Genomic DNA, 49,929 nt, shown 5'->3' with positions numbered 1-49,929 from the left:
GGGCTGTACAAAGCCGAAGTGATCCACCGCAGAACGTCATGGCCCGATGCGCAGGCGGTCGAACTGGCCACACTCGTCTGGGTCGACTGGTTCAATCGTCGACGGCTGCTCGGGCCGATCGGCTACATTCCACCGGCAGAAGCCGAGGCACGCTACTACGCAGCAATCCGCGAGTCCGCCATGACGGCGTGACTCACAATCCGGAGTCTCCGGGAATCTCGGGGCGGTTCAACGCTTGGTCAAAATGCATGATCTGCGACGCGTAAGCGACGAGTCCGATGCCACGCTTTTGCGCCAGCGCCAGGACCTGCCGGCCGTACGCGTCGTCGGCGTTCACGATGACCACATCGCACCGCGTGCCGTCCCACGGCGACGGTTTCGCTTCGATGCGAACCGCACCCAAAAGGCTCGCAGCGATCCTCACTCTCTGGTCTTCCGAATCGGTCAGCGCCGCGGTTCGAAGGTCGATGCGCATAAGGCTGTCCCGATGTTGGGCGACCCGGGCCGCCGAGGATGAGGATCCGATGACGCTGCGATGGGGCAATCAGGAAAAATCGATCGCTTTTTCGAACGACCGAAGTTCATGCCGAGCCATGGCCAAGTTGGCCTTCGTGCGATCCAGAACCACGTAGAGGAAAAGCTTTTGATTCGACTCCAGCGGACGCAGCAAGTGGTACTGCTTTGTGAGGCTGATCAGGACATCTTCGATCGTGTCGTTCAACTTGAGGCTGTTGGCGACCCTTCGCTTGGCGCGGATGACTTCGGTGTTGCCGGCCGCAGCAACCTCGAGGTTGATGCCGCCGCCATCTCCTGCCAGGAGCATGCCGCTTTCACCATCGACCAACGCGGAGGCAACGTAGCCATCAATGCTACGAAGGGTTTCGAGACTGATTTTTGCCATGACTGGTATTCCTATTGAAAATGGAGAAATAGAGGCCGGGCGAGACGCACGGCCCACGGTTACTTTCGGGGAAAATTGAAGAGAAGTTACGGAAGAACTGTTGCCAACGAGTCCGCGCAGTCGAGGGTACGGCGCAAGATCATCGCCAAGTTATCGCTCCGGCTGGCTGCAGCGCACAGAACGTGCAACTGCTTGGGCGACGGAACGCGCACCGCCACGAGAAGTCCCTGAGCCGATGTGATCGTCGCGTAGGAACAACGCCCGTGCGATGCCTCTTTGGCGAAGGTTTCGCTCAGGGCAAGGAACGAGCTGGCCATGGCAGCAACCCGCTCTGCGTGGTTCGGCGGAGCTTCGCCGACGGTCGCCAACGGACGCCCGTCGACGTAACAGAGGCTTACCAGCTCCATGGCCGGCGAGGTCGCAAAGAAAGCCTGGAGGTAGCCAGCATAGGGGTGGAGCGCTTCGGCTTGTGGGGCGGAAACCGCAGCCACGTTCCCGACAGCGCAACCACCGGTCGTATCAATCCCTGGCATCACTTCCTCCCCTGAAGAGGCAGTTGCAGCGGAACCCTGTGGGACCACCCAAGCTGAGCGGTCCGTTTTAACGTTGTGTCGATCCAGTCGCGCAGCGCAGCGCGTACAGCCCATATCCAGCGCCGTTGAGGGCGGCGAAGGAACTCAGCCGCTGGGCATTCGCAACGTGACCTCAGCATAGGCAAGAAGTGGTAAAACCCACCATGGGGGATCCCCCGATCCGCTTGGCGAGAAACACTGGCAACGCGATGTTTTATGTCAAGTCAAAATATTCCGTCACAGTTATTTTCACTTTTCGGGCGCCATCGCACGGAAAATCGCATCGAAAATCTGGTGGACAACAATGGTTGTGCGAATGAGCGATAGCCGCTATCGGGAGATCACCCTCCTCATCATGGTCCCTTCCGAGGTTGCGACGGTGGGGCTGACTGTAGCGTTGTCGTCTCGCTCCGAACTGCACGTTCTGGCCACTGCACTTTCGCTGGATGACGGTTTGGTTGCTTTGCGAAGGCAGGCACCCGAAGTCGTCGTCATCGCTCCGGAATGGGTGCAAACAGCCCGACAATTCTTGCTTGAGACCGATATTCGTACGCGCTTGATCGCATTCGGGTCGAGGCCACACCTGGGCGCAAACGCGCACGCCACTTCCCAAGTGGCTTGTGGCTATATCAGCTATTTCGTACAAGCTAAAAACTATCTTCCGCTCATCGACTTGGTTTCTCGCTGTCAACTGCCGACCATGGATGCGAAGCAGATGCTCTGCCTGTGTTGCCCCGTCCGGCAATCACTGAAACCGCCAAAACCGAACTTGACCGCCCGCGAGATGGAGGTTTTTGTAGCCATCGGTAAGGGTTTTGGCGCCTCGGACGTTGCAACTCAGATGGGCATCAGCGTGAAGACCGTCGAGTCGCACCGCGAGAGCATCAAGAGCAAGCTGGCTCTCGGCTCGGCGTGGGAAATGAACGCCATCGCTGCGGACTGGTGCCGTGGCGGATCGTCCTGACGTATTGCACCGAAACGCTCCTTGGAAACCGCAGGCGTCGCGAGAATCGAACGACAAAGCGCCTTACTGTGCCGTGCGCCCTCCCCCATCACGACGTTGCTCCCGAACATATCTGAAGCACAGCAGCTCGCGATGAGGAGGTGGCATGCTCGTCGAAAACCACCTATTCCGTGCTCGACACGAACAAGCAGCTTGCAAAAACGTGGCGGCAAAAGAACGTCTTTTTGAATACTCGTCACTGCGATGCGTGGCGAAAATATTCAGCCCACCGAGCGTGCAGCCCTTCTCGCCTACTCGTACGCAAGCCGTGAACTCGAGACCACGTGCGACAGCCCAAGCAATGAATCCAAGTATTCTGCAAGCATACGCAGCATCGACGCAGCGCGCGTAGGCGCGGGCACGCGTCGAACGCTTCGGCGAGACGTCACGCACGGCGCGCTCTGATTTGTACCCGCGTTCCCAGACGCGAACACTCGGCAACCGAATTCCATCCGGTTGCCGAGCTCGATCGACTGCGTCGACGGGTGGCGCGTAGTTAGGGCGACGTAGCAGTCAGCGTTGCCGCCGCGGCGGACGCGTTGCTGCCGACGTTGGTGACCAGACCGCCGGTCGGAATCGTGTTGGTGAGACTACCGGCAACCGTTGCGGCGACGTCGAGCGCGATCGTGCACGAACCCGCAGCCGGGATTGCGGCGCCGGCGCGTAGCGTGACCGACGTGCCGGTCTGCGTGATGCCCGGACCGCCGATGCACGTCGTCGACGCGTTCGCCGCTGAAACCAAGCCGTTCGGGAACGCATCAACGAGGTCGGACGTTAGCGTGGCCGGTGACGGGTTTGTGTTCGCGAGCGTGATCGTCAGGCGTGTCGGCGTGTTCGTCGCGATGCTCGGCACGGCGAAGTTCTTGGTCAACGTCGGCGGCGTGACCGCGGCCACCGTCGCCGTCGCGGCGTTCGCGTTGGTGCCGGCATCGGTCACGAGCCCGCCTGCCGGAATCGTGTTAGTCAGATTACCGGCAACCGTTGCGGCAACGTCGAGCGCGATCGTGCACGAACCCGCGGCCGGGATCGAAGCGCCGGCGCTCAGCGTCACCGACGCGCCGGTCTGCGCGATGCCCGGCCCGCCGATGCACGTCGTCGACGCGCCAGCCGCCGAGACGAGACCGTTCGGGAACACGTCGACGAGGTCGGACGTTAGGGTCGCCGGTGTCGCGTTTGCGTTAGCGAGCGTAATCGTCAAGCGCATCGGCGTGTTCGTTGCCACGCTGGGCGCAGCAAAGTTTTTCCGAAGCGTAGGCGCGACAGCCGTCGCGCCCGTCTCGAAGCCGTTCGCGAAGACCGCATCCGCGCTTACAACATCCACGGTGTAGTCCTCAACCTGCCCCGCTCGGTAGCTGCCGCACCCGCCGGAGGGCCAGTACATCGAGAACGACGACGGCGAATACACCTTCAGCACGCGCATGCGCGTCGGTCCCGCTTGCGCGCCGCCCGGCACAGCGACGTCGTACACGACTTCCATGCCATCGCTGCCGGTCGAGCCGATGAGAGAGCCCGCGCTGTAAATCTCGTTCGGCTCGTCGAGGACGCCGTTGCGGTTCCAGTCGAAGAACACCGTATACGTGTTCGCTTCAAACGACTGGTCCGCCTTGCCCTTCAAGCGCATCGTGTAGGTTCGTCCGGCCGTCACCGCACCGTGCGTGCTCGTGAAGTTCTCGTAGCCATCCGGCGAGTCGGCCGCCGAGGCCTTATCGATACCGGCGAATCGGACGCGCGTGATCGGCTGGGCCTGCTGCGTCATGCTGATGGCGCAGTACGCGTTCGGGCTCGGGGCGTCCGGCAGCAGGCGGAACGTCGCCGAGCCCCGTAGCTCGTTGCCGCCGGCCAACCCGTGCGCGCTCAGCATCCACACGCCTTCCGTCGGGACGATGGCGACGACGCCGAAACCCCATATCTCCGTCTTCGGGTCGAGCAGGAAATCGAACGCCCCGTTCGCGTCGGCGAACAGTGGGGTGGTGACCATCAGCTCGCCGATGTTGTCGGCCGGGTCAGCGAGGTTGATGCGCACGCGACCGTTCGGGGTCAGGCCGCCGATGTGGACCCGCGTACCCGATGCGAACTGCGTGAGCGGCATCTCGGCCGGTCCGGCCGTCACGTTCAACACCTCGTCCGGATCGCGGACGACCGACAGCGACGCCTGAGCGTTGCCGCCGGAAGGGTCAACGGCGGACACCTGGTGCGTTCCCAGCACCGAGCGAATCTTCATAGCGTTCACACGGGTGTTGAACGCGCCGGCCGCGTCGGTCGGCGCGGCAAAGGGCCGGGTTCCGCCGTTCGGATCGGTGATCGTCACGTCGACCGTCGTCGACGGGGCGAACCCGGTGCCGGAAACCGCAACGCCGCTGGCCCACAGCCAATACTCGACGATTTCGCTCCTTTCCAAGTGGACCTGTGCCGATCCGCCAGCCTGGGCCCCTGCAGACGCGCCCAACGCCCCCCAGCACAAAGCGGCCACCTGCAGCAGGCGCACCCACGGCGTGGTTCCGTGACGCCGGCTGCCTTCAATGGCGCTCCGCTGTCCGCGCCGGGAAGGCTCCGATCGCTCGTGCGCTGTTTTCATCGTGTTCATCGTGTCGCTGTCCCCAGATTGAGTGAACCCACCACCGCCTATGACGGCATCGCTCAGCCCAGGCCCCGTAGCCCCGGCGCGATCGGTTTTCATTCTCGGGAGTTCGATGAGTTTGTCCTGCGCATCAGGTTGCCGCAGGCTTTGCGCGATCTAACCAAACGCCAACAGGCGGCCAACCAGCGGCGTCACGCCTAACTTCCACGGGGTAGAGGGCGGGCAAGCGGCGGGACCAGCAGCAGAGCCGGGATGGGTCGCTGGCCGGCCAGCGCCTGCGCGCGCTGCAACGCGTCCGCCCACTGCGGGTTGCGGCCGAGGGTGTGGTAGAGCCGGACACGGATCAGCGCTCCCTCGAAGTCGCGGTCTGCGGCCTCCGGCAGACGGCCGACCAAGGCGCTGGCGGCGTCCCATCGTTCCTGGGCCAGGAGCACGGGCACGTGCGAGGCCGCAAGCAGCAGCGCGCGCGCGGGAACGTCGTCGGCATCGACCTCGGACGCGGCTGCGGCAAACGCGCTGTCGGCCGCGCTCGCATCGCCCTGGGCCGCCGCCAGCTCTGCTCGGGCCAGCTGCACACCAAGAGGCACGGAACCGGGGCGCGGTGCGCTCAGCGCGGCGGGCAGACCGCGCAGGGCGACTTGGGCATCCTCGGTTCTCCCAAGCGCCAGCAGGGCGCGCTGGCGTATCAGGACCATCTCCCCCGCGGTTGCCGCATCGACCGCGGCCAGCCTGTCGATCGCCAGGGTTGCCCGATCCGACGTGGCCTGCGCATCGCCACGGCTCCAGGACCAACGGACGTGCATTTCCAACCGCCGGCCATCCAGGCTTGCGAAAGGCGTCAGGTCGAGCGCGTCGAGTTCCGCAAATTGCAAGGCCGCCTCATCGATGCGTCCTTCGGACAGCAGGATTGCCGTGCGGTCGATCAGGGTTTCTGCGCGGTTCAGCGGGTCGCCGATGAGCGGCAGCAGCGCTCGCGCCGCGTCGTTGGCGGCCGCGGCCTTCGGATGATCCAAGAGCGCGAGGTGGGCGTTGACCAGCGCCGAGTAGGCATGAGCGCGTTCGTTCACCGCACCAAAGGGCTGTAGGGCGGTAAGAGCGTCGATCAGCACTGGGATGGCCGCTCGCGGTCGACCGCGAGCGGTAGCCGCGATGCCGTAAGAGACGTTCAAACGGGCCAGGGCAAGCCGATCGCCGGCCTGCTCCAGAACGATCCGGGCGCGACTCATGTCGTCCATGCCTTCCTGGGCACGGCCGAGCGTAAACCGTGCGCCGCCGCGTCCGCCCAACGCCTTGCCGTATTCGAGCAGGTTTTCCCGACCGGCCAGCAGTTTCAGCGCCGTGTCGAACGATTGCTCGGCCTTGTTGGCGTCATCGCGCATCATCGCAACCGCGCCGATGCCGTAATGCACGCGTGCCCGCAGGTAGGGCTTGTTCGCCGTCGACTCGTCGCTCAGCAAACCCTGCCATTCGTTCTCCGCGTCGCCCAGGCGCCCCGCGCGAAACGCGAGCACGGCAACTTGGTAGCGCAGTTCGGGCTGCTCCGACACGCGCGCCGGCGCTTGCGTCAGGATGCGCTGTGCCGTGGACAGGTCGTTCGCCAGCATGGCGGCCTGCGCGCGCTGAATCGTTTCTTCCAGGGCTTCGTCCCCGCTCGGAGAATCGGCCGACTTGATGCCGAGTTGACCGAGCAGCGCGTCGGTGCTGGCCCGCAGGGCGGGAAGCACCTCGTCTTCTTCGTTCGATGCCTCGTATCCGATGCCCGCGGCGCTCGTTGCGTCGAGATGGACGCGCCAGCCGTTCGGACTGCGTTCCGCACGACCGGAAATCACCCAAGCCACGCCGGTGCGGCGCAGGAAATCCGCAGGCTCCTTACTGCTGCCGTTGGCGCGCATCAGAGCCAACGTGTCTTCGCTGGGCGGGACCGCGACCCCTGCCCCCCGCAATCGTTCGGCAACGACGTCCATCGCGCCCAGCCGCACCCAGGCTGCGTCGTCGTTCGATGCAACATCGAGCGGAAGCACGAGAATCCCAGCACGGACCTTATCGGCAGCGACCTGCGGCTGCGGAGCGGCGTGCATCCAGGCCAGACCGATTCCCGCTGCCGCCGCGATGATCGCCATCCACCCCAGCCAGCGGCGCCATTGCCATTGCCACTGGCGGGGCGTGTTGGCAGGCGAAGGCTCCTCGTTCTCGACGAGGGCCGATGAAGGAGGCGTGGGAGCGGACGGTTCAACGTCCGTGTCGACCTGAACGTCGCCGACCCAGTGATACCCGAACTTGGGAATGGTGCGGATACAACTGGTCGCACCGCTTTCTTCGTTGAGCAAACGGCGTGCACGCAAAATGGTTTGCGTCAGCTGCGCTTCTGAAACGTCGGTCCTCCCCCAGACGGCCGAGCTCAGTTCGTCTCGTCCCACGGCACGCGTGCGGTTCTCGATCAAATACACCAGGCAGTCGAACAGGAGAACCGGCACGGCCAGGGCCTCGCCTTTGCGCAGGAACTGGCGCGTTGCGGGGCGGAGGAGAAACTCGCCGAATCGATACGCCTTGCCTGGGGCCATGCGGGGTTGAGACGACAAAGTTGGGCAACTCACTTTAGCCGAACTTCTGTCTGCGCCTGCAGTTCTTGCCGATTGCCATCCAGGATGCCGACGCTAACGCGTTGAAAACGCGCAGGTTTTCGGTGGGCGATCGGTGGTCGTTGTTCGACGCAGCCTGCCGCTCGCAATCAGGACCGCTACGGCAATCGCGCGCAAAGTCTGTCAGACGGAAAGCCGCGCTGAGTCGGCGCCACCGGCGCAAGGGCTCTCTTGGCGTCAAGCCAAATTCGTCCTTCCTCAGCGCAGCGCTGGCCGTAGGCGAGGAGCTCGCGCATTTCAGCCTGGTCGAACGCCAGCGTTCCTCCATACGGGCAACAGGGAGGAATCGCTCTGAAGCGCAAGCTCATCTGGTTGCGCTCTGCGAAGCCCTCGGTTTGCGCGAGGGCGGCACGAGTCATGTGATGCGTCGTGGCGTACAAGCTGCGGATGATGATCGAGCGCTTCATGCTGGTGTTCGGGTCGGCCAGCTCACTTTTCGATCTGATAACGTTCTACGTGCTCCTGAGGTTGTTCGATGCTGGAGAGGCCCTGTTTCAGACAGGCTGGTTCGTCGAGTCTCTCGTCACTCAGGTGCTGATTGTCGTCGCCATCCGCACACGCCGTCGGCTCTACAACAGCCGTCCCCATCGATTGTTGGTCGGCCTGGCGTTGGTTGCTGTGATCATCGCCGTCGCTCTGCCCCTGTCTCCGGTTGGACATTGGTTCGGTTTCGTAGCACCACCCTTATGGTTCTTCGGCTACTTGATCGTCGTGACTTTCGCCTACGTGGGCTTGGTGGAGTTGATCAAGCACTTCTTCTACCGTAAGCGAGACCTGGACGGACCAACTCTGCCGCCCGCTCAAGCGGGCATCTAGCTCGCGAGCTCCCGCCCAGCCCGAGCCCCTGTGCCAGGTGCCCGCACGCTGACAGATCCGATCGGAATACAAAGTGGAATACCTCACCCCGTTGATCGAGGGCACGAAAGACCACGCGGAGCTACCGCGTTATTTTCTGGCACCAATGACCTTTCGGATCAGGTTGCGGCGGATGCAATGCGGGCCAGCGTGGAGCCGCCACGGGTAATACCTGGCGGTTGTGCCTCACGAGGGTACCGTTTACTTGCCCTACCATCGTTGTGCCGCTGGGCTCGCCTAACTGCAGCCTTCCATTGCCTCGGCTGGCGCTTACAACCTGCATACACCCAATCCCTTACGAATGCGTCCACCGAGCGGCGAACAGACCATGAAAAAGGACAACACTTCATCGTTCGACGATGCGCCAAGGCCGGCGAACGCAGGATCGGGAGACCCCGTGAAGTTCACACTGCTTGCAGAAGAAGGGAGTCGGTCGAGCGGAGGCGCGTCGCCTGAGAACCACCGCGTTTTGTTGGTAGAAGACCAGCCTGATGTGGCGCGGGTGACAGCGCTTGGCCTGGCGCACTTGGGTGTCGAAGTGCGCGTAGCCGCGACGGGCTCAGCCGCGTTGGAACAGGCGTTGGCTTTTCGTCCTACGCTGGTACTGCTCGACCTCGACCTCCCCGATTTCAACGGTCACGAAGTTGCACGCCGTCTGCGCGCACAGAGGGAATTTGACGCGGTTTGGTTGGTCGCTTTGACGAGCTGGAATACCCCAGACATGCGCCAACGTTCCGTGGAAGCCGGCATGGTCGAACACTTGGCCAAACCCATCGACCTTGATGTTTTGGCGCGGCTTTTAGCGCGGTTGCCTCGCGCGTTCCTTTAGATGGCCTGGTATGTTCTGAACCAGGGCGCCGAACGAGGACTTGGGTTGTCGGACTCAGGCGGGGCCGGAAGCGGCGAGATCGGGTTCCGGGTCTATGGGCAGCACTACTGAGAAAACTGTTCCCGATTCCGCGTTGGATGTCACGCTGACCCGTCCACCGTGGCCTCGGGTGATTTCGTTGACGATGAAGAGCCCCAATCCTAGATGGTGGCCATTTCGTGCGTTCACCGCCCGCGCATCGCCAGAAAACAGGGACTGACGCTCGTGCTCTGGAATGACCGCACCGGTGTTGTGAACCGCGAGAACGACCTCCTCACCCTCGCGATGCAAGCTAACGCGAATGGTGCCCGAGGCGACTCCGTGTGCGGCCGCGTTACGCACCAGGTTTGAGATCAGCTGCCCCAGGCGCGCGCGGTCCCAAAACCCGGAGATCGACTCGACCGCTTCCAGCGCGAACGCGTGCTCCGGAAACTCCCCCGCGGCTTCGGCTAGTATTTCCTGTACTAGCGCCTTCAGGTCCATAGCCTGCGGTCGCACAGGCAATTGAGCGCGCATCCCCGCAGCTGCTACACCCAGAAGGTCGTCCACCATGGGGAGCATGCGAGCGAGCGAACGTTTCGCCTGTCCCAGCGCGGCGTCTTCCCTGGCAGCGGGATGCCGCTGGGCCAGAATGTGCAACGCCATGGACGCCGTGTGAAGAGGTCCACGCAGATCGTGCGCCACGATGCCCATCAGCAACGCCCGATCACGTTCAACCGCTTGCGAGAACGCCAGCACCGCAGAGGCAGTCAACTGATCCAAAGCTTCGTTGAACCGAACGAGATCGTCGAGCGCCTGAGCTGTGCGCACGAAATCCGAGCCAAGCCACATTCGGGAGACCACAGCGCGAAGCGCACGGAACTCGGCGGCCATCGCGATCAACGAAAGTCCGGCAGCATGCCGGGCCAGTCCATGCTCCGATGCACCACCAACGTCGGGCACGCCCACCGAGGGATCGCTCAGCGCCACGCGGGCGCGCGATCTCATATCGGCCACCATAGCGTCGAGCATTCGGCCCACGTGCTCACGGAGGTCCGCCGATGCAACCCTGCCGTCGACGAACGGCGGCAGGGTTGCCGCAATCCCTTCCCACGCTTCGAGGATGCGCCCATGGTGCTGCTCAATGAAGTCCGCTAAGCGCATACCACTCCATGACGCCCAAAGGCTCTGCTGACATCTTGCGGCCAGTTATCAAATCGGAACTGCGCGCCACCGTCAACAGATCTGCACCCGCATAGTGACGCGCGGCAAATGCCGAGTCCCAAACCGTGTTGCCCCCGTTACAGCAAGCGCGACAGTTAACGGGTGATCGGCCCAAAGGTTCGCAGGGGCTCGAGCTTCTCATCCGACGATGATGCCGCAATAGCGGCGGCGCCTACCGCGTCTGCGAACTGCAGCGGAAAGGTCGCGGCACCGCCCTACCCGCGCACTAGCCCAACCTTGCTGGGCTGGATCGGCCCGTGACTTTTGGATGCGCGCTACGCAGCTGGAGCCGTGCAGCCAAACGTTGCACCGTGATCTCCGCCGGCCCAACGCGCCACGGCGTCCTGCGATCGAGATGATGTTTGAAGGCGGCACCTGTTCGCCGCTCGCCATCCTGATCGACGTCAACCAGTGTGACCGACAGATCGACGCGAACTCAGCGCCATCCGTTCCCATTCAGCGCAGCACCACGCGTAAACGGAGCGTGTTCGCGCGGCGCTGTGCGGGTTCGATGCGCAGCGTCTCAACGCTGTCGACGTTCGGTTCCGCTTTGATCCAGTCCCGCATGCGCGAAAGGAAATAGGCGTCCCCACCCACGATTTCCACGTCGACGACGGCGTAGGGACAATTACCGTCGGCATCGCGCTGGCGCACCGGATTCAGTTCAAACCGCGTCACGTCGACCTTGGGCGGCAGCAGGCTCTTGAGCCGCTGCGAGAACGCCGCCACGTGCGCCGGCACGTCGACGCAGGCCATCCGCGCACGCGGTTGCGTTTGCGGATCAGCCGGTAGGTCGGCCGCAACCAGTGCCGCCGCGCTTTCGGGATCGGTCTGCGCGATGCGTTCGAAGGTGGTGCTGCGCGACGTCCGGATGCTTTGGGTCGACGGTGCCCAGATGCTGTAGTGCTTGAGCGTGTAGGTGACCCCCTTGACCAGCAGCGCGCCGGACGCATCGCGGGCGAGCCAGACTTCACGCTCCTGGCTGCGCATCGAGCCATCGTCCGCGGGAACCTGTTCGGTCGCGCTGACCACGCGCATCCAGTTGTCCTGGCAGCCCTGGTTGACGACCAGCGCATAGGTCGGACCGGGCGGGCCCAATTCGGCCACTGCAGCGAGGTAGGCGTCGGGGTTCTGCCGCAGGTTTTCCGCCAGCGGGTCCTTGAGCACGAGGCCGCGCCAGCGCGCGTAGCGTTTCGGTGCGTCCTCGCTCATCGTGGTGGCGAAGGCGACCAGGCGCTTGCGCGGCACGACCCACCAGCCTTCTATGGTCATCGGCCCCGGTTGGAACGTCATGAGGACCGGCAAGCCGTGGGTGTTCGGCGGCTGGCGTCCGGCGATGGCCTTCGCCAGCGACGTTCCGGCGAGGTCGAAGGTGCCGCTGAGGTCCGGGCAGACCTGTTGTCCGGGTTGCAAGGTCGCTGCGGTCACGGGCTCGAAACCCTCAGACGGCGCGTCGCCTGTGCAGGCGCCGATCAGCGACAGCGCGAAGGCCATGGTCGCAAGACGAAACGACAGACCGAGTGCAACGGGAATGGATTTCAAACGGAACTCGGGCGCATTGCTGCGGAACAATGAGGTCGGAGCGAGTCTAGCTCAGTCCATCCCATCGGGAGCGAGTCGGGACCCGCAGCCGGGCCGTATTGGGGTGCTGGCTTGACTTATCGCGGCATGGTGCAGAGACAAGACGCTAACGCCGAGTTTTTGGTGGATCATGGAATCGGGAAGCGCGTTTGCGATTGGATCGACCAAGGAGTCTTAGGCAAAGAACACTCCGCTGACGTTCTGGAGGGGGCAGAACTGACATCGGTCCTCGACGTTCTCGTGAAATCCGTGACTCCGCCCTGCTTGAACGCTCAAGCATCGGCTGTTTCAGACTGACGCCCTACCCGCGCGGCAGGTCGCTTGACAGGCGTCAGAAATCTGTTTGTCTGGGTCACATCAAACCCGACGTAGAATTTTCCATGAACGCACCGCGCGTTGCTGCTCCCTCCGCCCCTGCGGAACACGCTACGACGGAAAGGCGCTTTACGCCGTTTCCTCTCTTGCTCCCTCGATGGCATCCCACGATGCGTGAATACGATCGAGCGGGCATTATGTACGCGGCCTTCTTGGCGCTTATGGTGTCCGCTCCAACGCTCCTAGGAGCGTTTTTCGTTCCATTGATTCAATAAATACGCAGCCAGTGCAGATCCGCCAATCCAGATCACAACGGACCAGATGGCGCGTCCCCCGTCGAGCACCGACTGCATGAGTACCCCAAAGGTGGTCATCGCCCATTCCCGCAATCCGGTCAGATACCACACCGCGCCGGCGACTCCGGAAATGAGTGCGGCCAACTCCGCGTTGAGTGTCTTCGTCGACAACAGTTGAACAGCGACGATCGCTGAGGTTAAGACGGCCCCACACACAATCACCGTGACACTTCCAGGAACCGAGAAAACGTCGACCATGTTTCTTCCCCTGTGCAGTGTATGAATACGCTATTTAGGCCCCGTGCCCCTGCAACGTCCGCGAGCCCAGCAAAGCATGCGATCGCGCCCGATGAACCCTCTCAGATCTCGGGCGGTCGGAACGCGGGCAGCGGGCCGTGGACGTGCGCCAACAGGCCCGCAAGGCTCAGGAGCTTGCGGTAAAGGCAACCTGTATACAACGCAGGAAATCCCCTACTCCCCTTCGGGAAATCGCCCTCGGCACTGCCGACTGCGTCGCTGATTCCTGGCTCGACAACATTCCCGTCGTCTCTAAAGTGGATGCTCCCGCCCGGAGCCACCATGCCCACCGCCACCTTCCGCGTTCACCCGACCCGTTCCACGGCGCGCCCAACCACATCCGGCCGCCCAAAGCACCAGGCCCGCAGCCCGCTCCGCTCCCGGTCCCGCTGGGAACTGGAAAAGGACTTCGGCGAGCTGCTCGCCCTGGCGCCGCGGCGCTCGACCCGGGCGATCACCTGGCACGATCCGTCGAGGCTGTCGCAGCAGATCGACCGCATCGCTCGCCACATCGAAAGCCAGCCCAGACTCCTGCACCGCGTGGAGCAGTTCCTGGACGCTTGGCGCGCTGCCGACCCCGTCGATCGTCGTTGGTCGCTGGTCGCTGCAGGCGTGGCGGCTCGGCGGCGTGCGCGTCGGGGAAACCGTTTACAGCTCGCGGCCTCTTGACCTAAGACCGATGTTGGCGGCAAGGTCCGGTACTGGCCGCCGCAACCGCGTCCGCAACCGAAAGCTCGTCTCAATCTCCGCATGACAATCCTTTCCCGGTCAGCCCAGGATCCGCCTCAAGCTTCGTCCAGCGCAACGTCGCAACATCCGTCGAAGAGACACGGCCCTGAACATCAACACTTAGGGCATCGGCGCTAACTTTGCCCAGCTCGCGGTAGCTACCAAACAACGAGCTCGTCGAATTCAAGGTCACACGCCACGTCTTGTTCTGCGGAAACAATTGAAAATCGCAGCGCTTGCGCGCGAGAAACCCGAAAAGCTCCGGATCCATCCAAGCTACTTCGACCCTCGCGGAGAGAAACGCCTCCGCACAGCTGGCGCGATCCAGTCCCACGTTTTTTATCACTTTACATTTAGCAACGTGAGCCGCGAGCTTGTGCCAGGGAAGCATGGGCTTGAGCACGAACAGCGTGGCGAAGTAGCCGTGCGCATTAGGCCGAGAGCAGCTTTCCAAGTTCAAATCAGAGCTGATGCATCCGCTGAGCACGCGGCCGTTGGATGCCCATAAGTCGTAGCCCCAAGTTTCACGCTGAAACAAGTCGCCGTTCTTTCCGGCGCAGTGGTTGTCGAAGTTCTCAAGGCTGGTCATTGTTAAACGGAGATGGCTCTTTTCCAGCTGCAGCTTCAGATGGCATAGAGCGCCAAACTGGCCAAACTCATCCTGGCTGCCGTCGGCGTAAACAATCTGTGTGATGCCGCGCCGCACTAGCGAATATATGCCAGTATTTTCTGACTGGCCGCCATCGCTCAGGTGTATCTTGCCGGGCTTGGTGGCGCCAGTCGCCTGGGGGTCCAGGTAGTACAGAGGAATCGGGAGGAGCGTGTGCCACCCTCGCACGCTGTCGATCTGCGCCGGGTTCTCGATGTCCTTGCCCCATTCGAGAGAACTCAGACGCATGCCCAGGCCGACGCCCGCGCGCCAGGGCTGGCTTATGGAACGCTGCTGGGAGTCGAAGAATGCTCCCGAGGTAACCGTAGCTTCCAAAGTGTCCATACTCGGATGACTACCTTCCCAGTAGCCGAAACGCCGCGAACCGAACCCCGTGGGTGTGAACTCGAACACCGCATCGCGCACGTCGTACTGTCCGGAACTCAACAGCTCAGTAGGGTTCGAGCGGGTCGCCGCGGTGGTATTGACGATCCAGAATGGCACCGGCGGAAGTGGCTGGGGCTTGTTCAGCGCTTTGGGCAGCGCCTGGTTCTTAGCCTGCTCTTCATCTATGTCTCGGCCGGCGCGTTGCTGCACCTGCCACTGGAACTCACGCAACAAGCGTATCGCGGCAAACGTGTGGCCACGACCCAGCAGCCGGTTGGGCAGGAGGCGAAAATCGCGGCACGAGGCCGCGTCGAGATAGGTTTGAACTTCCCTGCCGTTGCAATCCGGCGGCATCAGACCGAAGGTCCGCTCTATGCCGCGCATGTAGGTTTCTCGCGAAGGGCTTTCGCGGCGCCAATCGAACAGAGTATTCGCTACGTGGTGCGGTATCAGGGACAACGTCGTCAACCCGCCAAGTTTGGCGACGTCGGCCGTCAGCGCGTTGCTGTCGTTGCCTGGCAGCTCCACGTTGTAATTGTTCGATAGGAGGTCTTGAAATCCGCGGAGGTGGGTCTGATACCGGAACCTGTCGTGCGTCCCGTTTTCATAGTGAGCCATGTTGAGCGGGCAGCGCTCTTTGTCGGTGGCATATTCGCTTAGGGCGAAATAGTGCTTCGGCAGACAATCGTCGAAGATTTGATGGAAGTCGCTCACTGCCCGTTCTCCACCCTTCGCATCGCGCAACGATGAGCCTGCGGCCCCTGGCAAGTTTCCGTAGGCGTCCAGCAAACGCGATATGTACCAAAAGGCCGAATAGCCACCGCCCGAAACACTTGAAATGAGGCCAATGTGACCAGGCCTGAGGAGCCGGTCGTAGCTTCCGGAAAGGACGCCCATAGCAAAGTTTGCTGATTTGGTGCCTCCGCCACTCAACGCTAGGCCGATCGGAGCCTGAGCCGGACGCTGTGCGTCTCGCCAACGCTCGACATGAAACCAACTGTCCAGATTGGCGTCGCTGAAGTATGCGGCCGAACACAACTCGGGGTTGCGCTCACCCTGTCTTCCCGGATCGCACGCTCCGCTCTCCTGGCGCTCATCGAAGACATCCAGCGCCGCCAGATCGTACCGGGTCGCCTTGTTTGCGCAGGCGCCGCATACCATCGCGACGATCGCTGCAAAAGCCCAGCGACTAACACCCGATAGGACGAGACTTCCGTCGTCGCAATTCTTCATGGCCATCCTCCTGCGCACGCGTCTCACGCCCCGCATTGACCTCACTGGTCGAATCGGCTTGGCGTCTGCATACAGGGTGTCGCAACGCACCACGATCTCTCACGTACTTGCCCGAGTATTCCGCGGCTTTACCAAGTGCCGTCCGCCGCCAATGATGTAGACAAGGACGAGAGCCGAGCACGCAGTCGGGCTGCCTATCCAATACATCGTGACTATGGACGAAATTTCCTGCTCTCTCCGGTGAGAGGCTTGGCCCTGAGACAGCAGAAGCATCTTACTTTCGATGCCATAGCCCATTCTCGTCCGCAGATGGCTCGATACGACAACGCCGCGTTTGCGTGGTTGGATACCTTTTCCCGACGTGGTACGTTGAGCGCGCTTGCACAGGGGGACTGGCGTGAGCATCAACGAACTTCGAATCACGTTTCAGCATCGTGAAGCCGATCATTCGGTCGTGCAGCGGACAACACACCGCTTTTCCGGGCGATACGCCGTGTCCGTCGAGAATGGAGGCGACGCATTCCTAGTGTGTTTAGCGGGTTCCATCGACGGGCCTCAGCAACTCGAGCGCGAGTTCTGGGCAGCGCTCCTCGACGACATACTCCGTATGCGGATCGAGAACGAAACCGCGCCGCTGCGGCGCCTCATCGTTGAAGCCGCCCTGCGCTCTGCCTTGCGCGAGCCGGACATCGCGTGAAGTTCCGCCCGATGGAAGCCTTCCAGCCAGCCGCTGGCAGCGGTTACCGCCTGCTGCCGTTCCGATTCGGCCGACTACCCACCCACCCCAACGAAATCCTGGTCGCCGGCGACAGCGGCCGCTTCACATTCCTGACTGAAAGCGACTTCTCTGCCTTCGCAGACCACCGCCTGGATCCTGCATCCGAGCTTGCCGTGAACTTGGAAGGCCGCGACCTCGTCCATCGGGGCGACGGCCCAATACCGCTCGACCGCCACGCCATTGCTTGGCGCACCCGGAAAGCCTTCGTGTTCGAGGGACCGACGCTCCAAATTTTTGTGGTTTCGCTGCGCTGCCACCACAGTTGCAGCTACTGCCAAGTATCGCGCCAGGCCGAGGACGACACCAGCTTCGACATGGACGACGCCACGGCTCAAGCATCGGTCGACCGCCTGTTCGAAACACCGGCGCGCCGGCTCACGGTTGAATTTCAGGGCGGGGAGCCACTGCTCGCGTTCGGCCGCATCCGCAGCATTGTGGAAGACATCACCGCGCGCAACCAAGCAGGGCATCGTTCCATCACGTTTGTGCTGGCCTCCACCCTGCACGGCATCACAGCCGAGCAGCTGGCATTCTTCCGTGAGCACCGCTTCGAACTGTCGACATCGCTCGATGGGCCGGAAACGCTCCACAACCCCAACCGCCCGCTACCGTCGCGAGACAGCCCCGCGCACGCCACGGTCGGTGTTGCGGCGGCTCATGGCAGAACGCCACGCCCTCGCAACGTACCCCACACGCAGCATCGCGATCGACAGACGTCCGTGTGGGCCAATGCCAATTCTCAAAATCAAGTTCCAATGTGGCACTTCAGTTCAGAAGCCACCTAGGACACTTCCTGCAACCAATTCAATAACAAAACTTTCTAAGAAGCGACTGCAACCACATGCATCCAGCAGAGATCATACGCGCCACGCATTCACTGGCAAAGCACTACTGGCGAGTGGAAAGAGGGCTAGACCGCGCTTCTTTCGAGAGGTTGGTACAGCCAGAGATCGACGTTTTGACACCGACCGACTACTCGCGCCTGACAAAAGATGGAACGTGCACAAAAAAACTTATGACAGCGATATGCAGGCCCGCCGTCCTGGAGCGCATCGAAAGCGCGCTGGACTACCCGGGTCTATTTCAGTGCAAGTCCGCGACGGAGATTGAGAAGCTAATCAACGAGCGATCTTACGTTAGTCATCCTAGTCCTTCGACTTCGCGATCTTCAGACTGCGTCATAATTCCAGCAACGGAGATGACAGAAGCAGCGCAGTTGAGCGCAAGAGAAGAAAAAGCGATAAAGCACCTTCTCTTCATGGCGATGAGCGCAGAACACAACGTCCTGTGTCTGGCTGACCCGCCGCCGGGTGCATCATTCCTCGCGTACGCTCTGGCGACAAGCCAATTGTCACGCCAAGAAATCCGCTCTGCGTTCATGATCCTGCCGCATTCGGGAATGGTCGACGAATACCTCACGTCCAGCGAGCCCCTAACCTACGATCAGCCGTTCGAGCAAGCCCTACTTGTGGTCGCCGAACGCCTGGGTCTTTCAGGGCGCCCATCGGCGGGCGCCTTACTAAACGCACTGTCTGTATCAAGCAGTGTTCTCATAGTGCTCGCTGCTAAGTCAATTCCAGAACGAGCCCTTGGTGGCTCTAGCTACATCCGAGACTTACTGGACGCAGCGTGCCGCCCCGCTTTTCGTCGCCAGCCAGGAAGCCCGGTACCAGTAATACTTGTGGGACAGCCGCCGGGAGAACTACGCGCACGGCGGCTAAAGTACTTGACGAACTTAAAGGAAGGCCTCGCCTTCCCGGCGAAACCGAGTCGCGAGCGAAGCGTTTTCTTTGAGTCCCAGCTGAAGCGGTTCGGGGAATTTCGAGGCGCGACGCCGGCCGGCGCACCAGAAAACGCGCGTATTAAACAGGCCAAAGGCCACTTCAACGCAGACAATAGCTATGTCGTATTTCCGAGCACGCTACGCATGCTGGGCTTCCTCGCTTCAAACGACACAAACTTAAGTAACTTCGATCCGACATCCGGATGGCTGCGACAGTCTGGAATGGCGCCGTCCGCGCTTCCCGTCGATGTCGGACTTCATCTATTCGAGGTCATCGCGCATGCGCGAGCTATTAAGGAAGGCGGTAAGCGAAACCCATCGCTGCGGGCGCTTCGTTGGTGTAGCACGGCGCTCTATTGGCTTACGGAAGACGCGGCAGAAGACTTAGGTCGCCTGCTCCCGCGTACGAATCTCGAGAGTTTTCGTACTGCGATCAAAACATTTGATGAGCACATCGACCTTGAGCAACACGAAAACGAGCGGTCGCCTGCATACAAAATGGACATGGCACTTCGCGGAGTTGTCCAGAATAGGTGGGCCAATCGCGACGCGTTCGGCAGAGCGACCGTCCATCATCGAATTGCACTCCGCCTATTCGAGTCAAGTCACAGTAAAGAATTGCTCAGTGCGGAGTACCCTTTTCGTCCTCATTGGGGTCGCTCTAGAATGCATTTCCTCGCTGAGTGTCTTCGGCACCTTGTCAGGTCTTGCGAACAGGCGCCGAGGACGGATGCTGATCGGGGCAACATTAGCGAGGATCTTGATGAGTTTCCAAAGCCCCCATTCGGACAAAATGGCAAGTGGCGTCCGCGATATGCAGCAGATGTCATTAACTACTGTTTTGGTCAGATCTACTGGTTGCAGCTCAACGCCAACAGGGTCACTGGCACTATCCACAATCGAAAGCTATCCCGCCAGCATGGGGCATACCATCTCACCGCTGAACTCCTCCAACTGATGAGCGAAGACGGGATACTAGGAAAGCCTCATTGGGCACTGCATCCTGTTTACGTCCAGCGCTATCTGCGCGAAGTCGCGTATGCGCAACTGGACCTCGGTGAGCTCCAGGCGGCGAAGACTAGCTTCGAAATGCTCATCGAAGCATGGCGTTGCGAACATCGAGACCCCGCAGAAGGAATCGCCTTCAAACTCGACCTCATAATTGCTTTGTCTGCGATGAATGATCTTGCTGCTGCACGCAAAACCCTCGAAGAAGTGCGAGCGGAGTTTGGCACGCTTCCTTCAGAAGGCGGAAACTCCTTCGCGCGCCGCAGCCGTATCAGAATCAAGACCAGGGTGGACGCACGCGAAGCGCAGCTTAGGTACCTCGAAGGCGACCTTGATGGCGCACTGCAAGCGTGCATGAGGATCGAGACCGTCAATCCCGGCGCTATTGGCCGGGATGTGGCGCATACGTACATCGCTACGTTGGGCGCTCTCGGGGGCGCGGACCGACTCACACGTGCAACGGCCATCTGCGTCAGAAACGTATTTGACAACACGACGCGCGGCCTTCATCACGAAGCACTCGGTTTCCGAGTTGCTCTGGGGCATGCATTCCGAAAGCTCGGGATGCTCGATGTTGCCGAGGTTGTACTTGACCAAGTGTATAACGACGTTCAGCTCTACGGATGCTCAGAACGCACCTATCTAGCGCTGCTACTTGAGGCTGGACGGATTGTTTTCGCCCAGCGCCGTTTAGCTAGAGCTTACGCCGCCTATTTGCGCCCTTGCTTTGATCGGGCGAGGTCCAGAGGCTATGTCCGCCACACCGAGATTTCGCGACGCTACGCACGAATGTGCCTAGAGAAAATGCTGGTCGAAGCGGCTGAAAGCTCGCATTCCCTTTCGGAGGGCACACTGAGCGTAGAACTCCATGGCAGGGGCGGCATTCAGCCAAATGATGGCTCCACTGTTGACCTCGATCCGAGTATCCCGTTTGACACCTTCGCATCGGATGACTGGGTTGCCAGACTTTGTTCCGTAGAGGGCTTGCAGGCGGAACTGGACCAGATACGCCGACTGTAAAGTGCGGTCTCGCCTACTATTTGGCAGACCAGATGTATTGCCGCGCAGATCTTCAACTCACCATCGATTGTGATCTCCGCTGGGTATGCTGAAGGCCCGATATAGTAGTGATCGGCCTGCACTGTGAACGGGTTGATGACATGTCGCAGAGCTCGGTGTAAGTGGCGCGGTTGACGGCGATACTGAATTTGATAGAGCCGGCGTGTCCGAACCCCGGCTGCGGTCGATCGGCGAAAATCCGCTGTCGAGCATGCAATAGACCAAGCATAGACCGGCCCTCGACGAGAGTTAACGGTTTCCTCGGGTACCACGCCTGATGTGGCGCCCGAGGTCTCCTGGGTTTCAACGCCTTACCGACCGACCCGCTCCTGTACCAGTGATCGCTGCCGACGCTCTCCGGATCTCCGCCAGGGGTCATATGCCACCATCGCGCGTAGCAAGAGACGATCGCGACCGTCATAGTTCGCGCGGAAATCCGAACGACCATGGCAAGCGCGCCGGTTGTCGATGAGAAGCATATCGCCCGGACGCATAACAACTCCAAGGGAAGCGTTTTCAACTGCCCTGTTCAATGCCATCAACGCCTTGATGGCTAGTTCATCGTTCGGGTCAGCGGCACGCATTAGGTCTGTATCAATGAGAATTCCGGGGTCCGTATCGCTTCCGTAGATCGGTGAGACCGTCGGATCGTGATCGGAATTCGTGGACCCTCCGAAAGACGCGTCGACGCCGGTCTTGAAGCGCGGTTGGCGGAGTATTCCAATCTGAGAGTCGCTTAGATGCGCAAGAACCTTTCCAGCGCATGCGAATGTCGTTACAGCAGCGCCGCCAGGATCCGCGCGGAGGCAAAGCAACACCAGAACGTCGGGGCGGTTGGGATCGAACGCGGTTTCGGAATGAAACTGCAATCGTACGCCAGAGCTTGCTGACGTCTGGGCATCGCGTTCTTCTGGTACTGGATAAAGACGCTGAATCACGCGCCCCTGAGCTTCACCGCGGAATCCGAGAACAACGCCGAGCGCCATGCCAACCGTCGCGAGAGCCATCTCCGCGACCGGCAATTCGATCTCGGTGCCACGCGATGTGGGAGTCCGCGGCAAGGGGTTGTCTAGTGGAGCTTCGGTAAGCAGCAACGTGCCTTCGTCCCCGCCCCACAGTTTGAATCCAGCCAGGGCCGCGTGAACCGCCCTGGGAAGCTCTGTGGCCAACTCTGCGGCTAGCGTGGAGAACGCGATAGGATCGCGATCACTTCGCGGCGCCAGACGCGCTGTCGCGGCCGCTCGGATAGCCCGCGTGGCCGGTGCCATTGAAACTCGGCCGGTCGCGCGGTTCGCGTCTGCACGGGTTTCACGAGAACCATTGCGATGCTTGCGAAATTCGAAGCTCATACGAATCCCCTCCACGGAAATCACCAGTTGGAACTAAGAAACCGCTACTTGGAATTTCCCTTTCCTCGCCTTCCGTGTTGGAATGATGGCGCACTTGTGAATCGTTGCAATCGAAACTAATCGTAGCGAGTTGCGGAATTTCAGGTTGAAACTCTGTTCTCTTGCAACATGGCGTGCGTTCCCAGCAGACAAATTTCAAACGCGGCAGCAGTCCCGGCTGAGGTTGGTCGCGCAAAGCGCGAGCGCAACACAAACTTGCGAGTGCGCGCGTGCCGCACTTGGAGCCGGACGGTTCGGGCAGCTCGGTCAAGGAAGCCAGCGATGACGCGTTTTTCGGTTAAGTGCGCAGAACTAATGGCGGATGCGCGTTAATAGGTCGCTACCTGAGCGATCATGGCGCTCTCGAACGGCCCGTTCGTCATTCGGCACGTCACCCACGGCGCTGCCCCACTCTCGCGAGAAGCATCCGGCGCTGATCATCAACATCGCCAGAGTCGAGTCCGAGCGTCAGGCCATGCGGCAGAAAAAACCGTACCGCCTCGATCGCTGCGTAGGGCGGCAAGTTGCAGATGGCTCAGCAGCGCGGTTTTTCGAGCCCATCAGTGGTACCGGTACGCTGAATGGCTGGGCGGGCTGCAGACCCTGTTCCAGGCCACGTCGATACGAACGAACGGCCGGTCGGGCCGCCAGGAAGCGTCGAGCTAAGCGGTCAAGAACGTACGCAACTTCCGGGGACGCTGCGCGAACATCTCGGCGCAACTGAGCAGCTTCCAAAATAACGGGTTCGGCTCGGTCATGCCCATGGCAATGTCGAAGGGGGTTTCACCCGCTTCCTTGACCGCGTGCCTCGACGCCCCGGCGCGCAGCAGCACCGCCACGACCTCGTCCGCTCCCAGCCGAACGGCCAGGTGCAGCGCGGTGTCCCCCTCCTTCAAACAGCGCAGCACGTCCCTCGCCGGGTTCGGATCCTCCGTCACGCCGCAATCCTCCAACCGCCTAACCTTGTCCTCGACCGCAACCGTCTCGACGTTGTAGACCCATCGAACGGATCCGTTGTAGGGCACGTCGATCCAGGTGCCCTTCGGGGCTTGGGCGAGCAACGCCACGAGCGCATCGGGCTGCTCGTAGACCGCCGAAGCGTAGGTCAGCGGAAACAGCACGCTGAGGTGATCGTCCCCGGTGATCGAAACACGGTCGACCGCGAGGTTCCCCATTACCGCCAAGGGGTCCGGCGGTTCCGGTTGCGACGAGCCGTCGCGGTTGAGCGGTTCATCCGTGAGGTGCATGCGATGTTTTCCCAGGAACCCGAAACCCGATTGGTTCGGACCCAGCCAACCAGATTTTGCGATGCTGTCAAGACGCGTGGCAACGGCCCATCGACGGCGCAATCGCACGGACCGTCGAACCCTAACCCCGACGGCAAGCGAGCATGCGGAGGCTTAGCCCCGACGAGGCCACAGCGCTGAGAGGATTGGGCTCAGCGAGGCAGTAGCTGATGGACCGAAACGGAACAGGGGAAATTGATGCGAATGGCGTCGTTGTTGTTTGTAGCGGCGGTTGCCGCCGGTCTGTGCGCTTGCGATGGGTCGGACAAGCCGGTTGGAAAAAGCGACGCCGGCCGGCCGCAGGCAGGTACGGCACGCGCCCCCGCTGCCGTGGCCACGCCGGAACAAGTAGCGCAGGAGATGCGCGGTGGTGTGGACTGCAAGGCTTCGCCGCCCGCCCCGACGTTGGATGCAACCGCGCCCGTCGACGACGTCGTGGGCGTTGTGCCGGGCGCCCGCTACGACGACGCAGCCAAGCGCGTGATGTGCACCAACCCCCTTGTCGTACTGGAACCGGACAGCCGAGCGCAGTTCGTGATCGAGCCGCACGGCGCAAAATATCGGTTCGGTTTCGCGGCGCGCTTTGCACAGGCGCGAGCCCCGCTGACGCAAGCCGAGCAGATGGAGAAGATGCGCGCCGAGTCGTCGGCACAGCAATCGTTCAGCCGCGTGAGGGACGTGCTTCCGGGCCAAGCGAAATGGCACGTTGCCGCGATGGGTATGCCTGGTGACGAACAGGTGCTGAGCGTTTACCGTGAGGAATGGTTCGAGCTGGAGCGCCAGCCACCGGTTGCCGCGGTTGCCGACTTGTTGATCGCGAAGTACGGCCCACCGACCACGCGGTCACAACTGGGGAGCGATCTTCGGTTGGTGTGGGCCTACGACACCCTGGGCCGGCGGATTACGGAAACCTCACCGCTGTACCGCCAATGCGAGTTGCACGCGGTGTTGAACGCGCGCCTCACCGTTTCGCCCGACTGCGGCGCCACCGTGGCCGCTTCCATCGAGCCGTTGTCGAGCAACGCCGGCGTGGCGGAGCATCTGCGCGTCCGCTCGCTCAACCAAGCGTTCGCCTACGAGCGGATCAAGGCCACAGAGCTTGCTTTTCAACAGCAGGGCGCCGCGCAGCGCGCCGAAGAAGTGAAGGAAGCGAGCAAGAACGCGAAGGGGCCGACCCTATGAACACCGTACGGATTTCGTTCTGCCTCGTCCTGGCGGTGCTGGGCGCGCTCGCCGTGACCGGCTGCGGCTCCCGTGGACCGGAGCCTGCGCCCGCTGGCGCTGCGTCCGGAAAGAGCGAAGCGGCGGCTCAGGTGGCGCCTGGGTCCGGCGCCGCCTCGGCGCCGCCAAGCAGCCCGCCCCCCCGGCGGGGCGGCGCCGCTTTCGGGCCGCAAGGGCGAGCTGGTGGCGCCCAAGGAATCCGACTTGGTTTTCCTGTACTACGACGTGGCCGGCATCCCGGCACCGATCGACCAGTGGGGTGGAAAGCGACCCGCGCTTGAGCGGGGCGACGGCGCCGGACAAGGCGAGCGTGCGTGCGACGATCCGCGCGGAGCTCTTATCTGCAGCCGAAGCGGTGCGCGAGGTTGGGTCCATACGCCTTTCTATCCATGACGCCGGTCTCAGCGCCTACGACCCTACCTACGGTGAGTTCACCATCCGCGCGCTCTCCCCGAGTTCAACCTTCCCATTCGAAGCATTTACGCAAAAAATTACGGTGAAGCTGGACAACGGCAGCACCGCGCAGATGTGGAAGGCGACGCCGGAAGAGGCGCGGGTCGTCAGGGACAAGCTCGGAAACTACGGCGGTGCGACGCTTGACGTTGAGCTGGTAGTAACTGGCGCCGTTCCCGGGCCGCGAGGAGGCACACTGACCGCTCGGGCAGTGGGCTACGAGTTGAGAGCCAAGGGCTCAGGCGCCACGCTGGTGCGGGCTCGCTTGTAGCGCGATGGTGCCAACTGTTGCCTGGTTACTGGTGGAGCATTCGACCGAAGGAACGGTGGGGCGCTAGCATAGACAGTCGCCTGTTCACGACAGGATCGATGTGGAAAACCGAGTGGGAAGCCGCTGGCTTGCTTCTTATGCGCGGATCGACCCCCATTCAGTTATTCCAGAGTGACTGGGCTGGTCTGCTCGCCGGCGTAGGCCTCGGTATGAAGTTGGCTCGTGGTATGAGCGCCTAGACGATGGAGCTCGTCGGCGCCGCAGCCACAGACTCCGATCGGTAACGCCGCACTTAACCCGTCCCCCTTCGATCAGTTCCTGGGATCGAATCCGTCCTTAAAGATTTCGCCAAACAACACCTTCCGCACAACGTTGTTCGAAGAGTCTGCGACGTATAGGTCGCCTGGCGAGTTCACGGCCAGACCGTAAGGCCAATAAACTCTTGCCAACGTCGCCTGCCCGCCGTCACCCGAGTATCCAAAGTCAGCGCCTCCAACGACGGTCGTTATCGTGCCGCTGGCGCTGACCTTGCGGATCATTCCTGCAAAATCTGCAATGTAAAGATTTCCCACTGCGTCTATTGCGATCCCATGCGGCGAAAGGAAGCTGGCATTTGTCGCCGCACCACCGTCGCCATCACTTCCGACGGCACCTCCTCCACCGGCGACGGTCGCAATCGTTCCGCCCGCACCAATTTTGCGTACACGACCGTGGTAAAAATCGAGCACGTGGAGATTGCCGCCTGGATCCAGCGCCAATGCGGTGGGCCAGAGGGCTGCGCTCGTTGCCGGACCGCCATCGCCTATTCCGTCCGGTGGACTTCCTCCACCCGCTACAGTGGTGATAGTACCGTTGGTGGACACCTTTCGAACACGGAGATTCAGCGAGTCAGCAATGTAAATGTTGCCCGTGGCGCTGATGACGACTCCGGACGGACTTGATAGTGCTGCGCTCGTTGCCGGACCGCCGTCACCGAGACCGTCGGGGGGGCTTCCGCCGCCGGCTATCGTCGTAATCACGTTGCTCGTGTTGACCTTGCGGATACGGTTGTTGGCCGTATCAGCGATATACAGATTGCCGACGGCATCTACCGCCACGGCAGCGGGCCAGAAGAGCCTTGCGTTTGTTGCGGCCCCCCCGTCTCCGGAATACCCGCCATATGCACCGAAACCGCTGGTTTGCATGTAGCCATTTCCAGCGACAGTCGAAATCGTGCCGTGAATATCAACTTTGCGGATGACATGGTTGTAGGTATCGGCAATGTAGAGATTGCCCGCGGCGTCGGTGCCTACGCCTGTGGGCTTGCTGAGTCGAGCGCTCGTGGCCGCACCACCGTTGCCCGAATACCCAAACGACCCGATTCCGGCGATGGTGGTTGCCAGTCCTGCCGCGTCCACCCGACGCACGACCGCGCTGACAGAATCAACGATATACAGATTCCCTGAAGCGTCCACGACGGCGCCAGCTGGGTTGAGATCCATGCTCGTCGCGGCACCGCTGTAATCCGTATGTCCGTATCCGGCAGTGTCTCCCGAGCCGCTGCCGGCAACAGTCCCAATCATCCCCGTCGCGTTGATCTTACGAACACGCTTGTTGCCCGTATCCACGACGAAGAAGTTTCCGTTTGCGCCGACGGTTACCGCGGTCGGCGAGCTGATCCCCGCATTCGTTGCCGCGCCGCCGTCGCCAAAAAAGCCGTCGACGCCGATCCCGACCACCGTGGTGATGGTGCCCTGCGGGTTGATCTTGCGAATGCGGTGGTTTCCTGTATCGGCAACGTAGAGGCTGCCGGCGCTATCGCGCGCCAAGCCTGATGGCCAATAGAGGGTCGCACTGGTGGCTGGGCCGCCATCACCTGAATAGCCTGGGCCTGCGAAGTTGAAGAGGCTGCCGACTATCGTGGTAATGATGCCGACGGCATCGATCTTTCTGACGACGTTCATCCCGTGATCGGCGACGTATACGTTGCCCGCGCCATCCACGGCCACGCCACTCAGGACATTGAGTGCCGCATTCGTCGCCGGCCCACCGTCACTGAACAAGTTGGGGCCGCCCCCGGCCAGAGTTGTGATGGTCCCATGAGTATCGACCTTCCGAACTCGGAAATTTTTTGAATCGGCAATATAGAGATTTCCCGCAAGGTCCACGGCTACGGCGGCGGGTTGGTTGAGCGCCGCGCTTGTGGCCCGACCGCCGTCGCCTGAGAAACCAAGGGCTCCGTTGCCAGCCACGGTCGTGACGGTGCCGTGGATGTCGACTTTGCGGATGCGGCTACCGTAGGAATCGGCGATGAAGAGATTGCCTGCCGAGTCCAGAGCCGCACCGGTGGGTGAGCTAAATTGCGCATTCCTGGCCGGGCCACTATCCCCAGTGCCGCTGCCTGCCACCGTGGCAATAGTCTGGGCGCATACGACCGATCCTGCCCCAGCTACTCCCAATATTGCGCAGCCAAGGATCGTTCGGAGACAAGCGAAACGAATCCACATAGATGCATTTCCAGGTTGACCAGCTGGCAGGCGTATGAGCATTCAAAAACCCCACTTCGTCGATTCTATGCCCGTGACACAGTTGAGCTCGCGAGATCGCTCCAGTCGCTTTAATTCTTCTCGCCACGCAACCAAACGCTTTGATGCAGACGGACGCATTCAAATGCGGGCTGGGCTTTGACGCGTAGCCGTAGGCGTCCGAACTTTCGCACCGCTGCGATGGAAGAACGAACCATTCTATGGCTGAAGCGAGTGTGCACGTCAACGGCGTGGCTGTTCACCGCGCCGAACACCTTATGCACGTCACCGAATTCGTTGGCCGGGGCGGTCGATACCGCCGGGTGGTCCTGGCCCCAGGCTGCGCATGTCGCCGAACACCCGTGATCAACGCTTGCCAATGTGCTGATCAGATCATTTCGCACTGGCTGATCACGACGTCCCGAAACATGCAACCGGGCACAAGCCGGGGTTTCCTTCACGCCACCAGGGGCGCCGCTTGCCAAGAGGTACTCCTCCGAAGGGAGAGTCAGCTCTTGCCGACCCGATCTTAGGCTGCATCCAAGGAGCGCCGCGGTTCCTCAGACTGTCCGTCATCACAGCCTTTTGGAGCTCGGCGTTCGCGGTGATCGACGCCGACCCGCCGCCCTCGCTGAGAGGTCGAGCGCGATCGTTACAGTGAGGTTGTGGAGCAGGCGTTGCTTGTGATGCTCGACATCTTAGCGGAACGGATCGTCAGCAGCGGCGTGACCCAGTTAGCCGGAGGTAGGGCCCACAACTGCGCGCTGCGCAATACGCAAAAATTCTTCTGCTGGGGCTTCAACGGCAGCTCGCAGATCGGCGACGGTGCCACGGTCACACGCCTTCAACCAGTCCTCGCCAGCAATGTCAGCGGAACCATTCGGAGCCTCGCCCTGGGTGGCGACAGCAGCTGCGCGGTACTCGCTGGCGGCGAGGGCATCTGCTGGGGCAACAACGACTATGGCCGGCTGGGCAACGGCAGCATGACCGCGTCGTTGGCGGTTCCACAGCCCATCACCCAATGGCTGCTCGACGATCTGATCTTTCGGGATGATTTCGAGGACTGAGGAACCCTATCCGGCGGCGGCGCGGCCGCAGGAACACGATCGACGCAGCTCAATGACGATCAAACGGGGAGCTTAGCGATTTACCGTACGAGATCTTGTTGGGCCGCTGCTGTCCTGTGTTTTCTGCGAGGGCTGCCTGGCTGATGGAATTAGCGATGCTGCTTGCGTGTCGCGAAGTATGCGCCACGCGCGCTCTACAGGTGGCCTCTTGGACGGGGTCAGCGTCGCGTAGACGTCGACGTCGACCCAAGCGGCGTGAAGATCCTGCAAACGGATGCCGGCGATTTGCCGAAGCCCCGACGATCGATTGCGTGCAGCGCGCTCGCGCAACAGTTGCATGTCGCCCTCGAGCAAACCCAACGCGTAGTTCGTCCGCTCACGTTGTGCGAGAGCGTCGGCTTTCCGGCCGCAACCGACTTGGCCTTCCAATTTTCTCGGCGACCGGGACGCTCCGACGAACCTCAGATCCGACTCAAGACGGCTGCCTTCCAAATTGTTTCCGTGCGTGATTCACGGCTAAGTCGGTACCGGGTGCTACTGCGGCAAAGTGGTGACTGCCTGCGACATCACCTATGGACGGGCCAGCCGCGCATCCCACAGGCGACACTGCGCTGCAATGCAGCATATTTCAACGTGAACTATTCTTAATTTTTCGTTATGCTTGATATTATAGAAAGCACGTGCGGCGAGACAGCAAAACGCACCCTGTACGATGCACCTAGCGCGTTTTCTAGACCGTTTCAATCAAGAAACCTGTGCGCGACGCGGGTTCGCCAGGGGTAGTCAAATGGAAGGTGGCGCTGACGGCAGGGAGGAAACCCACGCATCTGCGGTTGAGATCTCGGAATCCGACGCGGTGGCGCGCTTGCCTGGCGTCCGCGCGCTGATCCTGCGCATGACGCACGATCCCACACTCACCAACGATCTAACCCAAGACGTGCTGATCGCAGTGATGCTGGCTATCCGTGAAGGCCGTCTACGTCAGCCCGCGGCACTCGCTGCGTACATGCATCAATGCGCACGCCACATGGTCTACGCCGCCAACCGCAAGGTACAGCCGATCCCCCTCGATACCCTGCCCGAGCAGGATTCGGTTGGGGTGGAACGACCGCGCACACCTTTGGAACTCTGTGAAGAGGACGAATTGCGTCGGATAGCGCACGAAGTGCTCGCCGAACTACCGGCCCAGCGCGACCGGGACCTACTGACGGGCTTCTACATTGATGGCGTCGACAAGATCGACCTCATGCAGCGGCTGCAACTGACGGCCGAGCACTTTGACAAAGTAATTTTTCGCGCCCGAACGAGAATGCGTGACCGACTTCGAGAGAAAATGCTGGAAAACCGCAGCAAGATGAGAGAAACGGCATCGCCTACTCTCCCATTCAACGGCAGATCGAGGTCCGAATGATTTCTGCGCTCGACAATCACCTCCTGCGCACCTACCTGGACGGTGAGATGGACGAGGCCGCCACCGAGGCGTTCGAAGTCCTGATGATCGAACGCCCGGAGCTGGCCGAGTTGGTCGACGCCGATACGGCCTTACGGATGGCTCTCGGATCCTCAGACGCCGCGTTGCCAGCGCAGGGTTCCGCCGTATTCACGACGCCAGTCGATACGGCGGCTCCGTCGCCCAAACTCGGACGCACGCGCAGACCGCATTGGTTTCCTCTGCTCGCTGCGGCCAGCGTGCTCTTGGCCGTGGGCATGGGTCTTGGTCGACTGTGGGTACCGCAATCGACAGGACTGGTTCCGACCACCCTATTTTCCGTTGATCGTATACGTGGCAGCGATCGTGAGGTTAGAAAGCTGCGTGTTCCGGTCGAAGGGCAGATCGTGCTCAGCGTGCCCGTGACGACCGAGTCCAGCTGTATCTCGCTGGTACGTGTCTCCCAGTCCGGTATCGTGCTGGAAGCGCTAGCGTCTCCGGACGACTACGGCTTCGCCAACTTCAGCGTGCCGGCTACCCGTCTCGCACCGGGCAATTTGGAGGTCAGCGTCGCGTGCGACGGACAGGTGCGTGCTAGCTACACCGTCGAACTCGTGCACTAGCGACTGGCTGCCAAGATTCTAGCACACGCCTTCCGCCAGAACCCCAGACCGCAACCGAGCGCACAAAGCATACTTAAATGGACGACGACGTTCAGTAGCCCGTCGCCGACTACAGATCGAGGAGCCCGCGGCGTTCGGGTGCTCTGCAGACAAAGCCGGACGGTAGGCCGCGTACGCTTTAGGAACGATCGTCTACGACACCCGATCTTCTTGTGCCAAAGTACACCAGTCCGTGCCAGTCCAGACTGACTGGCTGTCCGAGGGGGCGTCGATGGCGATAAGCAGAAGCGAGGCGTGCCCTGAGGCGTCGCCGCTGGCGCGCGCTGCAATGGCGTTGGCGTTGCTGGTGTTTACTATAATGCCGGTGCTGACGACGTTCGCCGAGGCAGCCGAACACCCCGTACTGAGCGCCGGCAGTCGCGTTGCGCGTAGCGTGCCAGGCGACAGTGAAGACCGACTCCTCATCGATGCAGCGGCCGGACCGTTGGTGGTCGTGGTCGAGCAGCGGGGCATCGACGTTGTTGTGCGCTGCGACAAGGACGCGCACGATCGCAACTCGCCCTCAGGACCGTGGTCTTCAGAAATCGTGGTCGTCGCAGAGCGCTGCCTGCTGACGGTGCGCGCACGCAGTTTGGGTGCGCCGACGCTGGACTATCGCGCGCGCGCGTTCGCGCTCGAAAGCGACGAAGGTAAACGTTGGCCTCGGGTGATCTGGGAACAGTGGGCTCAGGCGTACTACGACAGCGGTGCAGACGACGCGGCAAGCTTGGCGCGTGCACTCGCGAAGCTGCGCGAAGTTGAGCGCGTCGTTGCGGCGCGCGGCAGCACCGAAGAGCTGCGCTTTCTGCAGTTCGGGAACGCCGTGTTGTTACGTCGAATGGACAAGCACGAGGAAGCGCTTGCAGCCTACGACACGCTCATGCGCGGCCTCGATCCGCAGAGCCACACCGAATGGCTGACCCGTGCGAACAACGGCAAGGGCCTATCGTTGCGCGAGCTCGATCGCCTCGACGAAGCCGATCGGGCCTTCGCCGACGCCGTGCGCTACGGCCGCGATCGCAAAGACCCTTACGAATGGGTTTCGGCCAAGAACAACCGCTGCCTGGTCCTGCACAGCTACGGCAAGCTGGCTGCAGCTCGGGATTGTTATATCGCGGTGATTCCGGAATTCAGGACGTATGCGCCCAACCATGTAGCAGCGCCCATGCTGAATCTAGCGGCGGCGGCCGATACGCTGGGTGAACCGAACCTGGCGCTCAAGAACTACCGCGCAGCTCTGGAACTGCGCCGGGGCAGCAAGGACCGCAGCAACGTGGGGCTGGTACTGCTCAATCTCGCCAACTACGAATCGAAGATCGGTGCCTGGCCCGATGCGCTGGAACACAGCCTCGAAGCGCAGCAGATCTTCGAGGCGCTGGGCGACCGCCTGCGCACGGTTTATGTGCTCAATTTACGCGGACTGATCTACAGCGAACTGCGCGAGCCGGCACGAGCGCGCGAATACCTCGAACAGGCAGTCCGAGTTGCCCAAGAGAGCGGAGATCGCGGTGCCATAGCGCGCGCGCGATCGGCCCTGGCACTGATCGAAACCGATGACCGAGCCGCGGCGGCGGCGCACCGGGAAGTCGCCGAGTACTACGTCGAGATCGGACGCAACGGCGTGGCAGGACAGGAGTGGATGCTGCTGGCCGAACGTCTTGATGCGCTCGGCGACACCGCCGGTCGCGATGCCGCACTTGCTGCGTGCGAAGCGCAGCTCAAGATCAACGCCGGACGCTCGTACCAGGCGCGCGTAGCGACGCTTCGAGGCCGCGTGGCGCTGCGAACGGGTGATCTGGTGCAGGCCCGCCATTACGCGCAGCAAGCCATCGAATGGCGCAGCCAGACGCGCGAGATTGACGGTTTGTCGGCCGCACGCCTGCTCCTGGCACGCATCGCACGCCGCGCCGGCGACGACGACGCGGCATTGACTGAAATCGAACGCGCGCTCGGCGAACTGCAGCGCGGAGAGCGTGTACCCAGCAGTCCTGTGCTTGCGGCCAACCTTTACGACCGCCGCATCGAGCTGCTGGACGAGGCCATGGAGATTCTCCTTGGCCGCGATGTGGTCAGGGATGCAGCCCTGCAACAGGCCTGGACGCTCAAATGGAAGTACGCCCGCGCCCCGGATGCAACGGCGAAGGCCCCGGTCGCTGCGGGCGAAGTTGAACTGCTCGACGAGCTACGCGCCAAGGTCATGCAGCTGTCGGGCAAGCAGAACACGGGCAGCTCGGTAGCAAGAACAACACCGCCTGATGTGCTGACGGGCATCGCCCAGCGCGTTGAGGTGATCGAGTCGCAGCTCGATGCGCGGCGGGCACACGGTGCCGAATCGGCGCGTCCAGCGCTTGGACTGGCCGAGATAAGGGCGTCACTGGGGCCCGACGATGTGGTCGTGGGCCTGAGCCTTGGCGCGCGAGCGAGTGGCGCCTGGGTGAGCACAGCGACGGCGACGCGCTGGGTCACGCTGCCGGGACGGGCTGAACTGATTGCACCGATCAAGGACGTCGTGAGCCGGCAGGACCGATCGTCGTTCGAACAGCTGTCGACGGTTCTGGCCCCGCTGCTTATAGCCGTGGGGCACAGCCGGCGCGTGCTGATCGTGCCGGACGGGCCGTCCTACCTGATCCCGTTTGCGGCGCTGCGCAAACCCGACGGCGAACTCTGGGTTGAGCACAGCAGCATCGAGCTGCTGAGCAGGCCCCCGTCGCTCCCCTCGCAGTTACTGCCGGCCGGTCTGGCTCCGGAGTTCCCGGTGGTGGTCTGGGGGAGTGAGGCCGGTGGCAGGTTCGAAGTTGCACAGCAAGGAGGAGATCCCATCTTCCGCTCTGGCATCGTTCTGGCCGACTTGCCGGCCGTGTCGGTGGAAATGCGATCGATGAAACGCGTGCTCGGCGGCCGTCGCGTTTTCAGTGGAGATCCCCGCGCGGTGGCGTCGCCTTCAAGCACTGCGCAATGGATGCTGCACGTGGCCGGACATGGTATTGCCAGCGGCATGCATCCTTACGCGGCCGCACTCGCGTTGCCTGCGTCGGTGCCCGGCAGTTTCACGTTCGTGACCGGCCACTCGTTGCAGTTCGGCGATCGTCCGCCCACGGTGGTGTTCGTCAACGTCTGCGAAGGATTATCGGGACGGCTGTTCGAAACGCAGCCGCCTACGTCGCTGGCCAGCCTCTTCCTGCAGGTGGGCGCTAGCGCCGTGATCGCTGCGTCGTGGCCTATCGACGACAGCCGAGCGGCGCGCTTCGCCGAGCAGGTGTATTCGGAACTCGACAGGTCCCCGGTCGATCTTGGCGAGGCCGTTGCGCGAGCGCAGCGCGAGGCATTGCGCAGCGGTGGAACGCGCCACATGCGCAATTGGGCAGGGTATTCCGTCCTTCGCACAGGGGGGTGAGAGGAAGCCCATTGCCCATGCACTCTGAAATTGCCGCGCTTATGCGGCGATTCAGCGATGAGAAGACCATGAGCATTCTTGGCGAATGGAAGATCAGCAGTTCGGTCGCGGTTGACGATGGAGTCGTGGAACCGACTCCCGATGGAGTCGTGGAACAAGTCGACGATCTGGTCAGGATCGAGGAGCGGAATCCCCCGGTCAACCCACGCAGAGCGCGTTACACGTGCATCCGGGGCGGAATGGTCGAGTTCAGCGGGGACCTCGATCTCAATGCTGCCGGCGATGAAGTCTCCGGCACGTTCACGGACGGAGCCCGTTACACGATCAGAGCCGAGCTGAAAATCGCCGGCGGCGATGAAACGATCTCCGGCCTTACTACTCGCAAGGGAGCGTCCGAAAGCAGCACCGGCCAGTGGGATGGCAAACGCCCCTAAGGGATCGGCGTGGCTTACCGCATCGACCTGAGGTTTTGGCTTTCAGCCTTGAGGGGAATTTCCATGATTTTTTATCCGGAGGACCGGCTGACACCGGTCAACATCGTCGTGTTCATCGAACCGAACGCAGCGGACGGTGAGTACTCGTTCAACGCGCTGCTCGATACTGTGCGCAACTGGCGCGGGTTCGGCTACCGTTTCCAGGTCGATGTGCACGTGTACCGCCCCGGTTTGATCAACGAAGACCTGATCGGTAACGCCGATGAACTCTGGTTCTTCGGCACAGCGTTGTGCGACGGTCAAGAACCGACGGTAAAACTCACGCGAGAGGAATCCGCGCTGATCCAGGTGCGCATGGACATGGGGGTCGGCGTCTTCGCTACCGGCGACCACGTAGCGATCGGTTCCGGTCTGTGCGGGGAGCTTCCCCCGAGGGCAGCGAACATGCGCACGTGGAGCGGCGTGCGGGCGCCGACAGAGCAACGCCCGATGAACATCGAATCGACCATTCGATCGGCGGACCGCGATCTGTACAGCCGCGGGCAACACGCCGCAGACGGACGCGAGGACCGAGATGACTTCGATGCCCTGCCGAAGCCCATCTGGGTGCTCCATGAGCCCAACAGCTCCCCACATGAACTGCTGCAGCTGCCAGTCAAGGGCAGCCGGAAGACGGCGATCCGGTTTTTGCCGGACCACGCGCACGAAGGCAAGCTCCACGATTACGCTGCTTCGGTAGGCAGTGAGCTGGCTGCATTGGCAGCCGAATACCGTTCAGGACCGATGCCGCGCATCGTTGCGCGCTCGGCTTGCTCCGTCTTCAACAGCGAAAACAACCCGATCGACTGCGCCTCGTACCCCGTCGTGTCGGCGTACGAAGCTCCAGCGGACTCGCCTTGGGGCAACATCGTGGTCGACTCGACTTTTCACCACTGGACGGACGAGAACGCCGTGCGCCTGCGCTTCACGCCGGCTTGGTTGCATGTTGAGCAGTATGCGATCAACGTCGCCAACTGGCTCATGGGCGCGGCCGGCCGTCAGAAAGTGTTCCAGTCGGTCGTCGAATACATACGCGAAACGGGGGAAGACGGCGCCCGAGTAATCCAGCTGCTGGGAAACAGTCAGGATAAGGATGCACTGTCGTACCTGTGGGAGAGTATCGGCAAGCGCATGGGCGAACAGCGCGTCGTTGCCGACACGCTCGAGCGCATCCTGCTTGGTGGCGTGGTAAGCGCCAGTCCGGACACTGTCGAACGGTTTCTCGCGCAAATCGGCAACGAGCACGTTGATCCGGTAGCCGTCCAACGCTTGGACGACGCGAACAAGCAGCGCCTCGTGCTAGGGCTGGAATTCGCGAAGATCCGTCTTAGCGCAATTGCAGAGAAGTAGACGAGCGAGCAGCGCTCATCTGGACGAGGCGCTGCTCGCTCCAGGCCGGCTCAGATCGAGCCGCCGGGCGCCCGCTACCATCCGGGGCACTCGGCCGCGCTGCAGCGTGCGCGGCATCCAGTTACATCCGCATTCAATGCAGGTCCGCTTGACCGCGTTTCCACTCTTTTCGTGCTGGCGCCGCGCTGCCGCATTGGCCAGCGTGGCGCCAAAACGGGCTACGACGAACAACTCGCCGGCGAATTCGTCGATGCGGTGTTGACCGCTGAGAGCGATCGAAAGCATGTTTGCGCCGAAAAACCTAGCCGCCCGCCTGCAGGCTTTCGAGCAACGCGGCGCGGGCCGCAAACCGATTTCGTCCAGAATCCGGCGCGCTGACCTTGCTGAACAAGCTTGGCGGATCAGCCTGACGAGGATGCATCGGCAAATAGTCAGAGGGTGAGAGGAGTGACGGCTCAACGCCACTGTTTTCTTCGGAAGACTTTTCAAATCCGACCGATTGGCTGCCGAAGCCGACACGCGAATTCGTTCCGCATACCGATGGAGTCCATCATGCCGCGCAAGCCAAATCATCAAAATACTGCATCCACCGCCAAACCAGCCGCACGTACGAAAAAGACCGCGAGCAGCAAGTCCGGCCGTGCTTCGACGAAAAAGTCAACGGAAATGACTGCTTCCACTAGCCACCTAGTTGCAGCCAACACCGCCGTGAACAGTGGCGGCGTCTTTTCCATGCTTCATGTTCTGGCAACTGTTCATGCGCTCACGGCTGATACGGCCGCAGTGCCTGCCTCGACGCTGACGTGGGAGGAGCAGTTCGCGCAAGACAAGGCGATCCTTTCCAGCATGGCGACCCGCCTCAAAAAGGGCTGGCCCCATGTCTTCGAAAAAGTCGCCCTGAACGGAACGTTCAAGAAAGACTACGGCATGGACCTTCTCTCCTTCGAGATCTTTATCGCTGGCGTTCGGGACGATCTCGCAAACTCGGTTCCGCCCTACCGGTTTGACCCGGCTAAAAAGATTGGAGGCCTGGACCTCTACCAGCGCAACTTCACACGCAACGGATTCGACACCGCGGCGGACATCAGCACGAACATTGAGTAGCAACGGTCGTGATTCTTTAGGGGAGCTGATATGACTCGAATCACGCGCATTTTTTTTGCAACCCTGATCGTCGGCCTAAGCATGGATGCGGCAGCTGAGATCAATCCCAAGCTCATCTGCGAGAAGGAAGTTGCCAGCAAGCCGCTTCTCGCAACCGGCATGCTCGAGGACGCGGAGGTGAACCCGCTGCTGATCGCATGGGCGGGCGGTGCTCACCCCGAATGGGCTCTCAACGCTGCCGCTTACGTCATCGAACTCGGCCCAAAGCTCTGCGAGGAAGCGTCGCTTCCCGCCGGTCTACGCGCGTTGTGCGAGAAGGAAAGTGGAAAATTGAACAGTGCACGAATGCGCTTCGTCACCCTGAGCATTGGACTGCTCCCGCCTTTCACGATCGAAAAAACCATGGAGGGCAAATCGCCAAGCGAAGTGTTCGCCTTGGCCAGCCCGGAAATCGGGTGCAAGCCGCCCGAAACACCTCCGCCGCCTGCGGTGGTGGACAAAACGGAGCGTGGATCCGGGCTGGGCGCGCTGTCGTTCCGGGTTCGCGGGAAAGCGGACGACCTCTACATCGACCGCAATCGACAACCTCAAGGCGCAGACGCGTTCTCACCGGTCGAGAAGGCAACGCTGTCGCTGACCCAGGACGACGGCAAAGGCAAACGGACCCGGGTTGTCTCCGGCGTGGTAGGTGTTGCCATCCCCGTCGGCGACCGTCCCCTGGTCCCGCTGAAGGGCTGGTCGGGCCGAATGGAGCTGGTTCCCTACTGGGGTATACGCAGCAACATCACCAAGGCGGAAAAATCGCTGCCCAAAGTTGACAAGAACGAGCGCGAAGTGGGCATCGCCTTCGAAGGAACGGCGTGGTCCAAGTCCATGGGCTACTGGTGGAGCATCCGGCCGCAGGAACTGTGGGATGTAAGCAAAGACAGTCGTCTGTTCACGACATCGCTGATGTGGAAACCCCTACTCCCTCAGCGAATCAACGCCCCCATCAATCCTGGCGGCGACGTTCAGTACCAGGTCCTGCTGGACGTTCGCTTCAACCATGGCAACTACACCGACCGCGGCCTGCTCAAGCCCGAAGAAAGCCGAGACTACGAACGGCTGGGCGGCCAAGTGGGCTTTTCTATGAGTGGGGGTGGTGAGAATTACCCTTGGACGTGGACCACGAAAGAGACATGGTTCTACGCGCTCAGCGGCCCCTACCGCTCGATCGGCCAGTTCTCCTCCGTGTTCTCCTACACGTTCGACAAGGCCAAGCTCGTCGGTATTGATCTGTCCTACACCACCGGCCGCGACGGCATCACGGGCGAGAACGAAAAATTGTGGAGAGCGGCGCTGGGCTTCCGCTACTAGCATTAACATCGGCGGCGAGCGCATCTGCGAATGGCGTCTGGTGCCGTGCTAGCCGCCCGCTGCCTCCGGCGAAATTGGGCCGATGGAATCCACGCGAGCGCGCGAGGTTCTGGGCGGTTAGCCGGGAAGCTCTACCGCGTCGTAGGCGAGGCTGAATCGGACGTGCGCAAACACCGTACGGGCGGTTGAAACCAAAACGCCGGTGCGCACAGGTCGGACGGTCCCGCCAGCGGCCATATCGCCGGCGGCGTTCTCGCTGGCCGCCATTCCCCTTGGTGCGAGCGCGCTTGTAGCACGATGGCGCCAAGGTGTTGTCCGGAGTGACCCGAACCGGCTAGGCCACTACGATCGTCGGGCGAGAGCCTGCGCTGTCAGTCGGCAGCGCTGGTTGCGGACGACACACGCAATCGCCCCTCATTGCGCTCAACATTTTTTAAGTGTAGATGTAAATTATCGGGGTACGCATCAATGTCTTATTACGTGAAATACGTACTGGCGATTGCCTTGCTGACTGCATTGTCGCCGTTGGCAACGGCCCAGCAACAAAACTATTCGGTGAGCTCGGCCGACATCAACAATCCCGAGCGCGGCTTCTACGAGCCAACCTATGCCTATCTTGGTGCCCAAACTCCGAGCACACCGTATACCCGCTTGAGTCAAAATCTAAATCTGACGCAGTTTGGCCCGCTTTCCAGTCGAAAAATAAGCGTCGTGCAACGCTTAATGAGTCTGAAAAATTACACCAATACTGATCTCTTGCCGGCCGCTTTCCTTCAGAACATCAGAACCGATTTCGCCGACGCACGCGCGCTGAACGTCAAGCTGTATCTGCGCTTTGCTTACGATTTCGAGGGAACCGTTCCAACCGTTCCGATAGCACGGATTATCTCGCACATCAATCAGCTTGGCCCGTTACTGACCGAAAACTCAGAACTCATCACCCACATTGATGCTGGCATGCTGGGCGCCTACGGTGAGTGGTATGCCGGATTCCCGGAGCCGCCGGGAACCCAGGACTTGCGCACTGCGGTGGTGAACGCGTGGCTGACTGCGCTGCCGGCTGATCGAGCGGTGGATGTGCGGACGCCACGCTACAAGCGCGCGATGTTCGGAGCTGCGGCGATTTCGTCCGGATTTGACGGCACACCTGCTGCGCGTGTCGGCCACCACAACGACTGCTTTCTCAGGTCCGTCGCAGACAGCGGAACGTTCGCGGAGCAGGATTTCGCGCTCCGCGCTGACGAGAAAGCGTACCTTTCTGCAGAGAACAGATTTCTTCCGCAGTCAGGAGAGACATGCGGATTGTTCGAGGTTTTTCCTTGGGAGGTCTGCGGCCCAGGAGAAAACTGTGCAAACTTGACAAGCTGCGCTAACGCAGGAATTGCAATGCAAACGCAACGCTGGTCGCTGCTCAACACTCGATACTTTGACCCACTCGTTCTTCCACCCAACGGGCTGTGGCACCAGGGCAGCAACTGTTACGCCGACTTCAAGAAACAACTGGGCTATCGCATCGAACTTATTCGCTCGAGCATTCCCACGGCTGCCCAAGTAGGAGTTTGCGGCTGGAACGCTTCTGTCACGCTCCGGAATTCCGGCTTCGCTTCGCCCTTCAATCCGCGAGGACTAAAGTTGGTGTTGGCACCCACCAACGGCGGTGCTGCGACATTCGTCGATCTGCTGCAGCAAAACTCGCCAACGCACGATCCGCGCCGCTGGCTGCCCGTTGCTGATAGTGGTGAGATCGTCGTAACGCTTGGGAATCAGCTCCCCAATGTGGTGCCGGGGGCCTACGCGCTGCACCTGTTCATGCCCGACGGCCATCCGGACCTTGCAGCGGTTCCACAATATTCCATTCAAACCGCAAACGTTGGACTTTGGGATGCGACGCGCGGCTGGAACAGCCTCAATCGGACCGTGCAAGTCTCGGCTTGCATCACGTATTCCGTGGGTGGGACGGTCAGTGGCCTAGCAAGTGGCAACACCGTAGCGCTGCAACTGAATTCCGGATCATCGTTCGTCGTCGCCAACAACGGTCCGTTTACGTTCCCTAGTGCATTGCCCTCAGGGGCTAGCTTCAGCGCGAGCATCGCGACCCAACCGACAGGGCAATACTGCACGGTGCAAAATGGCAGCGGCACCGTCGGTGCTAGCAACATCGGTAACGTAGCTGTGCAATGCCTGGATCAATCCGAAATCATCTTTTTCAACGATTTCGAGCAACCGCGCTGGTAGCCCGAAGGTTAGCAATACTGCCCGATGCGCACGCGCAAAAAATCGGCTGCGTCGGTCGGCTTCCGGCGCGCCGACCTGCCGGTCGAACCGGCGGAGCAGAATGTCCTCAGCGGCACCGAGGATGCCCGATTCGGCGGCCGGCGCCGTTTCCGGTCCGCGAGGAGGCCCACTGAAAGCCCGCGTAGTGGGCTACGAGTGAGAGCCAAGGGCTCAAGCGCCACGCTGGGTGCGAGCACGCTTGCAGCGCGATCGTGCTAGCTGCGGCTTGGCTGACCAGACCGGCAGGGGGCCTCGCCACCACGCGAGCGGAAACCGCGAGCCCCGCCCGGGTGTACCGGTCGCACCGACGCTCGACGTCACGCACGCAAGGCATCCACCGCGTTGAGGGCGGCATCAAGCGGACCGGTTCGACCCGCCACCGTGCAGAAGAGCATTGGCTGCAGCCTGTCGATGTCCGCCTGGATGGCCCCTCGAGCCGCCCGGAAGCACCATCGGGTGGTCTCCGTGCTCCCATACACCATCGCCGCCAGACGGTGAGCGCCGATGGTGTTGCTCAAGGCCGCCCACCGCACGCCGAGGGGAGCCTCCCTGAGCTCACTTACGGTCGAACAGTGCTCCGGGTCCGAGCCTGACGCTGCAGCAGCAGCCAACTCACAGGCCGCCTCCGACATCGATGAGCCTGTGTCGTAAGCCAAGTCCGGCCGCAAGGCTTCAAAAGCGGCACCCCGTGCGAGTTTGGCCAGAGACTCGTCGTCTGCATCCGAAAGCTGCCACCGCTCATCGCGGAGCCGCAGCACCGCCGCGCTCAGCATAGGGACGTCGGCATCCGGAAAGCGTTGGCCGGAATCGCCCGGTGCGAGCTTTCCTTCGTCGGTCCATTCGGACTGGCGGAATTGGGGATCGCCGGCGCGATTCAAGAAAACCTCGCCGAACCGGGGCGACTGGAAATCCAACGCGTCGTAGAACCACCGATCCATGCCGGGCGGCTCGCGGTCGAACGCGGCGCGCGAACCCGGCACGAGGTCGTCGAACCACGCAAGGTGGGTCTCGTTCGGCTGCGTCTTGCCGCGGTACAGCCGATCCCCGAAGTAGCGACCGCCTCCACTCGTGCCGCCCAGGACGCCTGCGAACACCCGGTCGAGCAGGGACGCTCGCCGCTGGCTCAGATCGTCCGGGACGACCCTGCGAGGCGACGCACGGAACACCTCGCCCAGCCGCTGCGCGTCCAGGGCGCGTTGGTTCGTCCAAGCCGTCGGCGGCGCTTCATCACCCCACGCCCAACGCTCCACCCGATGCAGCTCGTTGAGCAGGTAGCGCATCCACGCGAGGTTTCTCAACAGAGCCGAAGGCGGGTTGCTCCGGCGGCCGGCGAACGCTTTCAGCAACACCGTTCGATCCAACCATCTGTCCGCCACGGCGCGCGACCTCGCTGCGTCAAAAACCCCGGGCCTTTTCCCGCTGCAGCACCTGAAGGGGCAAAAGATAACTCTGCACGGACTGCACTGTTGCAGTAAGCCGCAGAGTACATCCCCGTGAACCACGCATCCAGAGCAGAGCGAGGCGTTCCAATTCGCACCAACCAGGTGCACCTCTTTCCACCTGAAGCAGCAAGGAGAAGAGCGGACCTAACTCGGGCGCTTTCCTCCATAAAACTCACCGCACCCACTGTGGCTGTGGTCTTGGTCTTGGTCTTGGTTGTCAACAAGCGAACACACGGCGATCTGCGTCAAAAAACCCCCGCCTTTTCCTGCTGCAGTACCTGAAGCCGCAAACGGTAACTCTGGCCCCCTGCACTTCAGGGCAGCGCCAGCAGCTGCCGTGGGGGTCGCAGTTCCGCCCTTTCAACCGCACCAGGAGCAACGATGTTCACGATCATGAGCAACGGTCCCCACGACCTATCCACCAACTTCTGGGATTCGGACATCGCCCGCGGCGGTTTCGTCTTCCTCAGCTGGAACCACGGCATCGCGCGGTTGCTGGTGCCCGATACCAAGGCGCATACCGTGAACGAGATGCTTACGGCGCGCCACGTGGTGGTTTCCGCGGCAACCACCGTGCAAGGCCTGGAGGCCATCGAGATCCTGTTTGAGGACGGCTCCGATTCTCCCTTCGTCATCCTGTGCAGCGCCCAGCAGTGCGACCGAAGGATCGCCGACGACCCGACACCGACGTCGATGACGATCTGGACCAGGAACGGCCCCGCAGCCATGTTGCCGTGCGTCACCCGCAGGGCGAAGGAAACCCTGTGCCTGAGCCCCTGGGGTTCAACCATCGTGCGACACAAGGTGTTCGTCCCAACACGCACATCCAAGTCGCGGAAGAAAGGCGGTCGGCGTCGCCGTGGGTGACCGATCGCGATCGACCGGAACGGCGGCTCTTCCCAAATCTTGCGGAGCCGCCGCTCCGCCCCCTTCCGCTACAAGAGGGCGAGGGCCAACACGGCCATGCGGTACCGAGCGTCGCGTCTCCATCGCGGCCGCACAGCGACGCCACGTCGTCCGACCCTGTGACCGGAGCCGACACAGACGCGACCGGTGCGACGGCGCGGGCAGGGCGACCCGCGGCTGCAGGAAACGAGTCGTGATGGTGGACGGGCTGAGTCGTGACATCACGATTCCAACCCCATGAATTGCTTGAGCTTCTTAAGTTGTACTCACAATTTGGGTAGAAATTGTGAGTACAGGAAAATCACGGCACATCGCGAACCCACGAGGGCTTACGGTGCGCTGCGTTGCAGCCCGCTTCAACTCTACCCTCGGTCGTGCGGATGGAAACGACGGAAGACGGCAAGACTGCTTGACGTAAGGCGCGCCCGCAGATGGCGCGCGACCGAATGGACGCCGTGGCTCATCATCTCCAACCCGGCGACCGCATGCTTTTTGGCGCCCCAGCTCGACGACCACGCTCGAGCACCGCCCCTTCATCCGAGCAAAAGATAAATGTGGTTGTTCGCTGAGAATCGTGCTCCCATGCTGTTCGTACACATGTGGAGCCCCCATGGACCCGATCACCGCAGAATTTTTCTCCGGCCGTATCCAGGTCGACGATAGGGACGGACTTCTGACGCAACATCTCAACACCATCGAAATCCGAGATCTGGCAGGAGCACCCGATGAAAGTCTGGTCAAAGTACGGAGAAGTGGGCGAGGTTACGGAGTCATTCTGGAGACAACCAGCAGGTATTTGGCGTTACCTTTCAAGGTCTATCTTGGCGGACCGGTCGCGGGAGCGGTGATCCAGAACGACCACGTGGAACTGCGTAACGAATGGACCAACAAGGGTATCGGAGTTCGTGCAGCCGCCCTTCAGATCACTACAGCGAGGAAGCTGAAAGTCCACAAAATTACAGCGACCGCCGCCGGCAGCTTGGACATGTCCGGCCTGCCGTCCGACCCCTTGCGCGGCTACCACATCTGGCCTAGGTTGGGCTATGAGGCACCGATTCCCTCTTGGCTCCTCCCGTGCCTCCCTTCCCATTTGAGAGGCGCCACGCTCCTGTCTGAATTGATGGCTGATCTGCAGGGCCAAGCTTTATGGAAAAGCAGAGGCATGGGTGTGGACGTTTGGTTCTACCCCCAGGATCAAGCGTTCTGGCAACGTTTCCAGATGTATTTGGCTCAACGGAAGATTGCGCTATGACCTTCTACGAATACTTCGTCGCACGATTCGGGATCACCCCCGCCGAGGAGATTCAGCGAGTACGGGAAGAAATCTGGGAGCGCTTCCGGGCCTCCGGCCGAATGCCCGCAGAGTTGGTAGCTCAAGGGCCGCCCCCTCCCGACCCCATCGTTGACAACTACGAGGCTTACTGCGCCCATCTCCAGCAAAAAGCGGAGCGTAAGGAAGCCCTCGGCGCCAACGAGCTCCGGGCTGCCGCACGTATACCGCTTCCTCCGAAATGCTAGAAAGCGCGAAACGGCTTCGGCTAAGCCTGGCTCTGGTTTTAGAAAACGGCGGCTGACCGGCATCAAGTCGGCGGCGCGCGTCGATGCGGCGCAGCGCTACGCAGCGGGAACTCCGGCACCGACTTCGCCGCCCGTCGTTGGTTCGGCGTCCCTGAGCCTCGCACCTTCCTCCACGGCGAGCGACAGCAACCACGTGGGTACGGGATGACGGTGCAGCCGCGCCGAAATGGCCACTAGCATTTCCGCAGGAGTACCGTGCCACCGGAAGTCCGTGCATGCGGCTGCGTGCTCAGGAGGTTCCCGGCACGATCGTGCTTCTTCCGCAGCGGTCGGGCGAAAGCCATCGAGCGTCTGAGAGACACCAACCGCGGTCATATTTTGGCCCGACCCGGTGAAGGTCTCCAGAGCGGCGCTGGGCCACCAGCGTTCCAGCGTGACGCCCTCCAGCGATGGCTGAAGCTCCCGCACCTGCGTGAAGAGCGCTTCGTCCCCGATCAGCGCCGACACAGCGCCCAACATCGGGACGAAGTTGGAGTTTTCAAAAAATGCGTCAGGCGGGGCCGCGCGGGTGATTTGCGTGGCGATCGCGTCCTCCAGCAAGTCCGAATCCACGGGCAGGAACTCCTGCTTTCGAAGCACCCAACGCAACACGCGTAGCAATTCCTGCACCGCGCCGCGTACGGCAGCGTCGTCACCGGCCCGGAGCAGCGCCACGAACACGAGCGCCAAATCAATGCTCTGCTCGTCGAGCACCGGACGCCTCCACGCAGCGTGCGCCCGAAGAACCTCGTGAAGGAAACCCAGTGCTCCCTGTCGTGGAGCTGCAGGAGCGTCGCGGTATTGCAGCGCGATCAAAAACGTCGCCAATCGTCCGAGCTCTTCGAACAGCAGCTGCGTGTAAAAAACATGGTTTGGCCGATACCCGACGAGCTCCCGTGGCGAGAGCAATACTTCCCTCACCTTTCCAAAGTATTCATCCAAGCCGTCCAGATGCGCGCCCAGCACAGCCATGAACCGTTCTACAAACGCTGGCTCGCCTTCCAGTCCTCGAGCAGCGGCGGCGGCCCACAACCGGAGAACGAGGTAGTCCCCGCCGATGGCGCCGGGCTTGAGGTTGTTTTCAGTACGCCCCCAAACGCACAGCACGCCGAAGCCCATCGCCGCCGCTGCGCAACGTCGAAGGAAATCCCTCGTGTGCGCCGCCGGTGTACGCAGTTCAGCCTCCGCTGGCGCGGTGAGACAACCATCGACGAACCGAACAAACCGGTGGACTGCTGCTTCAGTGTCCTCGAGGCCTGCCAGTGCCGCACGTAAATCGGACTTGGCCGGACCCAGTAAAAGAGCTTCATCGAAGAGATGCTCCTCGATGAGCGGGGTGAGCTCGCTGGCTCCCCAGAACTCAACCCGGATCCTGTGGTACCTCTCGATTTGGTCGACCAACCCGGTAAACAACGCTTGCGCCTCCTGACGCAACTCGCCGTTCGACACCACCACGACGCGTTTGGGCAACGCACGGCGCACCGCGTCAAGACGATGCTCGGCGAAATCCGTACAAGCCTCCCGCACCGACGGCTCGATGGCCTGGGGTCCGGCCACCAGAGCTGGGCGGCCCACATCTCCGAACTTCAGAACCCACAGGAAAACCTCCTCGTGCGCTCCGTCTTCCGCAAAAGTGGAGACGATGTCGACGCCCGCCTGAGCAACGCCGACCTGGGGGCGACTGATCACCGTGTGCCCCATCGCCTCCAGCAGTTCGGGCAAAAGCACATCGAGTTCGTCGCGTTCCCGAAGACCCGCGAGGTAGTGGTTCAGGACCAACCGCAGGCTCATCGATCCGGCCCCCGCCCGAGCTTCTTGCGAACCCAAAACCCGATAAGTGGATCCGTCGACTCCGACAACGGCAACTCGAGGGTATGGCGCATTTCCGTCATGGCCATCGGCACCTCGCGAACGGCGTCATGGTCGGCTACCTGGATGGACACTCTGCTGGCGTACTTCACCCGCTGGGAGCGCACCATTTGCATCATGACCGACCGTTGACGGGTGCCGCGTTCGATGTCCCGCTGCTCATCGCGTTTGAGGCTCGCGTGCTGCAGCCGCATCGACGCGGTCATGGCGAACTCCCGCAGCCGCGGCCGCGCCCTGCTGGCAGCAGCCTGCTCGACCAGCACGGTTGTGGTGGCCTGAACGGCCGGAAGGTTCCGAAAGACACACGCATCCGACTCAAGAAGTTGCAGCGTCGTACGCGGAAACTCGTCCGCGAGGTGTTTCAACAGCTTCTCGACCGCCCGCTGAACCGACCCGTCGTTGGGATGCGTACGCGCCATGCTCAGCAGCCATCCCAGCGAAAGCTGAGGCGACGTATGTCGGGAGCACAACCGGTAGGCAACCAGTATGGCTTGATCGATGGACACAGCGTCCAACGGTAGTTCGGTCGGATGGTCCAACGTCATTGCTTCTCGATTTGCATGCGCCAACAGTGCCGCAGCAAGCGGCACGTCCGCATCCACGGTCAACCACATCGACAACGCCCGAACCAGCAACGTCGGCGTTTCAGCGATTGCGTGGAGGCAGTTCCTCAGCGCCGCGGCCCAGTTCTGTTGCGTCGCCGGATCGAGTTGTCGGGCGCGAGCTTCAGGCGCAAGAGCAGTGAGGCGTTCTTCGTCCCTTCCAAAGTCCCGAGCACCGTAGGACAGCGCTTGGTAAAGGGCGAAAATTTCATCCTCGTTCATGGCAGAAGACGCCCTCGATCCATCGGTTGGACCTGCATCGTCCATCCGTCGTTGAACACCTGCGGCCACCGCTCACGGCCGCATCGGATAAACTTTCTGCCTCGAGATCTTGACCCGTAGCCAACAACTCGCCCGCAAACCCGAGCCAGGATTGCTGCGGACGACAACGGAAGTATCGGATAGGGCAGTCCCACGCTTGTTCCGATTTGTCCCTACGGCGGTTGTAGTGTTGCCTCACCGTTTTCAAAGCGCAATCGGCCACGATCAGGTCGACGAACCTACTTCCGCCGACAGCTTGGCGCGACCTCCTGGCGTCTCGCGCAAGCGGAGCTGTAGATCGGTTTGTTCCGAAGGCTGAAACGGAAAAATCACGGAACACCTCGACCCTGAAACCCAAAGGGCTACGACGCACTGGCTTCGAATGCGCTCAGGATCAATCTGAAGCAGCACAGGCGGAAGCAGGTACGACTATGCGGACCCATGTATCCGGTCTTGAGCGCATTGCCGTCCAAACGACCTCTCCGGCGGGAGCGCCCCCCCTCTCTTACCAAAAATATTCGTCCGAAGCGTTCCGATGTGCGCTCCGCACGACTATAGACCGCCCAACAACCGCCGGCTCGCCTTCAAGTCCTCCGAGAGCGGCCCACGACGGCTGCGGGCACACAACCCCATGGGCTTTCAATGCTGTTTATCCGTAGGCCTGCGGGCGGCCTGTTAATGCGTCATGTAGGGTTCTACACAAATGGCCAAGTAGTAGCCGATGGTCGCTTCCTTGTTGAACGTGTCCCGGCCATCGGCCTGATTCTTCGCGCAAAGCACCAGTTCCCGAGCAATCTGAGCGGGTGCTCGACGCTTCGTGGCCGGTAACGCATCCAGCGCGTGCAGCTTGCTGACGAACGTCTGCGCGGTATCAAACTGATCCACCGCGCTGAGCTTCAGCCACTTGGCCATTTTGGTGTCAGGGTGATGCGATGCGGCGAGCGCCGGAAACGCAATCATGACCAGCAGTGCTGTTTTCAGAAGGTTGCTCACTGCTCCTCCTATTCTCCATGTTGAACCCCACTACAAGGCTAGACTTCATGGCGAGAACCCGGTCTGCGACCGACGCGCTGCTTGACAGGCGAGCCTGAAGGCTCTCAAAGCGGGGATCGTCAGCTCAAGTTCGGCCGCCAGCTTCAGAGGCGGCAAGGGTCGACCGAGGTAGAGCTATCAACTGTTTCGCGCACGATTCCGTCAATTCTGGTACGAACACGGCTCCATCGCGCATGCGCGTTCGATGGCCTTTTCCTGATTCGGAAGGATGTCGCTGGCCCGTTCGAAGTTGGGACGGCGGATGGCGTAATCGCCTTGCTCCCGCTGTCCGCTGACAAGTCGTTTGGTCATGAGCTACTCCTCCGGCTGTGGATACCGAGTCGCCCAACCCAACCATTGGGAACGAAACGACGCAGCGCTAAAGCTACTTCGAAGGTCGGGAGCTCGGGCACCCGACGCAACTCGTCCTCTGCCGATGCCCTTACGCGTGTTCGTGCGCCCCATAGTTGTTCTTGTACTGGTGCTCGATGACGTCGATGGGCACTTTGTAATGCTGCGCCACGACACTTGCAGATCGTTCGTCGTCGATCATGGCGATGACCCCCTCTGCAGGCGCCATGAACTCAGCTGCGAACGCTCGTCCCACGGCTTGTCGGTCGGTGTAGGCGTCTGCCACGCACGACTTCGTACTTTGGAAAACAAGGTAGTCGCCCACCGCGCGCGCCAACACAAAAGCCGAAAACTGCGCGTTCCCGTCTTCCCGAACCAGCACCACCGGCCCATCGCTGACACGTTCCTGGAACGCAAGAAGGCCCGAAGAGGCAAGCGGCCGCGGAGCGAAGTGGGCCGCTCCGCATTTTGCCGCCAGCTCGGATGCGGTGCCCACGCAGGCGTCTGCTCCCAGCATCAGATGTTTACGAAGGGCTTTCGCGGCCGAAATCCCTTTTTGCCACGGCCGCACCCCGCTGTTTGCAAGCCCCGGATGCTTGCTCCGAACCGCAGATGCAAACTCCGGGAGAGCCGAAAGCGTATTGCGGCCCTCGGCTTGGCGTATGCCGTCGTGAATCAGGCGAGAAGCCTCGTCAATTTCATCGATGAGGACCACCGAAGCAAAGTCAAGCCGGGAATCCTCGTCGGGCATCGAAGCAATCAGCCCGCGCACGCGCTCAGCTCTGTCGTCCGACAGATCGTACGCCGACAGATTGAGCGCGCCTGCGGTGCGGCAAAACTCCCGCTCTGCCGCGTGCGCGTACGAGTCGTCCAACCGGGCGAGCTTGCCCCACAATGCTTCGTCGAAATGCTTCATCGAAGCCCGACATTTGGCCACGGTGGG

41 protein-coding genes and 1 pseudogene (1 of these 42 running past the window's edge) are annotated in these 49,929 nt (G+C 61.7%); 22 read left to right on the top strand and 20 right to left on the bottom strand.

Annotated elements, in window-relative coordinates; translation table 11 throughout:
• Window positions 1-192: pseudogene (locus DFR29_RS07375) on the top strand (IS3 family transposase); the annotation flags it as partial.
• 1 nt (window position 193) lies between these two features.
• On the opposite strand, the gene DFR29_RS07370 reads toward DFR29_RS07375, so the two are convergent.
• The 3 genes from DFR29_RS07370 to DFR29_RS07360 all read right to left on the bottom strand — a co-directional run bounded on the left by DFR29_RS07370 (window position 194) and on the right by DFR29_RS07360 (window position 1,434).
• Window positions 194-475: a hypothetical protein gene (locus DFR29_RS07370; RefSeq protein ID WP_133817941.1), complete on the bottom strand. Its 282-nt coding sequence runs from the start codon at window positions 473-475 to the stop codon at window positions 194-196.
• A gap of 69 nt (window positions 476-544) precedes the next feature.
• On the bottom strand, window positions 545-901 hold the full coding sequence (locus DFR29_RS07365) for a roadblock/LC7 domain-containing protein (RefSeq protein WP_133817940.1): 357 nt from the start codon (window positions 899-901) through the stop codon (window positions 545-547).
• Window positions 902-987: 86 nt separating this feature from the next.
• Window positions 988-1,434 (bottom strand): roadblock/LC7 domain-containing protein, encoded by a 447-nt coding sequence (locus tag DFR29_RS07360; protein WP_166653942.1) that lies wholly within the window; start codon window positions 1,432-1,434, stop codon window positions 988-990.
• A gap of 355 nt (window positions 1,435-1,789) precedes the next feature.
• Between DFR29_RS07360 and DFR29_RS07355 the strand changes: the two genes are divergently transcribed.
• A complete protein-coding gene (locus DFR29_RS07355; protein ID WP_166653941.1) occupies window positions 1,790-2,437 on the top strand; it encodes a response regulator transcription factor in 648 nt (215 codons plus the stop codon).
• Window positions 2,438-2,972: 535 nt separating this feature from the next.
• On the opposite strand, the gene DFR29_RS07350 is transcribed toward DFR29_RS07355, so the two are convergent.
• From DFR29_RS07350 to DFR29_RS07340, 3 genes are all read right to left on the bottom strand, one after another.
• Entirely contained in the window at window positions 2,973-5,060 is a 2,088-nt protein-coding gene (locus DFR29_RS07350) for a DUF7933 domain-containing protein (protein ID WP_133817937.1), read from the bottom strand.
• A 191-nt stretch (window positions 5,061-5,251) separates the two neighbouring features.
• Window positions 5,252-7,615 (bottom strand): winged helix-turn-helix domain-containing protein, encoded by a 2,364-nt coding sequence (locus DFR29_RS07345; RefSeq protein ID WP_133817936.1) that lies wholly within the window; start codon window positions 7,613-7,615, stop codon window positions 5,252-5,254.
• Between the two features lie 176 nt (window positions 7,616-7,791).
• The gene (locus tag DFR29_RS07340) at window positions 7,792-8,100 is read right to left on the bottom strand and encodes a hypothetical protein (RefSeq protein WP_133817935.1); all 309 of its coding nucleotides are present in this window, start codon (window positions 8,098-8,100) and stop codon (window positions 7,792-7,794) included.
• Between DFR29_RS07340 and DFR29_RS07335 the strand changes: the two genes are divergently transcribed.
• The gene (locus DFR29_RS07335) at window positions 8,084-8,509 is read left to right on the top strand and encodes a cation transporting ATPase C-terminal domain-containing protein (RefSeq protein WP_208113528.1); all 426 of its coding nucleotides are present in this window, start codon (window positions 8,084-8,086) and stop codon (window positions 8,507-8,509) included. The genes DFR29_RS07340 and DFR29_RS07335 overlap by 17 nt on opposite strands.
• 367 nt (window positions 8,510-8,876) lie before the next feature.
• Window positions 8,877-9,377, top strand: a complete 501-nt coding sequence (locus tag DFR29_RS07330) for a response regulator (protein WP_166653940.1) — start codon at window positions 8,877-8,879, stop codon at window positions 9,375-9,377.
• 54 nt (window positions 9,378-9,431) lie between these two features.
• Here the strand turns inward: DFR29_RS07330 and DFR29_RS07325 are convergent, their stop codons facing one another.
• The 3 genes from DFR29_RS07325 to DFR29_RS07315 form a co-directional block, all read right to left on the bottom strand.
• Entirely contained in the window at window positions 9,432-10,559 is a 1,128-nt protein-coding gene (locus DFR29_RS07325) for a sensor histidine kinase (RefSeq protein WP_133817932.1), read from the bottom strand.
• Window positions 10,560-11,075: 516 nt separating this feature from the next.
• Entirely contained in the window at window positions 11,076-12,113 is a 1,038-nt protein-coding gene (locus DFR29_RS07320; RefSeq protein ID WP_133817931.1) for a hypothetical protein, read from the bottom strand.
• Between the two features lie 644 nt (window positions 12,114-12,757).
• The gene (locus tag DFR29_RS07315) at window positions 12,758-13,069 is read right to left on the bottom strand and encodes a hypothetical protein (protein ID WP_133817930.1); all 312 of its coding nucleotides are present in this window, start codon (window positions 13,067-13,069) and stop codon (window positions 12,758-12,760) included.
• A 321-nt stretch (window positions 13,070-13,390) separates the two neighbouring features.
• Here DFR29_RS07315 and DFR29_RS07310 point away from each other — a divergent pair, with 321 nt between their 5' ends.
• Window positions 13,391-13,777 carry a hypothetical protein gene (locus DFR29_RS07310; protein WP_133817929.1) on the top strand — a complete coding sequence of 129 codons (387 nt, stop codon included), beginning with the start codon at window positions 13,391-13,393 and terminating at the stop codon, window positions 13,775-13,777.
• A 70-nt stretch (window positions 13,778-13,847) separates the two neighbouring features.
• Here DFR29_RS07310 and DFR29_RS07305 read toward each other — a convergent pair whose 3' ends face one another.
• Window positions 13,848-16,106, bottom strand: a complete 2,259-nt coding sequence (locus tag DFR29_RS07305) for a hypothetical protein (protein WP_133817928.1) — start codon at window positions 16,104-16,106, stop codon at window positions 13,848-13,850.
• Between the two features lie 397 nt (window positions 16,107-16,503).
• Between DFR29_RS07305 and DFR29_RS07300 the strand changes: the two genes are divergently transcribed.
• The 3 genes from DFR29_RS07300 to DFR29_RS07290 all read left to right on the top strand — a co-directional run bounded on the left by DFR29_RS07300 (window position 16,504) and on the right by DFR29_RS07290 (window position 20,695).
• A complete protein-coding gene (locus DFR29_RS07300; RefSeq protein ID WP_133817927.1) occupies window positions 16,504-16,803 on the top strand; it encodes a hypothetical protein in 300 nt (99 codons plus the stop codon).
• Window positions 16,800-17,669, top strand: a complete 870-nt coding sequence (locus DFR29_RS07295; protein ID WP_243745979.1) for a 4Fe-4S cluster-binding domain-containing protein — start codon at window positions 16,800-16,802, stop codon at window positions 17,667-17,669. Before DFR29_RS07300 ends, DFR29_RS07295 begins: the two co-directional genes overlap by 4 nt.
• Window positions 17,670-18,082: 413 nt before the next feature.
• A complete protein-coding gene (locus DFR29_RS07290) occupies window positions 18,083-20,695 on the top strand; it encodes a hypothetical protein (RefSeq protein ID WP_133817926.1) in 2,613 nt (870 codons plus the stop codon).
• A 350-nt stretch (window positions 20,696-21,045) separates the two neighbouring features.
• Here DFR29_RS07290 and DFR29_RS07285 read toward each other — a convergent pair whose 3' ends face one another.
• Window positions 21,046-22,083: a TauD/TfdA family dioxygenase gene (locus tag DFR29_RS07285; protein WP_133817925.1), complete on the bottom strand. Its 1,038-nt coding sequence runs from the start codon at window positions 22,081-22,083 to the stop codon at window positions 21,046-21,048.
• Window positions 22,084-22,784: 701 nt separating this feature from the next.
• On the bottom strand, window positions 22,785-23,369 hold the full coding sequence (locus DFR29_RS07280) for an ankyrin repeat domain-containing protein (RefSeq protein ID WP_133817924.1): 585 nt from the start codon (window positions 23,367-23,369) through the stop codon (window positions 22,785-22,787).
• A 243-nt stretch (window positions 23,370-23,612) separates the two neighbouring features.
• Here DFR29_RS07280 and DFR29_RS07275 point away from each other — a divergent pair, with 243 nt between their 5' ends.
• Entirely contained in the window at window positions 23,613-24,590 is a 978-nt protein-coding gene (locus DFR29_RS07275; RefSeq protein WP_133817923.1) for a hypothetical protein, read from the top strand.
• Between the two features lie 349 nt (window positions 24,591-24,939).
• Window positions 24,940-25,353, top strand: a complete 414-nt coding sequence (locus tag DFR29_RS07270) for a hypothetical protein (RefSeq protein WP_208113527.1) — start codon at window positions 24,940-24,942, stop codon at window positions 25,351-25,353.
• 311 nt (window positions 25,354-25,664) lie between these two features.
• Here the strand turns inward: DFR29_RS07270 and DFR29_RS07265 are convergent, their stop codons facing one another.
• The gene (locus tag DFR29_RS07265; RefSeq protein WP_166653939.1) at window positions 25,665-27,839 is read right to left on the bottom strand and encodes an NHL domain-containing protein; all 2,175 of its coding nucleotides are present in this window, start codon (window positions 27,837-27,839) and stop codon (window positions 25,665-25,667) included.
• Window positions 27,840-28,543: 704 nt separating this feature from the next.
• Here DFR29_RS07265 and DFR29_RS07260 point away from each other — a divergent pair.
• From DFR29_RS07260 to DFR29_RS07235, 6 genes are all read left to right on the top strand, one after another.
• Complete coding sequence (locus tag DFR29_RS07260) at window positions 28,544-28,924, top strand: RCC1 domain-containing protein (protein ID WP_243745984.1); 381 nt, start codon at window positions 28,544-28,546, stop codon at window positions 28,922-28,924.
• Between the two features lie 787 nt (window positions 28,925-29,711).
• Window positions 29,712-30,335, top strand: coding sequence for an RNA polymerase sigma factor (locus tag DFR29_RS07255; protein ID WP_166653938.1), 624 nt, complete (start codon window positions 29,712-29,714; stop codon window positions 30,333-30,335).
• Window positions 30,332-30,976 (top strand): hypothetical protein, encoded by a 645-nt coding sequence (locus tag DFR29_RS07250; protein WP_133817918.1) that lies wholly within the window; start codon window positions 30,332-30,334, stop codon window positions 30,974-30,976. Before DFR29_RS07255 ends, DFR29_RS07250 begins: the two co-directional genes overlap by 4 nt.
• 328 nt (window positions 30,977-31,304) lie before the next feature.
• Complete coding sequence (locus tag DFR29_RS07245) at window positions 31,305-34,409, top strand: CHAT domain-containing protein (RefSeq protein WP_166653937.1); 3,105 nt, start codon at window positions 31,305-31,307, stop codon at window positions 34,407-34,409.
• 17 nt (window positions 34,410-34,426) lie between these two features.
• Window positions 34,427-34,843, top strand: coding sequence for a hypothetical protein (locus tag DFR29_RS07240; protein WP_133817916.1), 417 nt, complete (start codon window positions 34,427-34,429; stop codon window positions 34,841-34,843).
• A gap of 63 nt (window positions 34,844-34,906) precedes the next feature.
• Window positions 34,907-36,232, top strand: coding sequence for a hypothetical protein (locus tag DFR29_RS07235; protein ID WP_133817915.1), 1,326 nt, complete (start codon window positions 34,907-34,909; stop codon window positions 36,230-36,232).
• 15 nt (window positions 36,233-36,247) lie between these two features.
• On the opposite strand, the gene DFR29_RS07230 is transcribed toward DFR29_RS07235, so the two are convergent.
• On the bottom strand, window positions 36,248-36,517 hold the full coding sequence (locus DFR29_RS07230) for a hypothetical protein (RefSeq protein WP_133817914.1): 270 nt from the start codon (window positions 36,515-36,517) through the stop codon (window positions 36,248-36,250).
• 267 nt (window positions 36,518-36,784) lie between these two features.
• Between DFR29_RS07230 and DFR29_RS07225 the strand changes: the two genes are divergently transcribed.
• From DFR29_RS07225 to DFR29_RS07215, 3 genes are all read left to right on the top strand, one after another.
• Window positions 36,785-37,336 carry a hypothetical protein gene (locus tag DFR29_RS07225; RefSeq protein WP_133817913.1) on the top strand — a complete coding sequence of 184 codons (552 nt, stop codon included), beginning with the start codon at window positions 36,785-36,787 and terminating at the stop codon, window positions 37,334-37,336.
• 30 nt (window positions 37,337-37,366) lie between these two features.
• On the top strand, window positions 37,367-38,692 hold the full coding sequence (locus DFR29_RS07220) for a hypothetical protein (RefSeq protein ID WP_133817912.1): 1,326 nt from the start codon (window positions 37,367-37,369) through the stop codon (window positions 38,690-38,692).
• A gap of 468 nt (window positions 38,693-39,160) precedes the next feature.
• Window positions 39,161-40,927 carry a DUF4832 domain-containing protein gene (locus DFR29_RS07215; RefSeq protein WP_133817911.1) on the top strand — a complete coding sequence of 589 codons (1,767 nt, stop codon included), beginning with the start codon at window positions 39,161-39,163 and terminating at the stop codon, window positions 40,925-40,927.
• A 356-nt stretch (window positions 40,928-41,283) separates the two neighbouring features.
• Here the strand turns inward: DFR29_RS07215 and DFR29_RS07210 are convergent, their stop codons facing one another.
• Window positions 41,284-42,315, bottom strand: a complete 1,032-nt coding sequence (locus DFR29_RS07210; protein ID WP_133817910.1) for a hypothetical protein — start codon at window positions 42,313-42,315, stop codon at window positions 41,284-41,286.
• A gap of 474 nt (window positions 42,316-42,789) precedes the next feature.
• Here DFR29_RS07210 and DFR29_RS07205 point away from each other — a divergent pair, with 474 nt between their 5' ends.
• From DFR29_RS07205 to DFR29_RS07195, 3 genes are all read left to right on the top strand, one after another.
• Window positions 42,790-43,275, top strand: a complete 486-nt coding sequence (locus tag DFR29_RS07205) for a hypothetical protein (protein WP_133817909.1) — start codon at window positions 42,790-42,792, stop codon at window positions 43,273-43,275.
• Between the two features lie 649 nt (window positions 43,276-43,924).
• Window positions 43,925-44,566 carry a hypothetical protein gene (locus DFR29_RS07200; protein WP_133817908.1) on the top strand — a complete coding sequence of 214 codons (642 nt, stop codon included), beginning with the start codon at window positions 43,925-43,927 and terminating at the stop codon, window positions 44,564-44,566.
• On the top strand, window positions 44,563-44,832 hold the full coding sequence (locus tag DFR29_RS07195) for a hypothetical protein (protein ID WP_133817907.1): 270 nt from the start codon (window positions 44,563-44,565) through the stop codon (window positions 44,830-44,832). The genes DFR29_RS07200 and DFR29_RS07195 overlap by 4 nt, the downstream gene beginning before the upstream one ends.
• Before the next feature lie 96 nt (window positions 44,833-44,928).
• On the opposite strand, the gene DFR29_RS07190 is transcribed toward DFR29_RS07195, so the two are convergent.
• The 5 genes from DFR29_RS07190 to DFR29_RS07170 all read right to left on the bottom strand — a co-directional run.
• Window positions 44,929-46,662: a hypothetical protein gene (locus DFR29_RS07190; RefSeq protein ID WP_133817906.1), complete on the bottom strand. Its 1,734-nt coding sequence runs from the start codon at window positions 46,660-46,662 to the stop codon at window positions 44,929-44,931.
• Window positions 46,659-47,564, bottom strand: a complete 906-nt coding sequence (locus tag DFR29_RS07185; RefSeq protein ID WP_133817905.1) for a hypothetical protein — start codon at window positions 47,562-47,564, stop codon at window positions 46,659-46,661. Before DFR29_RS07185 ends, DFR29_RS07190 begins: the two co-directional genes overlap by 4 nt.
• Before the next feature lie 714 nt (window positions 47,565-48,278).
• Complete coding sequence (locus DFR29_RS07180; RefSeq protein WP_133817904.1) at window positions 48,279-48,596, bottom strand: hypothetical protein; 318 nt, start codon at window positions 48,594-48,596, stop codon at window positions 48,279-48,281.
• 201 nt (window positions 48,597-48,797) lie between these two features.
• Entirely contained in the window at window positions 48,798-48,947 is a 150-nt protein-coding gene (locus tag DFR29_RS07175; RefSeq protein WP_133817903.1) for a DUF2188 domain-containing protein, read from the bottom strand.
• A 130-nt stretch (window positions 48,948-49,077) separates the two neighbouring features.
• Window positions 49,078-49,929, bottom strand: the 3' portion of a protein-coding gene (locus DFR29_RS07170) for an HVO_A0114 family putative DNA-binding protein (RefSeq protein ID WP_133817902.1). Its footprint extends 741 nt past the window's final position; only the last 852 of its 1,593 coding nucleotides appear in the window; its start codon lies off the right edge, out of view — the gene reads right to left on this strand; the stop codon is at window positions 49,078-49,080.

Source organism: Tahibacter aquaticus, from assembly GCF_004363655.1.
GTDB classification, from domain to species: Bacteria; Pseudomonadota; Gammaproteobacteria; order Xanthomonadales; family Rhodanobacteraceae; genus Tahibacter; species Tahibacter aquaticus.
The sequence above is the reverse complement of the archived record's forward strand: the minus strand, read 5'-3'. Positions and strand labels throughout refer to the sequence as shown.

What these genes read in the sequence shown, in the direction of transcription:
- DFR29_RS07225 (WP_133817913.1), top strand. Translation starts at nt 36,785, where the DNA reads ATGCCGCGCAAGCCAAATCATCAAAATACTGCATCCACCGCCAAACCA.
- DFR29_RS07290 (WP_133817926.1), top strand. Translation starts at nt 18,083, where the DNA reads ATGACAGAAGCAGCGCAGTTGAGCGCAAGAGAAGAAAAAGCGATAAAG.
- DFR29_RS07205 (WP_133817909.1), top strand. Translation starts at nt 42,790, where the DNA reads ATGTTCACGATCATGAGCAACGGTCCCCACGACCTATCCACCAACTTC.
- DFR29_RS07235 (WP_133817915.1), top strand. Translation starts at nt 34,907, where the DNA reads ATGATTTTTTATCCGGAGGACCGGCTGACACCGGTCAACATCGTCGTG.
- DFR29_RS07230 (WP_133817914.1), bottom strand. Translation starts at nt 36,517, where the DNA reads ATGCTTTCGATCGCTCTCAGCGGTCAACACCGCATCGACGAATTCGCC.
- DFR29_RS07215 (WP_133817911.1), top strand. Translation starts at nt 39,161, where the DNA reads ATGTCTTATTACGTGAAATACGTACTGGCGATTGCCTTGCTGACTGCA.
- DFR29_RS07335 (WP_208113528.1), top strand. Translation starts at nt 8,084, where the DNA reads ATGATCGAGCGCTTCATGCTGGTGTTCGGGTCGGCCAGCTCACTTTTC.
- DFR29_RS07355 (WP_166653941.1), top strand. Translation starts at nt 1,790, where the DNA reads ATGAGCGATAGCCGCTATCGGGAGATCACCCTCCTCATCATGGTCCCT.
- DFR29_RS07345 (WP_133817936.1), bottom strand. Translation starts at nt 7,615, where the DNA reads ATGGCCCCAGGCAAGGCGTATCGATTCGGCGAGTTTCTCCTCCGCCCC.
- DFR29_RS07255 (WP_166653938.1), top strand. Translation starts at nt 29,712, where the DNA reads ATGGAAGGTGGCGCTGACGGCAGGGAGGAAACCCACGCATCTGCGGTT.
- DFR29_RS07285 (WP_133817925.1), bottom strand. Translation starts at nt 22,083, where the DNA reads ATGAGCTTCGAATTTCGCAAGCATCGCAATGGTTCTCGTGAAACCCGT.
- DFR29_RS07175 (WP_133817903.1), bottom strand. Translation starts at nt 48,947, where the DNA reads ATGACCAAACGACTTGTCAGCGGACAGCGGGAGCAAGGCGATTACGCC.
- DFR29_RS07220 (WP_133817912.1), top strand. Translation starts at nt 37,367, where the DNA reads ATGACTCGAATCACGCGCATTTTTTTTGCAACCCTGATCGTCGGCCTA.
- DFR29_RS07185 (WP_133817905.1), bottom strand. Translation starts at nt 47,564, where the DNA reads ATGAACGAGGATGAAATTTTCGCCCTTTACCAAGCGCTGTCCTACGGT.
- DFR29_RS07320 (WP_133817931.1), bottom strand. Translation starts at nt 12,113, where the DNA reads ATGGCCTTCGCGCTGTCGCTGATCGGCGCCTGCACAGGCGACGCGCCG.
- DFR29_RS07280 (WP_133817924.1), bottom strand. Translation starts at nt 23,369, where the DNA reads ATGCACCTCACGGATGAACCGCTCAACCGCGACGGCTCGTCGCAACCG.
- DFR29_RS07350 (WP_133817937.1), bottom strand. Translation starts at nt 5,060, where the DNA reads ATGAACACGATGAAAACAGCGCACGAGCGATCGGAGCCTTCCCGGCGC.
- DFR29_RS07195 (WP_133817907.1), top strand. Translation starts at nt 44,563, where the DNA reads ATGACCTTCTACGAATACTTCGTCGCACGATTCGGGATCACCCCCGCC.
- DFR29_RS07325 (WP_133817932.1), bottom strand. Translation starts at nt 10,559, where the DNA reads ATGCGCTTAGCGGACTTCATTGAGCAGCACCATGGGCGCATCCTCGAA.
- DFR29_RS07370 (WP_133817941.1), bottom strand. Translation starts at nt 475, where the DNA reads ATGCGCATCGACCTTCGAACCGCGGCGCTGACCGATTCGGAAGACCAG.
- DFR29_RS07315 (WP_133817930.1), bottom strand. Translation starts at nt 13,069, where the DNA reads ATGGTCGACGTTTTCTCGGTTCCTGGAAGTGTCACGGTGATTGTGTGT.
- DFR29_RS07260 (WP_243745984.1), top strand. Translation starts at nt 28,544, where the DNA reads ATGCTCGACATCTTAGCGGAACGGATCGTCAGCAGCGGCGTGACCCAG.
- DFR29_RS07240 (WP_133817916.1), top strand. Translation starts at nt 34,427, where the DNA reads ATGCACTCTGAAATTGCCGCGCTTATGCGGCGATTCAGCGATGAGAAG.
- DFR29_RS07360 (WP_166653942.1), bottom strand. Translation starts at nt 1,434, where the DNA reads ATGCCAGGGATTGATACGACCGGTGGTTGCGCTGTCGGGAACGTGGCT.
- DFR29_RS07365 (WP_133817940.1), bottom strand. Translation starts at nt 901, where the DNA reads ATGGCAAAAATCAGTCTCGAAACCCTTCGTAGCATTGATGGCTACGTT.
- DFR29_RS07200 (WP_133817908.1), top strand. Translation starts at nt 43,925, where the DNA reads ATGGACCCGATCACCGCAGAATTTTTCTCCGGCCGTATCCAGGTCGAC.
- DFR29_RS07330 (WP_166653940.1), top strand. Translation starts at nt 8,877, where the DNA reads ATGAAAAAGGACAACACTTCATCGTTCGACGATGCGCCAAGGCCGGCG.
- DFR29_RS07340 (WP_133817935.1), bottom strand. Translation starts at nt 8,100, where the DNA reads ATGAAGCGCTCGATCATCATCCGCAGCTTGTACGCCACGACGCATCAC.
- DFR29_RS07305 (WP_133817928.1), bottom strand. Translation starts at nt 16,106, where the DNA reads ATGAAGAATTGCGACGACGGAAGTCTCGTCCTATCGGGTGTTAGTCGC.
- DFR29_RS07275 (WP_133817923.1), top strand. Translation starts at nt 23,613, where the DNA reads ATGGCGTCGTTGTTGTTTGTAGCGGCGGTTGCCGCCGGTCTGTGCGCT.
- DFR29_RS07245 (WP_166653937.1), top strand. Translation starts at nt 31,305, where the DNA reads ATGGCGTTGGCGTTGCTGGTGTTTACTATAATGCCGGTGCTGACGACG.
- DFR29_RS07250 (WP_133817918.1), top strand. Translation starts at nt 30,332, where the DNA reads ATGATTTCTGCGCTCGACAATCACCTCCTGCGCACCTACCTGGACGGT.
- DFR29_RS07265 (WP_166653939.1), bottom strand. Translation starts at nt 27,839, where the DNA reads ATGTGGATTCGTTTCGCTTGTCTCCGAACGATCCTTGGCTGCGCAATA.
- DFR29_RS07190 (WP_133817906.1), bottom strand. Translation starts at nt 46,662, where the DNA reads ATGAGCCTGCGGTTGGTCCTGAACCACTACCTCGCGGGTCTTCGGGAA.
- DFR29_RS07310 (WP_133817929.1), top strand. Translation starts at nt 13,391, where the DNA reads ATGCCCACCGCCACCTTCCGCGTTCACCCGACCCGTTCCACGGCGCGC.